At 57.2% G+C, this 57,421-nt stretch carries 55 protein-coding genes (2 of these 55 cut by a window edge); 25 read left to right on the forward strand and 30 right to left on the reverse strand.

Annotated features, from left to right (window positions below; genetic code table 11):
• Together ubiB and ubiE are read right to left on the reverse strand one after the other, a co-directional pair.
• Positions 1-1,445, reverse strand: partial view of a 2-polyprenylphenol 6-hydroxylase gene (ubiB, locus tag ACN0SW_RS03625; protein WP_417726538.1) — the 5' portion only. Its footprint begins 94 nt before the window's first position; the window shows 1,445 of its 1,539 coding nt (coding positions 1-1,445); it begins with the start codon at positions 1,443-1,445; its stop codon lies off the left edge, out of view.
• Positions 1,446-1,448: 3 nt separating this feature from the next.
• On the reverse strand, positions 1,449-2,192 hold the full coding sequence (gene ubiE, locus ACN0SW_RS03630) for a bifunctional demethylmenaquinone methyltransferase/2-methoxy-6-polyprenyl-1,4-benzoquinol methylase UbiE (RefSeq protein WP_417726539.1): 744 nt from the start codon (positions 2,190-2,192) through the stop codon (positions 1,449-1,451).
• A gap of 86 nt (positions 2,193-2,278) precedes the next feature.
• Here ubiE and mutM point away from each other — a divergent pair, with 86 nt between their 5' ends.
• Both mutM and ACN0SW_RS03640 read left to right on the forward strand, forming a co-directional pair.
• On the forward strand, positions 2,279-3,130 hold the full coding sequence (gene mutM, locus ACN0SW_RS03635; RefSeq protein WP_417726540.1) for a bifunctional DNA-formamidopyrimidine glycosylase/DNA-(apurinic or apyrimidinic site) lyase: 852 nt from the start codon (positions 2,279-2,281) through the stop codon (positions 3,128-3,130).
• A 64-nt stretch (positions 3,131-3,194) separates the two neighbouring features.
• Positions 3,195-3,971, forward strand: a complete 777-nt coding sequence (locus ACN0SW_RS03640; RefSeq protein WP_417726658.1) for an enoyl-CoA hydratase — start codon at positions 3,195-3,197, stop codon at positions 3,969-3,971.
• Positions 3,972-4,192: 221 nt separating this feature from the next.
• Here ACN0SW_RS03640 and ACN0SW_RS03645 read toward each other — a convergent pair whose 3' ends face one another.
• Positions 4,193-5,179, reverse strand: a complete 987-nt coding sequence (locus ACN0SW_RS03645; protein WP_417726541.1) for an adenosine kinase — start codon at positions 5,177-5,179, stop codon at positions 4,193-4,195.
• A complete protein-coding gene (gene nth / locus ACN0SW_RS03650; RefSeq protein WP_417726542.1) occupies positions 5,176-5,820 on the reverse strand; it encodes an endonuclease III in 645 nt (214 codons plus the stop codon). The genes ACN0SW_RS03645 and nth overlap by 4 nt, the downstream gene beginning before the upstream one ends.
• 98 nt (positions 5,821-5,918) lie before the next feature.
• Here nth and ACN0SW_RS03655 point away from each other — a divergent pair, with 98 nt between their 5' ends.
• Together ACN0SW_RS03655 and ACN0SW_RS03660 are read left to right on the forward strand one after the other, a co-directional pair.
• Positions 5,919-6,755 carry a methylated-DNA--[protein]-cysteine S-methyltransferase gene (locus ACN0SW_RS03655; protein WP_417726543.1) on the forward strand — a complete coding sequence of 279 codons (837 nt, stop codon included), beginning with the start codon at positions 5,919-5,921 and terminating at the stop codon, positions 6,753-6,755.
• 123 nt (positions 6,756-6,878) lie between these two features.
• Positions 6,879-7,538 (forward strand): OmpA family protein, encoded by a 660-nt coding sequence (locus tag ACN0SW_RS03660; protein WP_417726544.1) that lies wholly within the window; start codon positions 6,879-6,881, stop codon positions 7,536-7,538.
• A gap of 53 nt (positions 7,539-7,591) precedes the next feature.
• Here ACN0SW_RS03660 and ACN0SW_RS03665 read toward each other — a convergent pair whose 3' ends face one another.
• Complete coding sequence (locus ACN0SW_RS03665) at positions 7,592-7,990, reverse strand: c-type cytochrome (RefSeq protein WP_417726545.1); 399 nt, start codon at positions 7,988-7,990, stop codon at positions 7,592-7,594.
• 62 nt (positions 7,991-8,052) lie between these two features.
• Positions 8,053-9,627: a lysine--tRNA ligase gene (locus ACN0SW_RS03670; RefSeq protein WP_417726546.1), complete on the reverse strand. Its 1,575-nt coding sequence runs from the start codon at positions 9,625-9,627 to the stop codon at positions 8,053-8,055.
• A gap of 121 nt (positions 9,628-9,748) precedes the next feature.
• Here ACN0SW_RS03670 and ACN0SW_RS03675 point away from each other — a divergent pair, with 121 nt between their 5' ends.
• Positions 9,749-10,174 carry a tellurite resistance TerB family protein gene (locus ACN0SW_RS03675; RefSeq protein WP_417726547.1) on the forward strand — a complete coding sequence of 142 codons (426 nt, stop codon included), beginning with the start codon at positions 9,749-9,751 and terminating at the stop codon, positions 10,172-10,174.
• A gap of 6 nt (positions 10,175-10,180) precedes the next feature.
• Here ACN0SW_RS03675 and ACN0SW_RS03680 read toward each other — a convergent pair whose 3' ends face one another.
• Positions 10,181-11,530 (reverse strand): FliI/YscN family ATPase, encoded by a 1,350-nt coding sequence (locus ACN0SW_RS03680; protein ID WP_417726548.1) that lies wholly within the window; start codon positions 11,528-11,530, stop codon positions 10,181-10,183.
• 85 nt (positions 11,531-11,615) lie between these two features.
• Between ACN0SW_RS03680 and ACN0SW_RS03685 the strand changes: the two genes are divergently transcribed.
• The 9 genes from ACN0SW_RS03685 to ACN0SW_RS03725 are packed head-to-tail and all read left to right on the forward strand — an operon-like array spanning position 11,616 to position 16,173.
• Positions 11,616-12,005: a FlgB family protein gene (locus ACN0SW_RS03685; RefSeq protein ID WP_417726549.1), complete on the forward strand. Its 390-nt coding sequence runs from the start codon at positions 11,616-11,618 to the stop codon at positions 12,003-12,005.
• A gap of 8 nt (positions 12,006-12,013) precedes the next feature.
• Positions 12,014-12,406 (forward strand): flagellar basal body rod protein FlgC, encoded by a 393-nt coding sequence (flgC, locus tag ACN0SW_RS03690; protein ID WP_417726550.1) that lies wholly within the window; start codon positions 12,014-12,016, stop codon positions 12,404-12,406.
• Positions 12,407-12,418: 12 nt separating this feature from the next.
• A complete protein-coding gene (gene fliE / locus ACN0SW_RS03695; RefSeq protein ID WP_417726551.1) occupies positions 12,419-12,709 on the forward strand; it encodes a flagellar hook-basal body complex protein FliE in 291 nt (96 codons plus the stop codon).
• Positions 12,710-12,713: 4 nt separating this feature from the next.
• On the forward strand, positions 12,714-12,983 hold the full coding sequence (locus tag ACN0SW_RS03700; protein ID WP_417726552.1) for a flagellar biosynthetic protein FliQ: 270 nt from the start codon (positions 12,714-12,716) through the stop codon (positions 12,981-12,983).
• A gap of 1 nt (position 12,984) precedes the next feature.
• Positions 12,985-13,698 (forward strand): flagellar hook-basal body complex protein, encoded by a 714-nt coding sequence (locus ACN0SW_RS03705; protein ID WP_417726553.1) that lies wholly within the window; start codon positions 12,985-12,987, stop codon positions 13,696-13,698.
• Positions 13,699-13,712: 14 nt separating this feature from the next.
• Entirely contained in the window at positions 13,713-14,498 is a 786-nt protein-coding gene (gene flgG, locus ACN0SW_RS03710; RefSeq protein WP_417726554.1) for a flagellar basal-body rod protein FlgG, read from the forward strand.
• Entirely contained in the window at positions 14,498-14,914 is a 417-nt protein-coding gene (gene flgA / locus ACN0SW_RS03715) for a flagellar basal body P-ring formation chaperone FlgA (RefSeq protein ID WP_417726555.1), read from the forward strand. Before flgG ends, flgA begins: the two co-directional genes overlap by 1 nt.
• A gap of 8 nt (positions 14,915-14,922) precedes the next feature.
• Complete coding sequence (gene flgH / locus ACN0SW_RS03720; RefSeq protein ID WP_417726556.1) at positions 14,923-15,657, forward strand: flagellar basal body L-ring protein FlgH; 735 nt, start codon at positions 14,923-14,925, stop codon at positions 15,655-15,657.
• A gap of 24 nt (positions 15,658-15,681) precedes the next feature.
• Entirely contained in the window at positions 15,682-16,173 is a 492-nt protein-coding gene (locus ACN0SW_RS03725) for a flagellar basal body-associated protein FliL (protein WP_417726557.1), read from the forward strand.
• A 10-nt stretch (positions 16,174-16,183) separates the two neighbouring features.
• Here ACN0SW_RS03725 and ACN0SW_RS03730 read toward each other — a convergent pair whose 3' ends face one another.
• From ACN0SW_RS03730 to ACN0SW_RS03775, 10 genes are all read right to left on the reverse strand, one after another.
• Positions 16,184-16,588: a hypothetical protein gene (locus tag ACN0SW_RS03730; RefSeq protein ID WP_417726558.1), complete on the reverse strand. Its 405-nt coding sequence runs from the start codon at positions 16,586-16,588 to the stop codon at positions 16,184-16,186.
• A 20-nt stretch (positions 16,589-16,608) separates the two neighbouring features.
• The gene (locus ACN0SW_RS03735) at positions 16,609-17,697 is read right to left on the reverse strand and encodes an EscU/YscU/HrcU family type III secretion system export apparatus switch protein (protein ID WP_417726559.1); all 1,089 of its coding nucleotides are present in this window, start codon (positions 17,695-17,697) and stop codon (positions 16,609-16,611) included.
• A gap of 2 nt (positions 17,698-17,699) precedes the next feature.
• Complete coding sequence (locus ACN0SW_RS03740; protein ID WP_417726560.1) at positions 17,700-18,464, reverse strand: flagellar biosynthetic protein FliR; 765 nt, start codon at positions 18,462-18,464, stop codon at positions 17,700-17,702.
• A complete protein-coding gene (flhA, locus tag ACN0SW_RS03745) occupies positions 18,461-20,545 on the reverse strand; it encodes a flagellar biosynthesis protein FlhA (protein ID WP_417726561.1) in 2,085 nt (694 codons plus the stop codon). Before flhA ends, ACN0SW_RS03740 begins: the two co-directional genes overlap by 4 nt.
• A 3-nt stretch (positions 20,546-20,548) precedes the next feature.
• On the reverse strand, positions 20,549-21,337 hold the full coding sequence (locus ACN0SW_RS03750) for a transglycosylase SLT domain-containing protein (protein ID WP_417726562.1): 789 nt from the start codon (positions 21,335-21,337) through the stop codon (positions 20,549-20,551).
• 116 nt (positions 21,338-21,453) lie between these two features.
• Positions 21,454-23,736 (reverse strand): hypothetical protein, encoded by a 2,283-nt coding sequence (locus tag ACN0SW_RS03755; protein WP_417726563.1) that lies wholly within the window; start codon positions 23,734-23,736, stop codon positions 21,454-21,456.
• The gene (motA, locus tag ACN0SW_RS03760; RefSeq protein ID WP_417726564.1) at positions 23,733-24,602 is read right to left on the reverse strand and encodes a flagellar motor stator protein MotA; all 870 of its coding nucleotides are present in this window, start codon (positions 24,600-24,602) and stop codon (positions 23,733-23,735) included. Before motA ends, ACN0SW_RS03755 begins: the two co-directional genes overlap by 4 nt.
• Before the next feature lie 70 nt (positions 24,603-24,672).
• Positions 24,673-25,275 (reverse strand): MotE family protein, encoded by a 603-nt coding sequence (locus ACN0SW_RS03765; RefSeq protein ID WP_417726565.1) that lies wholly within the window; start codon positions 25,273-25,275, stop codon positions 24,673-24,675.
• Positions 25,272-25,667: a DUF6468 domain-containing protein gene (locus ACN0SW_RS03770; protein WP_417726566.1), complete on the reverse strand. Its 396-nt coding sequence runs from the start codon at positions 25,665-25,667 to the stop codon at positions 25,272-25,274. The genes ACN0SW_RS03765 and ACN0SW_RS03770 overlap by 4 nt, the downstream gene beginning before the upstream one ends.
• 11 nt (positions 25,668-25,678) lie before the next feature.
• Positions 25,679-26,185 carry a flagellar basal body-associated FliL family protein gene (locus ACN0SW_RS03775; protein WP_417726567.1) on the reverse strand — a complete coding sequence of 169 codons (507 nt, stop codon included), beginning with the start codon at positions 26,183-26,185 and terminating at the stop codon, positions 25,679-25,681.
• A 123-nt stretch (positions 26,186-26,308) separates the two neighbouring features.
• On the opposite strand from ACN0SW_RS03775, the gene fliF reads away from it, so the two are divergent.
• The 6 genes from fliF to ACN0SW_RS03805 all read left to right on the forward strand — a co-directional run bounded on the left by fliF (position 26,309) and on the right by ACN0SW_RS03805 (position 33,090).
• A complete protein-coding gene (gene fliF, locus ACN0SW_RS03780) occupies positions 26,309-27,928 on the forward strand; it encodes a flagellar basal-body MS-ring/collar protein FliF (protein WP_417726568.1) in 1,620 nt (539 codons plus the stop codon).
• A complete protein-coding gene (locus ACN0SW_RS03785; protein ID WP_417726569.1) occupies positions 27,928-28,515 on the forward strand; it encodes a flagellar biosynthesis protein in 588 nt (195 codons plus the stop codon). Before fliF ends, ACN0SW_RS03785 begins: the two co-directional genes overlap by 1 nt.
• Positions 28,512-28,814, forward strand: a complete 303-nt coding sequence (locus ACN0SW_RS03790; protein WP_417726570.1) for a FliM/FliN family flagellar motor switch protein — start codon at positions 28,512-28,514, stop codon at positions 28,812-28,814. Before ACN0SW_RS03785 ends, ACN0SW_RS03790 begins: the two co-directional genes overlap by 4 nt.
• Positions 28,811-29,548 (forward strand): flagellar type III secretion system pore protein FliP, encoded by a 738-nt coding sequence (gene fliP / locus ACN0SW_RS03795; protein ID WP_417726571.1) that lies wholly within the window; start codon positions 28,811-28,813, stop codon positions 29,546-29,548. The genes ACN0SW_RS03790 and fliP overlap by 4 nt, the downstream gene beginning before the upstream one ends.
• A 267-nt stretch (positions 29,549-29,815) precedes the next feature.
• On the forward strand, positions 29,816-30,853 hold the full coding sequence (locus ACN0SW_RS03800) for a glycosyltransferase family 2 protein (protein ID WP_417726659.1): 1,038 nt from the start codon (positions 29,816-29,818) through the stop codon (positions 30,851-30,853).
• Complete coding sequence (locus ACN0SW_RS03805; protein WP_417726572.1) at positions 30,850-33,090, forward strand: glycosyltransferase family 2 protein; 2,241 nt, start codon at positions 30,850-30,852, stop codon at positions 33,088-33,090. The genes ACN0SW_RS03800 and ACN0SW_RS03805 overlap by 4 nt, the downstream gene beginning before the upstream one ends.
• 7 nt (positions 33,091-33,097) lie before the next feature.
• On the opposite strand, the gene ACN0SW_RS03810 is transcribed toward ACN0SW_RS03805, so the two are convergent.
• The gene (locus ACN0SW_RS03810; RefSeq protein WP_417726573.1) at positions 33,098-33,514 is read right to left on the reverse strand and encodes a glycosyltransferase family 2 protein; all 417 of its coding nucleotides are present in this window, start codon (positions 33,512-33,514) and stop codon (positions 33,098-33,100) included.
• A 203-nt stretch (positions 33,515-33,717) separates the two neighbouring features.
• On the opposite strand from ACN0SW_RS03810, the gene ACN0SW_RS03815 reads away from it, so the two are divergent.
• Positions 33,718-35,934 (forward strand): hypothetical protein, encoded by a 2,217-nt coding sequence (locus ACN0SW_RS03815; protein WP_417726574.1) that lies wholly within the window; start codon positions 33,718-33,720, stop codon positions 35,932-35,934.
• Positions 35,935-35,972: 38 nt separating this feature from the next.
• On the opposite strand, the gene ACN0SW_RS03820 is transcribed toward ACN0SW_RS03815, so the two are convergent.
• From ACN0SW_RS03820 to ACN0SW_RS03865, 10 genes are all read right to left on the reverse strand, one after another.
• Positions 35,973-37,085: a flagellar basal body P-ring protein FlgI gene (locus ACN0SW_RS03820; protein WP_417726575.1), complete on the reverse strand. Its 1,113-nt coding sequence runs from the start codon at positions 37,083-37,085 to the stop codon at positions 35,973-35,975.
• Positions 37,082-38,092, reverse strand: a complete 1,011-nt coding sequence (locus tag ACN0SW_RS03825; RefSeq protein ID WP_417726576.1) for a flagellin — start codon at positions 38,090-38,092, stop codon at positions 37,082-37,084. Before ACN0SW_RS03825 ends, ACN0SW_RS03820 begins: the two co-directional genes overlap by 4 nt.
• 2 nt (positions 38,093-38,094) lie before the next feature.
• Complete coding sequence (gene flgK, locus ACN0SW_RS03830) at positions 38,095-39,543, reverse strand: flagellar hook-associated protein FlgK (RefSeq protein ID WP_417726577.1); 1,449 nt, start codon at positions 39,541-39,543, stop codon at positions 38,095-38,097.
• A 33-nt stretch (positions 39,544-39,576) separates the two neighbouring features.
• Entirely contained in the window at positions 39,577-40,878 is a 1,302-nt protein-coding gene (locus ACN0SW_RS03835; RefSeq protein WP_417726578.1) for a flagellar hook protein FlgE, read from the reverse strand.
• An 87-nt stretch (positions 40,879-40,965) separates the two neighbouring features.
• A complete protein-coding gene (locus ACN0SW_RS03840; protein ID WP_417726579.1) occupies positions 40,966-41,817 on the reverse strand; it encodes a flagellar motor protein MotB in 852 nt (283 codons plus the stop codon).
• Between the two features lie 91 nt (positions 41,818-41,908).
• Positions 41,909-43,309, reverse strand: a complete 1,401-nt coding sequence (locus ACN0SW_RS03845; RefSeq protein WP_417726580.1) for a TRAP transporter large permease — start codon at positions 43,307-43,309, stop codon at positions 41,909-41,911.
• 12 nt (positions 43,310-43,321) lie between these two features.
• The gene (locus ACN0SW_RS03850) at positions 43,322-43,954 is read right to left on the reverse strand and encodes a TRAP transporter small permease subunit (protein WP_417726581.1); all 633 of its coding nucleotides are present in this window, start codon (positions 43,952-43,954) and stop codon (positions 43,322-43,324) included.
• Positions 43,955-44,030: 76 nt separating this feature from the next.
• Positions 44,031-45,050, reverse strand: a complete 1,020-nt coding sequence (gene dctP, locus ACN0SW_RS03855) for a TRAP transporter substrate-binding protein DctP (protein WP_417726582.1) — start codon at positions 45,048-45,050, stop codon at positions 44,031-44,033.
• Between the two features lie 121 nt (positions 45,051-45,171).
• A complete protein-coding gene (locus ACN0SW_RS03860) occupies positions 45,172-46,512 on the reverse strand; it encodes a sigma-54-dependent transcriptional regulator (protein ID WP_417726583.1) in 1,341 nt (446 codons plus the stop codon).
• Positions 46,509-48,272 carry a sensor histidine kinase gene (locus ACN0SW_RS03865; RefSeq protein ID WP_417726584.1) on the reverse strand — a complete coding sequence of 588 codons (1,764 nt, stop codon included), beginning with the start codon at positions 48,270-48,272 and terminating at the stop codon, positions 46,509-46,511. Before ACN0SW_RS03865 ends, ACN0SW_RS03860 begins: the two co-directional genes overlap by 4 nt.
• Before the next feature lie 260 nt (positions 48,273-48,532).
• Here ACN0SW_RS03865 and ACN0SW_RS03870 point away from each other — a divergent pair, with 260 nt between their 5' ends.
• On the forward strand, positions 48,533-49,744 hold the full coding sequence (locus ACN0SW_RS03870; protein ID WP_417726585.1) for a multidrug effflux MFS transporter: 1,212 nt from the start codon (positions 48,533-48,535) through the stop codon (positions 49,742-49,744).
• A 135-nt stretch (positions 49,745-49,879) separates the two neighbouring features.
• Complete coding sequence (locus ACN0SW_RS03875; protein WP_417726586.1) at positions 49,880-52,084, forward strand: NADP-dependent isocitrate dehydrogenase; 2,205 nt, start codon at positions 49,880-49,882, stop codon at positions 52,082-52,084.
• A 37-nt stretch (positions 52,085-52,121) separates the two neighbouring features.
• On the opposite strand, the gene ACN0SW_RS03880 is transcribed toward ACN0SW_RS03875, so the two are convergent.
• Positions 52,122-54,074, reverse strand: a complete 1,953-nt coding sequence (locus ACN0SW_RS03880; protein WP_417726587.1) for a lytic transglycosylase domain-containing protein — start codon at positions 54,072-54,074, stop codon at positions 52,122-52,124.
• Positions 54,075-54,228: 154 nt separating this feature from the next.
• On the opposite strand from ACN0SW_RS03880, the gene dapA reads away from it, so the two are divergent.
• Positions 54,229-55,104 (forward strand): 4-hydroxy-tetrahydrodipicolinate synthase, encoded by an 876-nt coding sequence (dapA, locus tag ACN0SW_RS03885; RefSeq protein WP_417726588.1) that lies wholly within the window; start codon positions 54,229-54,231, stop codon positions 55,102-55,104.
• Positions 55,105-55,580: 476 nt separating this feature from the next.
• Positions 55,581-57,287 carry a bifunctional sulfate adenylyltransferase/adenylylsulfate kinase gene (locus ACN0SW_RS03890; RefSeq protein WP_417726589.1) on the forward strand — a complete coding sequence of 569 codons (1,707 nt, stop codon included), beginning with the start codon at positions 55,581-55,583 and terminating at the stop codon, positions 57,285-57,287.
• Positions 57,288-57,368: 81 nt separating this feature from the next.
• On the opposite strand, the gene ACN0SW_RS03895 is transcribed toward ACN0SW_RS03890, so the two are convergent.
• On the reverse strand, positions 57,369-57,421 hold the final stretch of the coding sequence (locus ACN0SW_RS03895; protein ID WP_417726590.1) for a DUF1150 family protein. It continues 175 nt past the right edge of the window; the window shows 53 of its 228 coding nt (coding positions 176-228); its start codon lies off the right edge, out of view; it ends in the stop codon at positions 57,369-57,371.

Below are 57,421 nucleotides of genomic sequence, written 5' to 3' on the forward strand. Positions count from 1 at the left end.
CGCTTTTGAGGCACATGTGGGGCCGTTTGGCGAATGAGCGCAGCCTCGACCAATCCGGGCAACCTTGGGCCATAGCGCGAGAGGACCATCGCGGTGCGCCCCAGATCCCGTAGTGCCGCCCGCGGACCGATCGTCTTTTTGATGTAATCCTCAACCACGGGCCTTGCGACCTGCCAGATGTTGATCTGCGGATTGAGACTGCGCGCCACCCCTTCGACCACGACCATGGTCCGCTGCAACAAGATCAACTCCGTACGCGTCTCCATCCCGAAACGCTCTGTTACCTCAAAGAGATAGCTCAGAAGACTGCCCATAGAAATTTTGCTGGCATCCATTCCAAAAATTGGCTCTCCGACTGCTCTCAAGGCCCGAGCGAAGGCGTCGACATCCCGGTCAGCGGGCACATAACCCGCCTCAAAGTGCACCTCGGCAACGCGCCGGTAATCCCGCTTGATAAAGCCATACAGTATCTCGGCGTAAACACGGCGAGTATACTCATCTATATGTCCCATAATCCCGAAATCATATGCGATGATATCCCCATTCGCGGCCACCTTGAGATTGCCCTGATGCATATCAGCATGGAAGTAACCATCGCGCAGCGCATGGCTGAGAAAGAGCTGCAATACCCGCTCCCCCAATTCCGCCCGGTCATGGCCAACAGCATCCAGAGCGGCATTATCCCCCAGCGGCAGACCATCGGCCCAAGTCATCGTCATGACCCGGCGCGAGGAAAGGTTCCATTGCACTGATGGCAACTGAAATCCGGTATCGCTCGCCGTGTTCGCCGCAAATTCGGAGGCAGAGGCCGCTTCGAGCCGCAAATCCAGTTCGCCCATCACAACGCCTTCGAAATGGGCAATTACTTCAGTGGGACGCAATCGACGCGCACCGGGGGCCAGCAATTCGATCATCCGCGCGGCAAAATAAAAGGCGTCAATGTCACGTCGAAACGCCCGTTCTATTCCGGGACGCAGCACCTTAACCGCGACCGCCTCACCGCTCTCGCGCAGCCGTGCTTTGTGGACTTGCGCAATCGAAGCTGCCGCCACGGGGGGGCTGAAATCGTCAAACATATCCTCAACCGGACGGCCCAATTCCTGCGCGATACTACGTTTTGCCAGATCGACAGAAAACGGCGGCAGCTTGTCCTGCAACACCCGCAGATGTGTTGCGAGCTCCGCGCCGACCAGATCAGGGCGCGTGCTCAGAATTTGTCCAAACTTGATATAGGCTGGCCCGAGCGCGGTCAGGGCTCGTGGAGCAGGCGGGGACTCCGGATCGCCCTTGTAGCCCAACCATTGAAATGGCCACGCCAAACAGCGCATCGTGCCACGCACCAGCGACGGAGCCTCGAATGCATCCATGATGAGCCCCATGGCACCGGTACGCTCTAGTGTTGCCCCGGTACGGATAAGCCGCAGGATGTTGTGCGGTCCACGCATCGCCTAAATCTTCCAGCCAGAATGCAAACAGGCAATGCCCATGCTCAGATTGCGGTATTTGGCATTTGCAAATCCAGCGGTGCGAACCATCTCTAAGAATGTTTCTTGGTCTGGAAACTGACGGATTGATTCCACCAGATACTGATAGCTGTCGCGATCATTGGCAATCATCTGCCCTAACCGCGGGATGATGTTAAAGCTATAGAGATCATAGACTTTTTGCATCAAGTCATTGGGAATCTCGCTGAACTCCAGCACCATCAGACGCCCGCCGGGTTTCAGCACGCGAAACGCCTCGTTAAGCGCCTGTTGTGGGCTGGTTACATTCCGGATGCCGAAACTGATCGTATAAACATCAAAGGTGTTGCTCTCAAACGGCAACGCCATCGCGTCGCCTACCACCCAATCAAGGCTAGCGGCCATCTGTTCGGCCTCGGCCCGTTTACGTCCCTCAACCAGCATCGGCTCGGTCAGATCCAATACTGTGGCATGTCCCTTGCCCGCCCGCTTGAGAAACCGGAACGAGATGTCACCTGTCCCTCCCGCCACATCAAGTAGGCGCTGCCCTGCGCGCGGGGCCAGCCAATCCATCATCGCATCCTTCCAGATCCGATGAATACCAAAGGACATGGCATCATTCATAACGTCATATTTGCTGGCAACGCTGCCAAAGACCCCGCGCACGCGCCCGGCCTTTTCCGACTCTGGGATGTCCTGAAACCCGAAATGGGTGGTTTTCTCGTTCATGGGTCTTGCCGCTGTTGTGTCTCGTCTTTCTTATAGGGCTATGATGGGGGGTTACAATGCGCCCCTCGCCCCCTTTGAGGTCTACCATGCCGGAATTACCAGAGGTTGAGACAGTCCGCCGCGGCCTTGCGCCGGTGATGGAGGGGCAGATGATCGCCCACGTCGCCGTGAACCGGCCTGACCTGCGCTGGCCGTTTCCGCCCGACATGGCAGCACGCTTGGTTGGACAACGGGTGCTGGCTCTGCGACGGCGCTCCAAGTACATCCTCGCGGATCTGACCTCAGGTGAAACGCTGCTTATCCACCTTGGCATGTCGGGCCGCATGCTGGTTTCGGGCGATCCTCTGGGACAGTTCACTCATACCCATCCCACGCCAGAAAAACACGACCATGTCGTACTTGATATGGAGGGCGGTGCACGCATCACCTTTAACGATCCGCGTCGCTTTGGTGCCATGGATCTTATGCTTACAGCCACCGCTGAGGCGCACCCGCTTTTGGCCAAGCTTGGGCCGGAGCCCTTAGGCAATGATTTCAACGAGCCCTATCTGATTGCAGCTCTCAGTGGTCGTAACACTCCTTTAAAGTCCGCGCTTCTCGATCAAAGAATCGTCGCGGGCCTCGGCAATATCTATGTCTGCGAGACACTCTTTCGGGCCCGGATTTCCCCGTTGCGGCGTGCCGGTGATCTCTCAACCAAACAGGCGGCCTCTCTCGTGCCGATCATCCGCGAGGTACTCGGAGATGCCATCATCGCTGGCGGTTCCTCCCTTCGGGACTTTCGGCAAGCGGATGGCGAATTGGGTTATTTTCAGCACAGTTTCGACGTCTACGGGCGGGAGGGTGAAATATGCCGCTCTACGGGGTGCAAAGGCCATATTGCACGCATTACACAGTCCGGCCGCTCCAGCTTCTATTGCCCGCGTTGTCAAAGATAGGTTGAACACGCGGCAAAGAATGGTAATGAATCATCTCTGATGGAAACAAATGAAAGCTGATTTCATGGCCTATGAGACGATCATCGTCGAAATAGAAGACCACGTCGCCCTCATAAAGCTCAACCGCCCCGATGCGCTCAACGCGCTCAATGCACAGCTCCTGTCAGAGCTTGCTGAGGCGCTTGGTGAGGCGCAACAGAATGAAAAGGTGCGCTGCATTGTTCTGACCGGTTCAGAAAAGGCGTTTGCCGCTGGTGCAGACATCAAGATGATGAGCGAAAAGAACTTTGTCGACGTGTTCACCGAGGATCTGTTCACGGCCGATAGCGCTGCGATCTGCCGGGTGCGCAAACCGATTATTGCTGCTGTGTCGGGCTATGCGTTAGGTGGCGGATGTGAATTGGCAATGATGTGCGATTTCATCATCTGCTCAGACACGGCCAAATTTGGCCAGCCCGAGATCAATCTTGGCGTCATAGCTGGACTTGGCGGAACGCAGCGCCTGACCCGGCTTGTGGGCAAATCTAAGGCGATGGACATGAATCTGACAGGCCGGTTCATGGATGCGGAAGAGGCCGAGCGCTCGGGACTGGTGAGCCGTGTGGTTCCCGCAAAGAAGCTGATGGAAGAGGCGATGTCTGCGGCCCAGAAAATCGCCGAAAAATCGCAGATTTCCGTAATGGCGGCCAAGGAGGCGGTTAACCGGTCTTATGAGACCACACTTCGCGAAGGTCTTTTGTTCGAGCGGCGCGTGTTCCACTCGCTCTTTGCTACTGAAGATCAGAAAGAAGGTATGCAAGCCTTTGCCGAAAAGCGCGAGGCGCAATTCCGGGACAAGTGATCTGCTTGCTGCACAAATCGAGAGGGCGTTGCCCCTCTCGATCTACTTTTGATTGACCTCAAGGTATTTCAGTGACGAAGAAGCGCAAGCTTCTTAACTTTGTCGTGCCAAGTGGTTCGCGTATTACAGGCTGAGGAGCTGATGACTGGCCGAGAAGAAGCCACGCCCAGTTCCGAGCTGCACCGGAAAAGGTCCGGTCTCAACCTCAGATGGCAATCCATTCAGATGAGCCCTTCAGCGGCAAAAAGCGCTTTCACATCCGATTCCGGCCGTGCGCCGTAATGACCAATCACTTCGGCCGCCGCGATACACCCCATACGGCCTGAAACGGCCAGTGGTTTTCCAGTGGCAAGCCCGTAGAGCAACCCGGCTGCGAACTGATCACCCGCCCCTGTGGTATCCACCGGGGTGACGCGGTGCACAGGCACCGTCACTGTGCTTTCGCCCTCAACCATCACCACATCATGCCCCGACCGCGTACAGACGATCAAACCACTTTCTGACGCCGCCTGTTCAAGCGCTGCTCCAAGATCCTCGGTTTGATAGAGAGAACACCATTCGTGCTCATTACCAATCACGAAATCCAGTTCACGCAAAAGACCCCGAAAATCATCACGGTGACGATCGACGCAGAACGGATCCGATAGAGTAATACCAGCCTTGCCACCCCCTGCACGCGCCGACCTTGACGCGGCCAGAAACGCCGCCTTTCCCTTTGGTTTATCAAACAGATACCCCTCAAGAAACAACAGCCCCGCCTGTCCAGCCACGATTTCGGGCACATCGCCTTCGTCAAGTTCGGTCGAAATCCCCAGATAGGTGTTCATCGACCGCTCCCCATCCGGTGAGACAAAAATCATCGAGCGTGAAGTGGGCAACGCGCCATCGCCGCGCGGGGCATTGACAAAATCGGTGCCGACCTCCGCCATCGCATTGGCATAGAACCGGCCCAATTCATCATCGCTGACTCGTCCGATAAACCCTGTCGACAAGCCAAGCGCGCCGAGACCTGCAATCGAGTTTGCCACTGATCCGCCCGGCATCTGCCGACGGTCTTGCATGTTCGCGTAAAGAAACTCTGCACGCTCGGTTTCGATCAATTGCATCACGCCCTTATCAATGCCCATACGGGTCAAAAAGGCGTCGTCACATTGGCTGATCACGTCCACTACGGCGTTGCCGATGCCAACGGCCTGATATTTGGTCATAGTGTTTTGTCCTCGAATAAACAGATATCACGAATGAGGCAGGCGCCGCATGCGGGTTTGCGGGCCTTGCAGGTATAACGCCCATGCAAGATCAGCCAGTGATGCGCATGGTTTTGGAAATCGACCGGCACATGATCTTCGATGGCGCGCTCAACTGCGACGACATCGCGCCCCGGACAGATACCACTTCGATTTCCGACCCGAAAGATATGCGTATCCACCGCTTGTGATGGATAGTGCCACCATATGTTGAGCACGACATTGGCAGTCTTGCGTCCGACGCCGGGCAAGGATTCCAGTGCGGCGCGGGAATTGGGCACCTCACCGCCGTAGTCATCGACCAGAATACGGCTGAGCTTGATGACATTCTTGGCCTTGTTGCGATAAAGGCCGATCGTCTTGATGTGCTGAATCAATCCCTCTTCGCCCAAAGCGAGCATCTTCCCCGGCGTATCGGCAATCTTGAACAAATCTCGCGTTGCGCGGTTTACACCCACATCGGTCGCCTGTGCCGACAGCGCCACCGCCACCACCAACGTATAGGCGTTCACATGCTCCAATTCGCCCTTTGGTTCAGGCTCTGCAGCCTGAAATCGGGCAAATATCTCGCGCATCGAATGGTAATCAAGTTGTCGTGCCATGGCTGCTCTATGCCGGGAAATAGACAGATGCGCAACATTCGGGTCGCGTGGCGTGGCCCATCGTTTTATCTTGGGGCAGCAACGTTAGGAACTCTATAATGACCCTCTCCCCGGAACCCGGTTACCACTACCAAATAATGCGCCGCGCAATCGAGTTGATTGATGCTGGCGACGTATCGATGACCTTAGAAGATATGGCCGGCAAGATGGGCATGAGTGCTGCGCATTTTCAACGGCTTTTCTCACAATGGGTTGGCGTCTCGCCCAAGCGCTATCAGCAATACCTGACGCTTGGCCATGCCAAGGATTTGTTAGCGCAGCGTTTTACAACGCTTGAGGTCGCCGATGCGGCGGGTCTGTCGGGATCGGGTCGGTTGCATGATCTCTTTGTCCGCTGGGAGGCAATGAGCCCCGGTGAATTCGCACGTCGAGGCGCAGGGTTAACTATCCACTATGGTTGGTTTGACAGCCCATTTGGCGAGGCGCTCGCCATGGGCACGGACCGCGGTCTCTGCGGTCTGGCATTTGTCGGGGAATTCGGGCGAGAGGTCTCGATGGCTGACATGCAGTCTCGCTGGCCGAACGCAATCTACAAAGAAACCCCTGATCGGATCGCGTCTTGGGTCCACGCAGCCTTTGGCGGCAATGGTGAAACCGCTCTGCACATGATCGGAGCACCGTTTCAGATCAAGGTATGGGAGGCTCTGCTGCAAATCCCATCGGGCCATGTGACCACCTATTCCGAGATCGCAAACGCCATCGGCAGTCCACGTGCTGTGCGCGCGGTGGGCACTGCGGTAGGGCGCAACCCAGTGAGCTATCTCATCCCCTGTCACCGGGCTCTACGCAAATCAGGCGCGCTCGGGGGCTATCACTGGGGTTTACCCGTGAAACGGGCCATACTCGCATGGGAAGGCGCACGCGCCGACGGATAGGCGGAAATCTGCGCGTAGCCCGGCCATTTTTCCGTGGATATGCCTTTGGGATGGGCTCTGTTATTGCATATCATTGGATTAAACCCGAAGTATCGGGTCAGTTCAAACAATGAGGCCAATTCCATGATACGAGCGAGAAAATCCTTAATGCTGCTCTCTGGCGCGTCCCTTTTGCTGGCGACTGCGTGCACCGATCCGGGCTATGTAAACGGGAATGACCCCAATCAGAAGACGAAGCAAGGTGCGCTCTTGGGGGGTATAATTGGGGCAGGCACCGGCGCGATCATCAGCGACAACAAAGGCAAGGGCGCACTGATCGGCGGCATTTTAGGAGCCGCAGGCGGAGCCGCCATCGGTAATGCACTTGATCGTCAAGAAGCGGAATTGCGTCAACAGCTCGACAGCGATGTGCAGATCGTCAACACTGGTGATCGTCTGATCCTGACCATGCCGCAAGACATTCTGTTCCCGGTTGACGGATTTACGGTAGCGCCCGGACTACGGGATGACCTCTTTAAGGTCGCGCAGAGCCTTCAGGCCTATCCTAATACAACCGTTCAAGTCGTGGGGCATACCGACAGTGACGGGGATGCAGGATATAACCAAGGTCTGTCCGAGCGCCGAGCCAATGCAGTTGCGGATGTACTGGCAAGCGGCGGGGTCTCGTACGGTCGCCTCCGCGCCTTTGGACGCGGCGAAGATCAGCCAGTCGCGTCCAACCTGACAGCTGAGGGAAAGGCCCAAAACCGACGGGTGGAGATCGTCATCCTGCCCAATGCCTGAGCATGAATGATTTGAGAAACGGTGACTGACCAGCCATGGTCAGTTGCCTTTTTTCAGTTCGCCTGAATAGACTCGAGATAGGTCATCAGAGCGGCCAACGGACGCGGCGTAGGGGTTAAGACACCATCGCCGACATCAACCGGCACAGTGTCACCCTCCAGCAACAGGCCGAATTCCGGCATATCCTGCCCCGGAAGGCCCGTGCGATCGTACCCATCAATTACCGATAAAACGTGCCCACGACGGAATTTACCGCCGTTGGAAAGCTGCGTTAAATCTGCGGGTCGCGGCGACAGACCGGCCGCCCAAGGGCCATCTCCCTTGCCCGAAACCCCGTGGCATTGCGCGCAATTAACGCCGTAAATTCCGGCACCCTCACTGGCATCAGGCATTGAGATCGTCTGTACGCAGGCCGCAACAGCCAATGCAGTCAGGATTGCTATTGTACGCATCGCACGCCCCTATGTTCTTCTCTGAGGGTAGCAAGCCCACCCGGCCCACGCAACGATCCTGATTATGACAACTCGCCTGCTAGTCCCTTGTCAATCAGCGCCACAGTTTCGGCCACGCCGTAGAGTGCGATGAAGCCGCCAAATCTTGGCCCCTGAGACGCTCCGAGCAACACTTCGTAGAGCGCCTTGAACCAGTCACGCAGCGGGTCGAACCGATCGCGTCCCACTGCGTAAACTATCGATTGGAGAGCTTCATCCTCTGTTGGCCCGTCATAGACCGCAAGTTGATTGCGCAAGTCAGTCAGCGCTTCGCGTTCCAAATCAGTGGGCGCGCGATACGTTTTGGCGGGGGCCACGAAATCCTCGTAATATTTCACGGCATAGCCAGCAGCCGCATCCAGATCCGGATGGGTTTCTGCGCTTGCCTCCGGCGCGTAACGGCGGATAAAGCCCCAGAGCGTTTCCTTGTCATGCGCCGCAGAAACCGACGCGAGGTTGAGCAGCATCGCGAAGGGCACGACCATCCGGCTCTCGGGCACCTTGCCGCCGTGGATATGCCAGACCGGGTTGGCCAATTGCTGATCGAGCGTTTGATCCGCATAGGCACGCAATTGCTGATGATATTCATCAACCGCCTTGGGGATCACATCGAAATGCATCCGCTTGGCAGTTTTAGGTTTCTGATACATGAAATATGACAGGCTCTCGGTGGCGGCATAGGTCAGCCACTCGTCTATCGACACGCCATTACCCGAAGATTTCGATATTTTTTGCCCACTTTCGTCAAGGAACAGCTCATAAGTGAAATGCTCTGGCGCAGGTGCACCAAGCGCGCGGCAGATGCCATCATAGATCGGCGTGTTGGTCGAGTGGTCTTTGCCGTACATTTCGAAATCCACGCCAAGCGCCGCCCATCGGGCGCCGAAATCGGGCTTCCACTGCAGTTTCACATTGCCGCCGGTCACCGGCAGGGTCCATTCGCGCCCCATCTCGTCGTCAAAGGTGATGGTGCCGTCCGTAGCATTCACTGCCTTCATCGGCACATAGAGCACACGGCCTGTCTCGGGATGAATGGGCAGAAAGATCGAATAGGTCTGCTGTCGCTCTTCGCGGAGCGACTTGAGCATGATTTTCATGATGTCGTCATAGCGTTCGGCGGCGCGCAGCAACACCTCATCAAACTCACCGGAGCGATAGAATTCGGTGGCCGAATAAAAGTCATACTCGAACCCGAAGGTATCGAGGAACCGTCGCAACATGGCGTTGTTGTGATGACCAAAGCTCTCATGCGTACCAAAAGGATCCGGCACACTCGTCAGCGGCTTTTGCAAATGCTCCTGTAACATCTCGCGGTGCGGCACGTTGCCGGGCACTTTGCGCATGCCGTCCAGATCGTCGGAAAAGCAGATCAGCCGTGTCGGAATATCGCTGAGCACCTCAAACGCACGGCGGATCATCGTGGTGCGCAGCACCTCGCCGAATGTACCGATATGCGGCAGACCGGAGGGACCATAACCTGTCTCAAACAGCACATAGCCCTTTTCCGGCGGTGCCTTTTCATAACGTTTGAGCACGCGCCGCGCCTCTTCAAAAGGCCAAGCTTTCGAATTCATAGCGGCATCGCGCAGGTCGGACATCGGTCGCACTCCAGGTTTCCCCTTGCCGAAACTCCGGCAAGACACCGCCGCTACCTATTGCCGGGGGGCCGAACAGTCAATATTCTGCGCCGCAACATAACCCCTCGCGAAAGGCCCGCAGATGTCTGACCCGATCCCACATCCCCTCACACCGCAGGATTGCCTGGTGGCGGTGATGATTGCCGTCTCAGCCTCTGACGAGGACATGCGCACCGCCGAGCTCATCAAAATCGAGAGCACGGTCAACAACCTGCCGATCTTTGCCGATTACGATCTGGACAGGTTGCGGGTGATGTCACAAACCGTGCTTGACCTCTTTACCGTCGAAGAGGGGCTAGATGCGCTCTTTGGTCTTGTGCGCGCCGACCTGCCCGAGAAGCTGTTCGAGACGGCCTATGCACTCGCCTGTGATGTCGCTGCGGCAGATGGAAAACTGAATGAGCGCGAATTGCGCCTGCTTGAGGAAATCCGCTACGAGCTCAACATCGACCGGCTGCATGCCGCAGCCATTGAGAGGGGTGCACGGGCGCGTCACATGACCGCCTGAGCTCACTTACCGCGCCGCGCCACGGGCCACCAACGTCCCTGCCCGTCGCAGAATGACACCCAACCGGGCAAAACTGTTCTTTGCAGACACAGCCTCTTTATCTGCAAGAAATCCATCAAGGTCCGACCAGACTCGAATCGCCTGATCCAAATCTGGATCACTCCCCTCGGCATAGAGCCCGGCCTTGATCATTGTCTCAGAACGCGCGTAGCTGCCCAAAAGCTCGCGCGCGCGCGAAATCAGCGCATTCTCCTCATCACTCGCGGCGCGCGGCAAGCTCCGGGAAACAGACCGCAAAAGATCGATCGCCGGATAGCGCCCCCGCTCCGCGATCTGACGATCCAGCACCACATGCCCATCCAACACCCCACGCAGGATATCGGCAATCGGCTCTTCCATGTCCGACCCTGCGACCAGAACGGTCAGAAGTGCGGTAATATCGCCCATACCCTCCTCTCCCGGCCCCGCGCGTTCGCAGAGCGACATGATCAGATGTGAAGTCGAGGCAGGAAACCCACGCAAGGCTGGCATTTCGCCTGCTGCTGTCGCCACCTCGCGGTGCGCCTCGGCGAACCGCGTGATGGAATCAGCAAGAAACAGCACCTGTTTTCCCTGATCCCGGAAAAACTCGGCCACCGCCATCGCGGTCCAGGCACAGCGCCGCCGGATGAGCGGCGAGCGGTCCGAGGTTGCCGCGACAATGACGGCACGGCGCATACCCTCAGGTCCAAGCACGTTTTCGACAAACTCGCGCAATTCTCGCCCACGCTCCCCGATCAGGGCAATGACAACGATATCAGCCTCCATATATCGCGCCAAATGGCCCAACAGCATGGACTTACCTACGCCAGAGCCGGCAAATAGACCCACGCGCTGACCCCGGACAATGGGCAGCACGGTATTGAACGCCGCCATACCGGTTTCAAGCCGTTCGCCAAGCGCGCGTCGCCGTGCAGGTGCGGGCGGGTCAGCCCGCAGCACGCGCGTCTCAGGCCCGCGGACCAAAGGTCTCCCATCCAGCGGCTCTCCGAACGGATCGATGATCCGCCCTAACCACCCATTCGAGGGCGCAATCGTTTCCGCATACCCCAAAATCACTCGATCCCCGAGCGCAACACCCTCTGGGCTTGAATCAGGCAAAACCATCAGAGAAGACGCCTCGAGCTGAATAACCTCGCCTGCCAGCATTCCACCGGCACGGCGCTGGATCACGATCCGGTCCCCCAGCCTTGCCACCGCAGACAAACCACTGATCCGCACGGCATTTCCCTGCACGGCACTTACCCGGCCCATCATCCGCATTGGGCGCAAGGCCGATATTTCCGCCTGCAAGCCTGTCATGTCCTGTCTGATCATCGCACGCTCCAATCATGTCCTGAAAACAATTTCTAAAGGAATCAGGGTTAAGCCTTGGTTGAAGCCAATCGAGGGAGAAGCCCCGATGTTTGAAAAACTTGAGATCTTTCGCATGGCGCATGCCATGGCCCAGCACGCCGGGGCACGACAGGCTGTCGTGTCACAGAACATGGCAAATGCCGATACGCCGGGATACGCCGCACGCGACATCGCCGCCTTTGCGGATGTTTACAGATCGGATGAAACAACCCGCACGCCCCGCGCCACCCGCGAGGGACATCTGCTTAGGCATGACAACGACCTTGGTTTCGATGTAACCAATGACCCGACCTCAATTGCAGATCCAAATGGCAATTCGGTCTCGCTCGAAACAGAAATGCTCCGAGCGGTCGATGTGAAACGCCAACATGACCGTGCGCTTGCCATCTATAAGTCCTCACTCACCGTGCTACGCACGGCGCTCGGCCGGCGATAGAGGGCGATATGAGCGATTTTTCCAACGCCCTTTCGGTTTCCACCAGCGGTCTCAAGGCACAGGCACAGCGGCTGCGTCATGTGTCTGAAAATATCGCAAACGTCGACACACCGGGATACCGCCGCAAGACCGTATCGTTCGCGGCGACCTTTGGGGGGTCGCAGCGCAATGGCGAGGTCGAGGTGAGCCGTGTCAACCTCGACCGACGTGAACCTCAGAAAATCTATGATCCCAGCCATCCGCTCGCCGATGAAACCGGGCATTACCAAGGCTCGACCGTCGATCTCATGATCGAGATCGCCGACGCACGCGAAGCTCAGCGGAGCTACGAGGCCAATCTCAAAATGTTTGATCAGGTCCGGCAAATGTCCGCCGGCCTCATGGACCTATTACGCCGATAAAGGAGAGCCAGAATGGATATCACAGCACTAAACGCCGCCCTGAAATACACCGCCACACGCGCCGCGACTGAGCCTGTCACGGGGCAAGCCGCAGGAGGCGCCGCGTTTCACGACATAGCCAAGGATTTTGCCGCCACCCTCAAAGAGGGCGAGGAGGTCGCAAAATCGGCCATGCTCGGCAAAGCCGACCCCCACGCCCTTGTGCAAGCTCTGGCGCAAACTGAACTAGCCGTCGAGGCCGCGATCACTGTGCGCGACCGGGTGGTGGAGGCCTATCAGGAAATCCTCCGCATGCCGGTCTGATCCCATGCTGAACGAGATTCTGTTCTTTGACACGCTGCGCGAGGCGCTCTGGGTTTCGGTCATCATTTCCCTGCCAATCCTGACCGTTGCGCTACTGGCTGGCCTAGTGGTCGGGCTTTTTCAGGCGCTGACCTCGATCCAGGAATTGACACTGACATTCGTACCCAAGCTGGGCGCAATCGTTGTCGTGTTCTGGGTCACTATGGGATTCATGACACAAACGCTGGTCACATTCTTTCAAGACCGGCTGATCCCGATCATCACAGGAGGATGAGATGGAAAACGCAGGTTACACGACCCTCACACGGCAATCCGGGCTTTTACACGAATTGCAGGTTCTGGCCAATAATATCGCCAATGCCACGACAACTGGCTACCGCCAAGAAGGGGTGATCTTTTCCGAATTCGTCAAGCGCATCGACGGAGGGCCGTCACTCTCGATGGCGCAGGGTAACGTGCGGATGACCTCAACACAGCAGGGGCCTTTGAACCCAACAGGCGGCACTCTCGATCTTGCCATTGAGGGGGATGGTTTTTTTCTGATCGAAACACCTTTGGGCGAGCGTCTGACCCGGGCAGGCAATTTCACCCTCTCCGCCCAAGGCGATCTGGTGACCCCGGACGGGTTCCGAGTCCTAGATGCGGGCGGTGCCCCGGTCTTTGTGCCCCCCGACGCCAAGGGCATCGGACTCTCACCCGATGGCACCCTGAGTGAGAATGGCCGTCCCCTCGCCCAGATCGGTCTGGTTCGCCCCGTGGACCGCTTGGACATAACCCGAGAGGACGGCGTCATGTTCCGCACTGACAGCGGGTTTGAGCAGGTCGAGGAAGGTCGCGTACTCCAAGGGTTTCTAGAAGGCGCAAACGTCGACCCAATCAGCCAGATTGCCCGCATGATCGAGGTGCAGCGCGCCTATGAGATGGGCCAGAGCTTTCTCGAGTCCGAAAACGAGCGGGTCATGACCGCGCTCGATTCCCTCATCCGTTAATCAAGGAGAGTGACATGCATATCCTCAAAATCGCCGCGACTGGCATGGCCGCACAACAGATGCGAGTCGAAACCATCTCGAATAATCTCGCCAATATGTCGACCACTGGCTACAATGCCCGCCGGGCCGAATTTGCCGATCTGCATTATCAGCAACTGGCGCGGGCAGGCACGATCAATGCCGCAGATGGCACGGTTCTGCCAACAGGGGTGCAGCTTGGGCTTGGCGTACGCCCGGCAGCGATTTCCGTACAACTTGCGCAAGGTTCGTTATCTCAGACCAATGGCGATCTGGATGTGGCAATCGACGGCAATGGCTACCTAGAGGTTACCTTGCCCTCGGGTCAGGCCGCCTATACCCGCGATGGAGCGTTGAAACGCTCTGCGGATGGGGTGATTGTCAACTCCGAGGGCTTTCCTGTCGCACCGGAGATCACCATTCCCGAGGATGCTCGCAGCATCACGATCAACGCTGAAGGCGAGGTTTTCGCTTTTTTTCAAGACAATGCCGAGGCACAGCAACTTGGCCAATTGGACTTGACGAGCTTCACCAATCCCAAAGGGCTCGAGGCCATCGGCAGCAACCTCTTCATCGAGACCGAAGCCTCTGGTCCGGCCAACGTGACCACCGCCGGACAAGACGGGCTCGGCACCCTGCGCCAAGGCTATCTCGAAGACAGCTCGGTCGATCCGGTACGGGAAATCACCGAACTGATAGAGGCGCAACGCGGATATGAACTAAATGCCAAGGTGATCACCGCCGCAGACCAGATGCTCAGCGCCACAACACAGGTGCGGTGATGCGATTTCTGGCATTCCTTTTGTACATGATCACAACCGCCCCGGCGTCGGCCGATGTAATCGTCGCCAGTCGCACGATCCGTGCCCAAGAAATCCTTGGCCCAACAGACCTGCTACTAAAACCGGGTGAAGGCAGTAGCGATCTCAGTCTGCACGATCTGATCGGACAGGAGGCCCGAGTTGCACTTTATCCCGGGCGCATCGTACGGGCTGTGGACGTGGGGCCACCCACCGCGATCGAACGCAATCAGATCGTACCGCTTATCTATGCGCGTGGCGGGGTGCAGATCATAACCGAAGGCCGGTCTCTCATGCGGGCGGGGATCGGTGATTATGTCCGCGCGATGAACCTGACATCGCGCGCGACAGTCTCGGGCCATGTCGCGCCAAATGGCAGTATTCTAGTCTCACAATAGGAGCTGTGATGCACTCCCTTCGTTTACCCTTTGGCCTTGGACTGATTTTGATCGCAACCGCCTGCGCTCGCATGGATCACATTGGCAAGCCACCCAGTTTTACACCGACAATGAACTCAACAGAGCAACTCGCAATGCTCAATCCCGGTCTCCCACTCACAACGCCGCACGACACCCCCATCCATCGCGCCTCGCTCTGGAGCGGGGGAAAACAATCCTTGTTAGGGGACCGGCGCGCCGCACAGCGCGGCGATATAATGACCGTCGTGATTGAAATAGACGAAGAAGCACAGATTTCGAACTCGACGTCGCGTTCTCGCAACGGCTCGGAAAACCTTGCAATACCGGACCTGTTTGGCATCCCGCAACGTATCACGCCGAAATTACCGGAAGGGGCCAGTCTGGACCGTGCGGTGGGTCTCAATTCGACAAGCCAATCAGGTGGTGACGGCTCTGTAAGCCGCAGCGAGGAACTCACGCTTCGTGTCGCAGCAACAGTGATGCAAGTTCTGCCAAATGGCATCCTTGAAATTCAGGGGTCCCAAGAGGTGAGAGTGAATTTCGAGCTGCGCGAATTGCTGGTCTCCGGCTTTGTCCGGCCCGAAGATATCTCGCGGCAGAATGAGATCACCTATGACAAAGTAGCAGCCGCTCGGATTTCCTATGGCGGGCGCGGTCAGTTGACCGACGTGCAGCAACCCCGGATCGGTCAGCAAATTCTAGACGCCATTTTGCCATTCTGAAGCCCTCCAGAAGGAGACGATGCGATGATTGCAAAATTACTGCCCATCCTGTTTCTTGTGATTGGCGTAGCCGCAGGAGCAGGTGCGGGCCTTTTATTCAAGCCCGAGCCAGAGATCTTGCAACGGAATACCCTGCGCGCGCATGAAGGCGCGCGCTCAAAAGATGCGGCCGACAATGCGCATGAGACACCTGACACTGAAATTGTCAAATTAAACAATCAATTCATAATTCCGGTCGTCAACAAGAGTATGATCAGCGCGCTGGTAGTACTGTCGCTGAGCGTCGAAATAGGTCCAGGACGAAGCGCAGAGGTATATGCACGTGAACCGAAACTACGGGATGTTTTCCTGCAGGCATTGTTTGATCACGCTAACATAGGTGGCTTCGATGGCGAATTTACAAAGGCGCGGAATATGGAGATGCTACGCTCTGCGTTGAACAAGGTTGCAGCCGGTGTGCTGGGCGATGCCGTTTTTGGGGTTTTGATCACGGAAATCGCACGACAAGATGTCTGACCGCGCATGATCACTTTGCATGGCTTTGTTGCAACTGGCCCAAATCCTCCAGCAGACTAAGCCGACGCGCTTCTCGTTGTCGGGCATAGCTCTCGGTTTCGTCTTTAAAAAGTTGGGTTGCAGCCAAATATTTTCCATATGTCCGGCGCAACCGGATGATCACTTGACCTTTGCGTCCGAGAATACGTGCGAGATCTGCATGCAGATGCGCTTTGCTACGCCCAATCCAGCTTTGCCACATCAGATCCGCCCCGATCTCGCGATATCCAAGCAAGCACTCATCAGTCACCACGATCGTGGCACGCCGCCGTGCTTCTAGTTGTTCTAATTCGGCGCGAAGACGCCTTTCTTCGGCCAATAGCGCCTGCATCTTAGCTGACTCTGCCCGATAGAGCGCCTCAGTCAAGCTGACCATGTCTGCGTATCTCGGGGTCTTCATCCAAAACTCCTAGCCTTGCGGCGCATGTCTTCGGCGAACCGGATGGCGGCGGCAACCGCTGCGTAATACCCGGGATCGATCTCCTGACCGATTTCCGTTGTGGCATGCAAGGCGCGGGCGGTCGGGGCATCGTGCTGTACCGGTACGCCACGCTCATAGGCAAGCTCGCGTATTGCAAGTGCAATGTAATCCATTCCTTTGGCCACGCAAATCGGGGCCGAGCCTGGCTTGCGGCTCCATTTCAGGGCGACGGCATAGTGGGTTGGGTTCACGATCACCACATCTGCGCCAGGCACATCCGCCATCATTTGCCGCGATGCGATTTCCATCGAGCGACGGCGGCGTTGCTGCTTGACCGAAGGATCCCCATCATTTTGTTTGAGTTCATCACGCAATTCCTTGTGCGACATCCGCTGACGTCGCAGATGCTCGAAATGCTGCCACACAAAATCAACCACCCCGATCATCAGTGTGATTACAACAACCACCATTAAAAACTCGATTATCAGCTTACCCATCAGAGCCCCGATTACTGCTGGCTCGGAATGCAGCGCGCCCACCATTTCGGATAGCCGGTAGGAAAGAAAAACACCCAGAAAAAGACAGTAAAGGACTAACTTTGCAAAGTTCTTTACAAACTCAAAAAAGCCCGCCGGGCCAAATTTATTCTTGGCGTTCTCAATCGGATTTATTCGCGAGATCTTGGGCTCCAGTTTAGAGGGAGCCATGACAAAGGCTCGCTGCGCGATCACAACCAGCACGACAAGGACCGCAGGTGAAAGAAAGAGGATAGATACACCCAGAGCAATCTGCCCCAATACCCCCCCCAGAGCAGAGCCCGCGCGCGCGCCGTGAAAGATAAGCGCCGCAAGACCTTGCGACTGTTCCAGCAAGACAACAAGATTACCGCTGACAGTCTGAAGCGTCAGTCCGCCCACCAATAAAAGCGCAAGTAATAGGCCGCCGTAAGCCCCCGCAGTGTTCAAATCAGCTGAACGCGCGAGATCGCCTTTTTTCCGCACCTCGTCGAGCTTGTGTTGTGTTGCCTCAAGCGTCTTTTCGGAATCGTCGTCTTGACCTTCCATCCCTATCCACCGAACGGATTGGCGATAAAGCCCTGAAAGGCACGTACCCAAACCACAAGTATCACCGGTGTCACCAGCATCATGAGAAACAGAGCAAGCGCCGTAATCGCCGGAGCGCCGACAAAGACCACCATCAATTGCGGCATCGCGCGATTGATGGTGCCAAGCGTCAGATTGTAGAGCACCGATAAAAGAACGAATGGCGCAGCCAATGTGAAACCGAAGGCAAAGGCATGCGCGGTCTGAGCGACGCCCCATTCAGATACAACCGCAAAATCAGGAAATTCGGCAACAGGAAAGACGCCGTAACTGAGTACGATGAGTTCGGCCACCCGCACGTGCAGCCCCATGACCATCATCAAGGCAATCCCACCCGTGGCCAGCACATGCCCAATGGCAGGCAGTGGCGTGAGGCTGGCATTCCCAAGGATCTGCGACAAGGAGGTTGCTTGTGCCGCAATGGATCCCGCAATCTGAAGCGCCATCAAAAAAAGGCGGAGCCCGATACCGATAACCAAACCCACCAGTGTCTCAGATAGAATAAGGCGGACCCTTGGCGCTTGAGTATGGCCAAGCAATTCTGGCGCAAGTGCTGGCGCCGCAATCAGAGTAAAGGCGAGGGCGAGGATCAACTTGACCCGCGTTGGTACGGATTGTTCGCCAAATCCCGGTAATAGCCCAATGATTGGGGCAACGCGCAGAAACACGCTAGCATGTAGCCATAGCACCTCTTGCGCAATCCCAAACAAGAAGGAAAAGGACGTCATGCCCGAACCACCCCAACCAATGCCGGTTTTGCCTCCAGTCCAATTTCTTCAAAGGACAGCACTGGAATACTAAGGTTCTTTGCCATCAGGATCGTGCGCAAGAACCTGCGCCGCAAAGTCGAGGTAACAAGCGCAGGCGAAAGACCCTTTTCACTTGCCTGCTGCACCTGTTCAGCAACGGCAACAGTCAGCGCGTTGAACACCTCGGGCGGCAAGGCCACATCTGCACGGCCCCGATCGCCGTCAACCTGATAAGTGGTAAATGTATCCTCCCACTCAGGCGAAAGCTGAATCAACGGCAGACTCCCATCCGATCTTCGCAAGCCAGCTACCATTTGAAAACCAAGCCGTTGGCGCACATGCTCACAAATCAATTCCGGCTGCGAAACAGTCTGACGCCCCTCGGCAATCGCTTCGAGAATGAGTGGCAGATTTCGGATAGAGACCTGTTCCATCAGCAAGAGCCGCAGCACGGCATGCAGCAAATCTGGCGCAACCCGGTCCGGGATCATGTCTTCCAACAATTTCCGGTTGGCCTCTGAACGGCTCCTGTCAGAGAGGTTCACCATCTCATCGAGCAACCGCCGCATAGCCTTCATTGTCAGCAATCGGCTAAGATTGCGCCTGATCACTTCGAGAAGATGGGTTGCCAGCACCTCTGGTGGCGCGACCAAAGTGACCCCTAAAAGCACCGCGCGCTCTTGGTCAGACGCGGGCAACCAAAGCGCGGGCGCTCCATAAACAGGTTCTTTAATGAGCTCGCCCGGTGTCAGGGATGGATGGTGCTCAGGGTCGAGTGCGAGCAAGTGATTGTCTCGTAGAAACGCCCTCGCCTGTTCAACCCCCTGAATGCGAATGACATAACCGCCAGGTGGCATGCTCGGATCATCGGTCAGGCGGATATCAGAGAGAACCACACCGTATGTTGTCGCAATGAAGCGACGCATATTCGCAATCCTCGCCTCAAGACCAACGCCGGGATCAAGCACCATGTTGACGAGATCTGGTGCGAACTCGACGTGAATATCATCAAGCTCAAGGACATCCCCCATTGATCTCTCTGGCACAGCAATTTGACTGCGTTCTTCACTTTGGGAGACGGGGTCCTGATCACGCCGACGGTTACTAATGATCGCCACAGCCCCCAAGCAGAGACTCCCAAGAATGAAGGGGCCGAAAGGCAGCCCTGGAACAAGCGCAAAGACCGCCATGAGCACGGCAACCGTCGCAAGCGCAGTCGGATGACGCCCAAGCTGCTCCGCAATTGCAAGGTCTGTGGCGCCCTTATTGCCACCGCGCGCCAACAACAAAGCCGTGGCGATAGAAATAATCACCGCCGGGATCTGCGTCACAAGACCATCGCCGACCGTAAGAATCGTATAGGTTTCAAACGCCTGACCAACGGGCATGCCATGCGTCACAATGCCGATAATCAGACCGACAAGAAGGTTCAGAAGCGTAATCAGGAGACCTGCAACAGCATCCCCCTTGACGAATTTTGAAGCCCCATCAAGGGATCCAAAGAATGTGGTTTCTTGTTGCTCTCGTTCGCGCCGCTCTTTTGCCTCGTGGTGATCGATGGCACCGGCGGACATGTCGCTGTCGATGGCGAGCTGTTTGCCCGGCATGGCATCCAGCGCAAATCGCGCACCCACCTCTGCCATGCGCGCAGCACCTTTTGTGATTACAACAAAATTGACAATCAAAAGAACAGCAAACACAACAAGACCAAGAAAAACATTCCCGCCAATGATGAAGTTGGCGAAGCCTTCGATCACCTCTCCGGCAGCAGCGGTCCCGGTATGACCCTCGCCAATAATCAGCTTTGTCGAGGAAACGTTAAGCGCCAAACGCAGCATCAACGAGGCTAAGAGGATAGTTGGGAAAGCCGAAAAATCTAACGGGCGATCAATAAACAGGGTTACCGTAAAGATCAGTATTGCAAGGGCGAAAGAGGCCGCTAATCCGACATCAAGCATCCAAGCCGGCACGGGGAGAATCATCATCACGATGACCGCCATGAGGGCCATTGCCAAAAGAACTGTTGGCTGAAAGGCTGCTTTTACTGAAAATGCTCCCATATCCTAAGGTCCTATGAAAACCATATGATTCAAACGGATCTGAGGCCCCTTGGTTGCGGGAACTGGCACCAAGGAGCCATTCCTCATTCCCAACCCGGACACCTGTAAAAATGGAAAGTTATTCTCAGATGTGGAGTGCTTGGAGATTAGCGCCCCGACAGGTCTACTCTGTAAAAGGATTGGGTCCGCATCTAGGTCCGCGTGAATTTGAACTAACCGAATGCGATATTCGTTGGCGAATTTAGGGAGCCGCGAATGGTAGGCACCCGCAGCTTTGTACCAATCTCCCAGCTCAGTGTGTAGTTCACGAAGGAACCGCGCCGCATAAAGCGCATTCTCGATCGGATCAAACATATTTTCGATAGAGACGAAGCCATCACCATGCCACCGGTAGTTTACCTGAAAGCATCCCACGTCAAAACTGCGGGCGCCGCGGAGGACCTCCGCTTGCGCATAAGCGGTTGCAGCTTTTTTACTTTCAAACCAATATCCTTTGCCTTCCGTGTTCACCGTCCACGGCCAAGGCACCAATCTGCCCGCAGCACTGCGCCCAGTCTCCGCACGAGTAATTGTGCGCAATACGGACAAGGGCACGCCTGTTTTCAAAGCTGCATATTGCGCTGCATTATCACATGCGAGATTAGCCAAAGCCTGAGCATATGACGCTCCGACAGTGACGTGAGTGGTCACCCAGAAAACAAGGGGGATCAATTGCTTAAGGTGAATTAAAAATGCACGCGTGCGACCGGGCATGCGTCGCATCAATAGAAATCGGACCATTTGCGCCACCATTCTTTTAAAAGCATCTTGCTCAACAGAATATCTTTCCCACCAGCTACGGTCTTCTTCCGTCGGTGCGTCCTAACTAGGCAATCTTTCTTTAGATTCGGTAACTGAAAGTCTGAATGTCATGGAAACTCGGAAACTTGCGTGTTTCCCAACAGGTCATTCAGAAGGCCTCGGATGTCGGCGCTTTGATCAACAAGGTGTCGATTGCGGGAAAGAATGCTTTGGTCATAACTTGGCTCTGCCTGCATCAACACATGCGCCAGCTTCTGCTTAACGGGATCATGCGACAGCAAGAGTTTTTGCCAATCTTCCGCAAGCCAAGCAGCCCGCTGCACCGCCGCCTCATTTTCAAGTGGCACCAAATAATTCAGCGCTCCGACATGATCCCCCAACATTGTGCGGGCCCGGGCCCGTAATTCATTGGTTTCAAAAGTGGCAAGGTCGAGAATTTCAGCCTCGGCAAGAAGTGGATGGCCCTGCACCAAAGCTATGTCCGCTGCCAAAAGCTGATATCTAGGATCCGGAGGGTCCGTCTTTGCCGAATTCAAAAGCGCCCTTGCCTCATCGGCAAAACCAAGGTTGAAAATCCGCTGCGCCACCTGCAAAGCAAGCTCCACAGGGAGCGTCTGCAACATATCTGCGGGGCCAGAAACAACATGTCGAAGAAAGTCGAAATCCTCTGCGTCTCTCAACAACAGGCGCAATATGTCGTGACCCGTTTCTCTTGCGATCTGTGGCGCCAAGACCGTCATGACGCGATCATACTCAGAAAATGTCTCAGAAAAGGATTTTGATGCGGCAAGAGCCAACAGATAACTTTGCCCAAGCCGTTCTCCCAGAGGTGAACCACGATGCTCTTGAAATAAAGCCCCAACCAATTGAGCGGTGTCATATGGCACGGCGCGACCTGCCGACAACAACTGGTCTACCAGTGTCATTAGGGCCTCAGCAGATGGCATCGCATTTTGATCAACCGACGCCCGAAGGGCCTCTTCTGCCGCGTCAAATTTCCCGTCTGCCACGGCCATTTCCGCTGCAACAAGATTTCTACCCGGTGTCTCTGACAAATCGAAACTGTGAAGGCTCCGCAAAATTATGTCAGATGCGTCCTGATGCTTTGCCAGCAATAACTTGCGAGCGAGTCCCGGCCCTAGATGCCGCTGCAGGTGGTCTGGCAACCCGGCAAAGCCACGTAGAATGGCGTCGTGATCAAGCACTTGATCTTCGGGGATGGTTTGATGAGCAAGCGCGCCCCATAGCGCGCTCGCACCATGGCATCCAATATTACGCCGGAGACGTGGCACCGCGGGTGCTGTTTCCGGATCGTCAACCACCGCCGCCAATTCCAGAAGAACTTGTATCTCTTCGTCCGCCAGCGCAGCTAACATCACAACTTGCCGGGCCTCCCGCCCAAACCCAAAATAGACATAGAGACGCGCAATTTGCAGAGCAACACCCGCATCAAACGCATCAAATTCTTTAGAGAGATTTGCCTGTAACGCGCCAATCTGGTCCTGAAATGAGGTTTTTCGTCCCCATTCAGCAACATCCAGAACATCATCGGGCAAACATTCGGCAGTTATTATTTTTTCAGGCGTTCGGAGCGCGCTACTCTCTAGCTCGCGATCTATACTGCTTTGCGCCTTGAAGTTGATGCCAAGTATCTTTTGCGACAGAATTATAGATTCACCCGCATCGACCCCAGCAGCGGAGTCCGTTTGATGGTTTGGGATAAGCATCACAGATGTGACTGACGGCGGTCCGGTGCGTTCAGTCCCTTCCACTGGTTGCAACAGGCCTTGATTTGCTGAACGCGCGACACGCTCTAGAAGAGTGGTTCGAACAGTAGGCAGATCAATGGCAGGCACAAGAGATGCGGGTTCGATATCAGCGACGGGCAAATCCGCCCCCGCAAACATCTGCGAAGCAGCCAGCGCAACCGATATAGGCGCAGACTGTGTCGCGAGTGGTCGCATCGTCTCGACAAATTTATGTGCCTCTCTATCCCCTCGCTCTTGGTCCGACCGCGACACTGCAGCACTTAGGGCGTCGACAATGTCGACGACCAACATGGATTGAGAGTGCCAAAAGATCTTCGCCTCACATTCGCAACCAAATGTCAGGTCTAGCGTTCCCTGACCGTCTGGTGCGCCGAGCCCACTGAGCCGACCTTGCGTCAAGCGGTCAAAGACCTGGGTAACATCGAATGCAAGTATGCGGCCCGGAAAAATGATCGACACACCACTTTCACGCGGTTGCCTCCTCCAGACAAGTCTCTCGGGTAAATCCAGAACTAGCCGCGAAAACCCATCGTGCTCGCCGGAGCGTACCAATACGGTTTGCGCAAAAGTGGCGGATGCGCAAACCGTTACGATCAAAGCTAATATCCAACGCCGGATCATGCCGCGTCCTGCTTGAGGGCCTTCAGCGCCTCTTCCAAATCGTTAAAGCTTGGTCGCTTGTGCTGAGGTGTATTTTGCCGGCCAACTTCAATACAAGTATTGGTCGCATGATTGTGCAGGTTGGCAACGAGCACTTCACGTATGAGCTGATAGAAGTGCCCATCTTCTTCGGTCACATCTTTTACCTTGGCCGCGAATGGCCCCACCAACCCATAGGACAAGAACACTCCAAGAAACGTTCCAACGAGAGCCCCACCAATCATCTTGCCAAGGATTTCAGGCGGCTGATCAATCGACGCCATAGTTTTGATCACCCCCAGCACTGCCGCAACAATTCCCAGGGCGGGTAGCCCATCCGCCATGGTCTGCAAGGCGTGACTGGAATGAAGCGCGTGATGAAGATTCGCCTCCATACGCTTTTCCAGCACCTCCTCGACTTGATGCGGATCATCGTAATTCATTGAAGCGGAGCGAAGCGTATCGCCAATGAGCGCCACTGCCTCTGTGTCACCCAGGATCTTGGGGTATTTTGAAAATATTGAAGAGTCTTGAGGAGCTTCGATGTGTTCTTCAATCGCAACAGGATTTTGACGACCAAGTCGAATGAGCTCGAATAGCAGGCACAACAGATCCCGATAGTCTTGGGGTTTCCACTTGGGTCCCTTGAATACTTTTCCGACATCCTTGATCGTATGCTTGATCGCGGGGCTATCATTGCTGATAAGAAAGGCTCCAATCGCCGCCCCGCCGATCATCATGAACTCAAATGGCAAAGCCTTGAGAATGATACCCAATTTACCACCAGCGGCCATGTACCCGCCAAAGACCATGACAAAAATCACAAGAATTCCGAAGATACCGACCATTTTGTCCCCGCTCGCAGTCATCGGTCCCAGACTGCCATCAACCGATTAACAATCACTGACTCTTCAACAGTCATTCCCGTGGAGCGTTGGCATTTCGACCTGCCAGAATGACACTGATGCTATGGGCTGCCGCAGGTGTCAGCCCCGCCATGACATCTGCCGCCGCTTCGGGGCGCATGCGGGCGAGGAACCCAGCAGCAAACACGGGATCCAGTTCCTCAAACAGAGCAGCCGCTTGTTTGGGCTTCATTGATTCATACACTTTTGTCAGCTGCGATACGTCTTTCTCAGCTGCACTCTCAGTCAGGGCAATCATCTGGCGCAAGTTATCTTCTGCGTCAGTCAAAGCCTTCATTTTACGGCCAATCTCCTGTTCGGCCACTTTGAGTGCGTGTCCATGATCCCGCAAGGCCACCTCTTGTTCCTCAAGTTTCCGTTCACGTTTTTGTAAGACTGTGAGCAACATCTTCATGTCGTCAGGGGTCTGACACACGGACTCAGAGAGAGGGGCTGTTAGCGGGGCCTCTTCAGATACAAACGCAAAGGCCTTTCCGACACCGTCACCAAAACGAATCAACGCTGACACCACAAGAAACGTGGACAGGATTAAGAGAATGCCTCGTGTCCGTCGCAGCCCCCGCCGTCCGTCGGCTCTTTTTGAGAACCAGCTCATGTGAATGCCCCCCGGACCATCTCCTGATGGCGCTTGAAGACCGGGCCTTGGTTAACAGCCTGATCCGGGACGCGCGCCGGTTTCGGTGGCTCAGGTGTCAGCTCTTGGTTGGGCAAATCGTGCATTGCAGCAACCAGCAGTTCCAGACGCCGCGCCACCTCCTCGGCCCGCCCTGTCACACCACCCAGAGACCGCGTTGCTTCGTCCGTCGTTTGGCGTGCTGCTCTCAAGGTTCTTGTCAGATCATCAACTTGAGCTGACAAAACCGCGACGGCCCCTCCCATCCCGCTCTCTAGATCGTTGAAACGACTCAGCCTACGGGCCAAGATGAAGCAATAGGTACCCGCCCCAATGGCCCCAGCCGCCAGTAAAATATCAGAAATGATCTCCATGAGTGCAATCCTCAATTCAGCACAAACTCTATGACCAAGAGGTCGTTGATCCGCCCTCCGCCCGTGACGACCTGCATCCGACGTAATAGTTGCGCCCTCAGACGCACCAAAGCCAGGCCATCCTCAAAATCCGCGAGCTTCAGCGCACGCAGATATGTGTTTGTTACATCGACAATCCTGGGCATGAGCTCTTCAACTTCTGTTTTATAAGAAGTTTTCACTTCAAGCTCGGCGGTAAAGCGAAGATGTGATCGCTCCGCCCCTTGCCCAACAGAGACAATCACCGGAGCGACAGGAACAAATGCCACATCGGGCATCAGCGTAACCGGCTTTGCATGATCAGATAGCGGTGCAGCCTCTGAAACAGAGGCGTGATTAGTACCTAACGGAATGCTGCCGGACCAAGTTGCATAAAACCCGGAGGCCGCACCCAAGATGGCCAAGACCAACCCAATCCACAACGGTTTGCTAAAAGGTCTTGATCCGGGTGTTTCCCCTAACTCTTCCGGTGCCGGCATGCTCAACCCTCATGTTGTCGATAAACTCTTTATAGACCGACAGAAACTAACCGATTGTTAAGCCTGACAAGCGAATGATGGATATGGACAAAACTAGAACGACATGTATCCGGAGGCATCATATTGCAGCAAATCACGAAACTCTGGCACTCCTTGACGCTCCGCAATCGCGTAGTCGTACTCGGTTCAGCCGCGTTGATGTTTTGGGCGGTGCTCGCCCTCGCTCGCATGGCCTCTGCTCCAAACCTGACATTGCTTTATGCTGGGCTTGAGAGCGGCGCTGCCGGCGAAGTCGTCGGCACCTTGGAACAACTCGGCGTGATCTATGAAGTCAGAAGCAATTCGATCTTTGTAGAGTCGACGCGCCGAGATGAACTGCGCATGACCCTAGCGGGCGAAGGATTGCCAAGGTCTGGCACGCGAGGTTACGAGCTTTTGGATGGGCTGTCCGGCTTTGGCACTACATCGCAGATGTTCGACGCCACCTATTGGCGCGCAAAGGAGGGCGAGCTTGCCAGAACAATAGTGTCTCACCCGGCTATCGCAGCAGCACGTGTGCACATTGCGTCAACTGGCTCTAATCCGTTTCAGCGCGACATACAGAAATCCGCGTCGATTTCGATCACAACAAGTGGTGCTGAAATTTCCCCGAAACACGCACGTGCTCTACAGTTTCTCGTAGCTTCGGCCGTGTCTGGTCTATCGCCAAATGAAGTTTCAATCATCGACTCTGAGGGTCGATTGATCAACGGCACTGAAGAATCCAAGGCCAACTCCGCAGATGATCGGGCAGAGATCCTGCGTCTACGCGCGGAGCGCCTCTTGGAAGCGCGCGTAGGCCATGGCAACGCGGTAGTGGAAGTTGCTCTTGAGACGATCACACAAACGGAATCAACCCGCGAAAGGCGGTTTGATCCAGAAGGGCGCGTTGCAATCAGCACCGACACGGAAGAGCGCGCAAACACCTCAAGCGATCCAAGGAGCGATGTGACGGTCGCCTCCAACCTCCCGGATGGGAATGCGGCAACCAGCGGCACCTCGGAGAGCGAAAATACAGAGACACGTGAGCGAGTGAACTATGAAGTCTCAAGCACGGAACGTGAAATTATCCAGCAACCTGGCGCGATCAAACGCATGACTGTTGCGATCCTCATCAACAGCCTTATAACTCTCGATGCAAACGGCGCCCCCAAATTTGCACCCCGCCCCGAAGAAGAGTTAGCGGCACTTCGCGATCTGGTCGCCTCGGCCGTGGGACTAGATGAGACACGCGGCGATGCAGTGACAATTCGCACCCTCCAATTCGAACCAGCAGCGCCAGACGGGACTTTGGTTCAAGCAAGCCTGCTTGATCGACTTGCAATTGATATCATGACGTTGGTGCAATCGCTTGCTCTGGCCATTGTTGCACTCATTCTTGGCTTATTCGTTCTGCGCCCTATTCTCTCGCGACCTGTATCAACGATCTCGCCACCGTTGGTCGCATCCGACAGATTGAGCCCCGCGTCAGTGTCAGCACTCACGCCTCTGTCGGGTGAGATTGACGATGGCGAGATTGACGAAAACGGCCTCTCAGACGCATCAGAGTCGGCATTTTTCGATCGTAACAGACCGCCATTCGCTCGAATCGAGACCTCAAACGAGGATCCCGTTGCCCGGTTGCGCACTCTCATTGGTCAACGCCAAGAAGAAACGGTGGAAATCCTGCGCAGCTGGCTTGAGGGCGAAGAGGAGAAGGTTTGATGTCGATTACCCATCTCTTGGACGATTTCGGATCAATCACGCAAGGTAAGCCGGTCACAATGACTGATATCTCACTGGAGGAAGAGCGTCTGGGCGCCTTTGAAAAGGGATATCAGGCAGGTTGGGACGATTGTGTGAAATCTCAGGTCGAAGATGGCCGTAGGATAACAGCCGATCTTGTACAGAACCTTCAGGATCTCAGCTTCACCTATGAAGAGGTGCATGCGGCAATCATGGGGATGATGCATCCACTTTTGCAACAGATGACGACGGCGGTTTTGCCTGCGCTGAGCCATGCAATGTTGGCTCCACATATTACTGAGATCCTGCACGACCTGCTTGCAACCCATGGACGACAACAGGTTCAGATCATGGCAGGCCCCGAGGACATCCCGATCCTTCTCAGGCTCTGCACTGATCAGCCGGATCTTTCTTGTGAGATAAAAGAGAATCCAACACTGGCCCGCGGTCAGGTCTATTTTCGCCTTGGCGAAGGCGAGCACGCTCTGGATATGCAGGACGTTCTGCATCGGATCGAACAGGCCATATCCGGATTCTTTACAGAAAATCAAAGGGCAGTGGCATGATGAACGAAAAGCCGGACGACAAAGAGAGCGTCATATCTGACCTCCCAAATCCATTTTCATCAATCCCGATCGAAATTACGGTATCTGTCGGCAAAGCCAGGCCTTTAATACGGGATCTGCTGAAACTTGGTAAGAATGCGGTTCTGGCATTGGATCGCCGCGTCGATGACGCCGTCGAACTATACATCGGTGAACGTCTGATTGCGCGTGGCCAACTCGAGGAACTGAGCGGTGACCAACAAGGCCAGATTGCCGTGCGCATTACCGAAGTCGCAAATTTGCAGGACGATCTGGGATGAAGTCCAGATTTATCCTCCTCGTGTTTGTGGCGATTTTCGTGGCATGGCAAGCCCCCACCGCAATGGCGCAGGATTTGTCCATTGCTATAAGCGATGACGCATCCCTGTCGGCACGAACCTTTCAGATCATTGCCCTGATCACAGTGCTCAGCCTCGCTCCGGGGCTAGCAATCATGGTGACGTGCTTTCCATTTGTAGTGACTGTCCTGTCAATTTTGAGACAAGGTATCGGTTTACAACAATCGCCGCCCAATATGCTGATTGTAAGCCTTGCTCTATTCTTGACCTACTTTGTCATGGAGCCCGTCTTCACCGAGGCCTGGACAACTGGGATCGAACCACTTTTAGAGGAACGTCTGTCGCCGGAACTGGCTATTGAACACGCGCTCGTTCCATTCAGGCGTTTCATGCTTGGCCGCGTGGATCCCGAAACCTTCACGACTATGGCCGCTCTTCGGCCAGGGCCGACCACAAATGCCACCGGGATGGATGCTCCGCTCTCGGTGCTGGTGCCCAGTTTCATGCTTTCGGAAATTTCCCGCGCATTTCAGATTGGCTTTCTCGTCTTCCTGCCTTTTCTGGTCATCGATCTTGTGGTTGCCGCAATCCTGATGTCCATGGGCATGATGATGGTGCCGCCGGCGATTGTGTCGCTACCATTCAAACTGGCATTCTTTGTCATCGCGGATGGCTGGACACTCATCGCACAGAGCCTCGTGCGGGGATATATGTAGAAATCTTGCGCCAAACCCTGAACAGTTCAGAAATAATAGAACCGCGAGCAAACACCCGCATAAAGTCTCACTTGGCTGCCCCCTCCAACCAGTCGGATTTCGAAGTGCCCATCGGCAAATGTGATCGAATCCGATGCTATTCACCTGCAAGAATTTTCGATAGACCCACTGTGCATCCGAGTGACTTTGTTGAACAATCTTGCCTATAATTGGCAATAAATCGCGAAGATATCACGAGACAGAAAGCAGAGGCTGGTATTGGATTTTTTGGGGATTACATGCCTGCGCGATGATGGACCTTATATTGTTGAATGGCTCGCGCACCATCTGGCCGTTGGTTTTGACCGGATGCTCGTTTTTAGCCATGATTGTACCGATGGAAGCGACGAATTGCTGTCCACACTGGCACAGGATCATCGCATCGAGCATGTAAGGTTTGTACCAAAAGGTGGCAAATCTGTACAATGGCAGGCCTTGCGACATCTGCGTGACATCGAATGGTACAAGAACGCGTCTTGGGCACTCTTTTTTGATTGCGATGAATTCCTTTGCAGTCCGACCGAGAACCTACCCCAAATACTGGCCACGTTCGAGAGAGACATCGGGCCGTTCGACGCTCTGGCACTTCCTTGGCGCCTCTATGGGTCTGGCAGTCATAAGCGGCGCATGGCGGGCGCGACCCCGGAACGCTTTACGCGCGCGGCGCCGTTTGATTTGCATTTCCCCCTCGCACATCTGTTCAAGACGCTGCATAAACCGGGTGCATTTCGTCAGCCCGGGGTTCACCGCCCTCGCGGGCGCCCACGACATCCCGCGCGCTGGATTGGCCCAAACGGCGCGCGCCTTTCAGAGAGCTTTGCTGGCAATGACGCTGCGATCACGCTCTATGGCGCGCTCAGTAGCCCGCCTATAATATGGCTGAACCACTATTCCTTACGCTCGGTTGAAGAATTCATGCTCAAACGTGCCCGCGGACTGCCCAACCATATGGACCGAGAAGTCGGTGTCACCTATTGGGCCGAGCGCAACTGGAACACGGTCGAGGCACCAGAGATCCTGCCCATGATGACATCTACACACCGAGAAATTGATCGGCTGATGGCGTTGCCCGGTGTTGCCCAAGCACACGAAGCCTGCGTGTCCGAGCACGCCAAGCGATATGAGCTGGTGTCACAGGACATTGAGGCATTGCGTCTTGAATTCAGGCTTGGGTTTTTGACCGGTAGCACACCGCCAACCCCGGCTGAGGGGCGTGCGTTTTTAGCCGCACAATTGCGCTTGATGCGGAGTGCAGCAGAAATATGAGCGGGCGCGTGATAGAACGCCGCATGGCGGGTCAAGATCTGGGTGGGTTGGTTCTTCTGGATGCGGTGGAGACGCGCACAAAAGAGGCGCGGCTCATCACTCTGTTCTTCGGACAGCACGTCGATCCAACGTCTATTTTGCCCCCCAAAGGCGGGGAATTGGTCTCGCAGTTGAGTTTGGGCGGGGGCCAAATCCTGGTATTTTCAGTTCCCGAAGGCCGACTGCAATTTGAAACACCCAACGGCCAGATGGAGGTGCGCCCGGCCGAGGCCGAACTGACGCTTCTGGAAGGCAAGGACGTGATTGCCTCGGTACGCAACGGCGAGGATGCAGCGACGGTGCTGACATGGCTTGCCTATCATGCTGATCAGCAACATATGACTGGCGCTGTCATTCTGGACCGAGCTCGCCCGGATGCGGACCCAGAATTTGCGAGGGCGCTTCGCGAGGGTATGAAAGCTCAGGGCCTCTCTTGTCTGGTCATTTTGCTCAGCAGCGATCACCCTTTGGGACAACCTGACAGCCCCCCCGAGGCCCACCCCTATTGCGTACCGGAAGCTCCGGGTAAAGACCGGATGGAAATCCCGCCTGCGTCGCCATGGGATTCACCTCTGGGCGCGCTTGGTTACTACGAGATTGTCCGGGCGCGGTTTTTGGCACAGGCCCGCGCCGTAGCGAATATCGACGTGCATGATCTGCTGGTGACAGATACCGAAACGGTTTTTGACAGCGCGGTTGCCTCAGCCGGCGGCCTTATCTCTCTTATCGGGCGGCATTGCTATCCGTGGCGTGTTCGCAACGGGCAGCAGACCCAATTCGCAGACCATATCTGCGTGCAATTCGATTCCGGATCTGGGCGCCAAAGATGGTGTCTGGCCCCGGCGAAATTACCCCAAGATGCAATCTGGCGTCTTTTAAGGGTCGGCAATGCGCAGCCCGATCCTGCACGAATGCAAGGGTTCTACCGTCACATGGCGCTCCGTCACCCAACGGATTCGATCTCAAAAATCGTGCCTAAATCTTCATTGATCGAGCACCCTTCCTTGCTCGAACAGGCGCAAACGTATTTTGGCCATTCTCCAGTACGCATGCCCGAAATCACCCCGGACGAAACGCATAGCGGACGTGCGGCAATCGTCACAACCATGAAGAACGAGGGCCCATTCATCCTAGAATGGCTGGCTTATCACCGCGCAATCGGATTTGACGATATCCTTGTTTATACCAACGACTGCACGGATGGCACGGATACCATGCTTCAGTTGCTGGAGCGTAAAGGGATTGTGCAACACCGCGAAAACCGTTTTCGCGAGATGGACATGCCTCCGCAGCATGCGGCCCTGCAATCCGCAGAACGCGAGCCAGTGATCAAGTCCGCAAAATGGGTCACCTGCATTGATGTGGATGAGTACATCAACATCAAGACTGGCGACGGGACGCTGGATGCGCTGTTTGATGCCGTGCCCGACGCCAACATGATCGCAATGACTTGGCGGCTATTTGGCAATGGCGATGTGCGGGATTATGTCGACCGCCCCATCACAGAACAATTTTTGCGATGCGCGCCGGAATTCGCGCGCAAGCCCCACCAAGCCTGGGGTTTCAAGACCCTGTTTCAGAACATTGGCCTATTCAAAAAACTTGGTGTGCATCGGCCAAAAGGGCTTAATCCGCAGCTATGGGAAGAGATAAATTGGGTTAACGGTTCGGGGAAACCGCTACCGCGCGAAATGTATCGCAATGGATGGCGTTCAACGATCGAAACCTATGGCTATGATCTGATACAGCTCAATCATTACGCTGTGCGCTCGGCTGAAAGCTTTCTTGTCAAACGCGACCGAGGTCGGGTGAACCACGTCGACCGGGATCAGGGACTTGCCTATTGGTTTCGCATGAACAACAACTTTGAAGAAGAGCGCTCAATCCAGACACGCCTAGCGATGATGCGGACAGAGCTGGCCAAACTGATGCAAGATCCCGAGATTGCCGCCGCGCATCGACATTCCGTCGCCTGCCATCGCGCTAAAATAGACGAATTGCGCGCGACTGAGAACTACAGCAGCTTTTACGCAGAGCTGACGAGTCCACGCATGGAAAACCTGTCACGCCTGCACGGTCACTTTGGATCCAATGTCTTTTTGTCCGGGCCCGGGGTCATACCCGACGACATCGTAGCACAGGATCCCGATGCGGAATGGTTTTTCACCGTAGAGCTGCAAGGCGACACAGCGCATTAATTGCCGCTCACCCGCTGTTTGGCCCCTGCTTGACCACTATCAGACAGGATCGGACGTGATCGATGTTACTAGCCCATCCATTTCCGGATCCATCGCCTATATGAACATTGAAAACCTCATCCACGTTGCAGACAAAGGCCCATTTGGCGTTCAGCACAATGTCATATCGGCGGCTTGACTGCCGCAGGGCGCTGCGATGGATGTCGGCCTTGCGCACCACGGTATCATGTTGCGTGACCGGCCCCATCTCTTGCATCCGGCGCAGAATGTCCACCGTGGTATCGGTGCAGTCGTTGGTACAGACCAGAATGTGATCAAAGCCAGAGGTTTCATAATGCGCAACCCATTCGAGGATATAGATGCTTCGGTCTTCATCGCCGACGCGACGGCATGGGTTTCTTCGCTCATATCCGCCTGATCTCATCAGCCGTTCATCTGTGTCGTTTTGCCTGTGACCACAACGTCAGCGCGCCCCCCTGCTAAACAAGCAACATGGCGTCGCTGTCACGGATCCGCCAATTTCGCCATGGCTCCGCATTCTGGCGATACACAAACGCCCCCCAAGTGTTTAACCTTGCACACATCCGCGCCAGGCAGCGACAGCGCGCGACGAAAGGGGAGTTTCAGGTGGTACGTGAACGTGAGGTTGGCACACTGTGGATTGGTGGCCCGCTCAGTTGGATGGAACAACTCTGCCTCAAGTCATTTGTAGATAAGGGCCAGAAAATCACCCTGTTCGGCTATGAAACCATCCCAAACCTGCCGAATGGGGTTGTTTTTCGAGACGGGCGAGAAATCATAGATACCGATGATTTCATCAAATATGAGCAAAAGAACAGCTATGCTCTGTTTGCCGATTGGTTTCGTCTGCACATGATCCACAAATGTCCCGGCATGATCTGGGTGGACACGGATGTGTATTGCCATCGCCCGATGGACTACGACAGCGACTATGTGTTTGGCTATGAGTTGCCGGGCGAACATCGCGTCAACAATGCGGTGCTTGGTCTACCCGCCGATAGCGAAATACTGTTGCAGATGCTGGAGTTCACCTCGGATCGCTATGCAATCGCACCGTTTCTGCCCCGCAAGCGGCAAGAGACGATGCGCAAACAGGCGGAAAAGGGCAAGCCCGTGCATGTCTCGCAACAGCCATGGGGTGTTTGGGGTCCGATGATGGTCACGCATTATGTCCATGCGCTCGGGTTAGAAGGGCATGTGCAACCGCTCAACGCATTTTATCCGATCACCTTTCCGGAACGGTTCAAGTTTATGCGGCGCTCAGATCTGGCCGCCGGGTTGATCACAAAAGAGACCACCGCTCTTCATCTATGGGCCTCGAACAAGCGGCAGTTGGGTAATATTCACGATGGTCTTCCCCCCAAGGGCTCATATCTCGAAATGCTGGTTCAGGAGCATGGGATCAATCCAGCGCTTGCGCCAATCAAGGGGCGCGGCAACGCCACATTCGACGGTGCATTGATCGACGACTTGGATCTCGAAACCGTCTCGGTCGCGGCGGATCTGACTGGCCATGCCCGCAGCTTCATGCTGGCGCTGCATCACAAGTTCGATTGCGACATACAATTGATCAATTGCAATCGCAGAGGCAAATTCAAGGAACACGACGAAAGCTGGTTGGAGGGCTATATCACGTTCCTTGTAGAAAACGATGTCAGCCCTGACCGCATTCAAGTCGTTCGAGATGAAAAAGCCCTGCGCCCAGTGGATGTACTTTGCAACCTTTCTGGCTTTGGCGATCGTTTCAATGTGCCCTTTCTGAAAAAATTTCTAGATCGGTGCATGCATTCAGACAGCCGTGTTTTCATGGACGTCCGAAAAGGGTCGGGCGCCTTTCCGTTTCTCAAGGAATTTGGAACCAACACGACGCTCTCAACTCGCGAAGACGATGGCCACGAAATTACCCGCATCCGGGTCCAAGCCAAGCCGCCCGAGGTCAACCATGCCGAGGACAGTTGGGATCAGATCGCCCGTCAGCTTGCAGGGCAGGATGGCTGGTATCGGGCGGGCACCAATGGGCACAGTTTTCTCTATATGCCCCGAGATCCGGATACGCTTGTTGTGACCTTTGACAATCTCGATATCGCCATGACAAAGCGTGAAGACCGTCGGCCTTGGGGATACAAATTCATCAAGGATCAGGGCTGGTCCATGCTCGGAGTTTTGGCAGGAGGCTGGACCTGGTATCGCGAGCCTTGGGTCTGTGAACAATTTGACGCCCTTCGGGATGATGGGTTCTTCAAACAGTTCCGGCGCGTGGTGTTTTACGGGGCATCGATGGGGGGGTATGCCGCAGGCGCCTTTGCGCCTGCGGCACCCGGCTGTGATGTGGTTGCAATATCGCCGCAGAGCACATTGGATAGATCCATAGTGCCTTGGGAAACACGTTATAAAACTGCTTGGGATCGGGATTTTTCCGGCAAATACGGCGATGCTGCGGAGGCCAGTGCCGCCGCAAATCGCGTTTTGATTTTGTACGACCCCTATGAGCCGTTGGACGCGCAGCATGCGGCGCGATTCAACAATCCTAATGTCCAGCACTTGCGTGCGCCACTGCTCGGGCACCGTCTGGGAAGTTCGTTAAATCAAATGGGTATCCTGAGCCCGATTATTCTGGGCGCACTGAATGGCACCCTGACGGCACATGAGTATTACCACTTGCTCCGCGCCCGCCGCACATTACCCCGGTATCAACGCGAACTATTCAGTCTTGCGGTGGCGAAAGGACACGTCAAACTCGCCAAAGCACTTGGGACGCACATATTGGCGCAAAACCCGAACCGCGCCATTCGCATTGGCCTTGAGGCGCTCACCGAAGGCTGACCGGATTGGGACAGGTGATGCGGGCGCAGATCGCACCCTCAGCGCACGACGAATTCTGCATGCAACGCGCCTGCAGCCTTAATGCTCTTGAGAATGTCGATCATATCGCGTGGGTCCACACCAAGCGCATTCAGCCCAGCAATGACCTCGGACAGGGAGGTGCCCGGCTGAACCTCGGCCAAGCCGATACCCGGCTCTTCTTGTATCTCGGCCTGCGTGCGCGGGACCACCACGGTCTCTCCTTGGGCAAAGGGGTTTGGCTGCACGACAAGCGGTGTTTCCTGAATGCGCAGGGTCAGATTGCCCTGCGAAACCGCCACCCGCGATATCCTTACATCCTGTCCCATCACGATCGTACCAGAACGCTGATCGACCACCACACGCGCCTTGCGCTCTGGCTCGACCAGAATGTTCTCGATCTGCCCAAGTGCGTGCGCAGGCGAAGCCGCGCGCATGCGTGACAGTGTCAGTCGTACAGTGCCCGCATCGAGCATGACCGCTGCGTCCCGGCCAACGGTGCCGTTGATCGCACTCTCTATCCTCGCTGCCGTGGTAAAATCCGGCTCTCGTAGCGCAAGGCGGATTGTATCCAACGCAGTGAAATCAAACTCGATCTCGCGCTCAACCCTTGCGCCAGAGGGGATCACACCCGCAGTCGGAACCCCTTGTATGACGCCCCCTGCATCCCCTTGGGCGGCGACTCCCCCTGCGATGATTGTGCCCTGCGCCACAGCGTAGATCTGACCATCGGCCGCGTTGAGCGGTGTCATCACCAAAGTGCCGCCCAAAAGGCTCTTGGCGTCGCCGATTGCAGAAATGGTTACGTCAATCTGGCCGCCCGCCCGCGCGAATGGGGGCAATTCGGCGGTGACAAACACCGCAGCAACATTCTTGGGACGAAACTGCTCTCCCGATACGTTGATGCCGAGGCGTTCAAGAATGTTGGACATAATCTCTTCTGTGAAGGGCGCATTTCTTAGCCCGTCACCCGTACCATTGAGCCCGACGACCAAGCCATAACCGACCAAGTCATTGCCACGCACACCGTCAAACTCGACCAGATCCTTGATCCGGATCGGACTTGCCATGGCCATGCTGCACCCAAGTGCAAGACCCAGACCCAAACACCAGGCCAGACGCCGCAAGCTCATGACAAGAAATTCAAAAGGGTGAGCCGCGAAGCTCTCGCCGTGATCGTATACAGCGTTTCGAGTTGCAACTGCACCTGCTCAAGCTCAACCGCAGTTTCAAACGCGTCCGCAGAGACCAGTTCAGACCGAACAATCTCAAAGCTAGAGATTTCAGCGGCAATCCGTGAGGCAGACTGCTCGATGCGACTCTCAGCCGCCCCAAGATTGGCCCGGATCTCTGTCAAGCCATCCTGATGGGCCAAAAGCGTTACCCCGGCATCCGCCGCCAAAGCAACCCGCTGTGCCGCGGCAAGTGGTAAATCCGGATCATTGCTCACCGCGATCAGAACCATTTGTTTGAGCGCCTGTCGTAGGGTCGGATCATCGGCGCGGATATCCAAAGCCACGGACTCTCCAGACCCAAGCTGATAGGGCGAGACCTCGGTCGTTGCGCCCCGATAGATCAAGGTTTGAAAGCCGCCGGAGGCACTTTCGAAGAACATATCCAACCGGGCCTTCATCTCCGCCTCGTTTGCGGATCCGGACAGGGTGTTTCGCACGTCCGAAAGCAGTGTCTCAGCGGAGACAAGCGGGCTCGTATCCGTCTGCGCACCACTAAAGAGCGCGCGTCCCGACGCCTCGCTGTTGAGCGCCCCAATCACAGAGCCAAGGGTCTCGGTCGCATTGACCACAAGGCTGGACAACTGGCGCGTCGTACCCACCGGACCCAAGGTAATCGCCTGCGTCGCCAAATCCGTGGTCGCTCTTTGCACACGATCCAGCGATGCCTGCATAATACCGGTATCGGTCGCAGCCTCACGTGCTGCAGTGCGGTGTCCGGACAGCAGCACCAGCTCGTGCTCGATATCCGCAAGCGGCAGGAGGTTGCCCGAAAGATGGCGACCCAAGTCCGCAACCCGCCCACTGCTGAGTTCCAGCCCGAGACGATCCATCTGTTGTCGCAATTCCAGCCCCTGACGTCGCAGTGCGAACGACTGGGCAAGGTCACCGATGGTTTGAAAATTCATCGTCAGATCCTCAAAAGGGTGTCAAGCATGTCATCAATCGTCTGGATCATGCGGGCGTTGGCACCGAACGCCTGTTCGACCAAGAGCAAGCGCTGCAATTCTGCGTCGCTGTCCACACCATTCGCCAGTTCAAGCGCCCGAAACTGGCTGGCCTGTCCGGTGGCAAAACTCTGGGTCTGCTCCGCTGCAACGCGGGCCTGCGAGAGGTTCGAGATCAAGGTTGCTGCGTGTCCGGCAGCAGAGCGTGCCCCACCCCCCAAGTTGGTCGAAAACAGGCTGCTCGGTCCCGTCAGCGCACGGCGCAGGGCGGCAAGCAGCTCTCCATTGCCCGGCGGTCCGGCACTGGGTGCGGACAATCCATCGCGAATTCTGACGATATCCCCTCCGCGCATTGGGTCGATGGCCTGATTTACAGAAATGCGGGCGGCAATGCCCAACTCATTCTGTGCCTCCAAGCTGGCGCCGGCATCGGTAAACAGACCAGCGTCGCCCGACGCACGTGTTGGATCAAGGCCAGGTTGCTGAAATCGCTCGACCAGATCGCGTGCAACAGCATCAAGTTTCGCGTTGGCGTCTATGGCGGCGCGATCACGAATATCAAACAATGCCCCCAAGCGGCCACCCTGCAAAGGGCCCCGATCACCGCCAACAGGCACCTCCGTCCCATCAATTCTGATGCCAGACAAAAGACCGTTTTCAAGCGTCATTTGCGGAGTGACCACAGGTGCTGGATCAAAGGACAGCGTGACAGCCCGGCCATCAAGCAGCAATCCACCAGAAGTCGTGACCAGCGCCACAGACCCATTGTCACGAGGCACTTGCCGCAGCGGAAGGACCTCGGCAAGGGTATCGATCACGCGTTGACGCTGATCTTCGAGTGTTGCCGTATCATTGCCGCGCGACAGGCCTGCGGTTATTTGAGTATTGAGGGCAACCACCTGTTCAAGACTAGAGTTCAGTGCATCGACAGTGGTGGCGATGTCGCGATCCGCGGCACTGCGCAAGCGCGCAATTTCGGATGCTGCATCATTGAACAACGCGCCAAGACCCTGAGCCTCACGCAGAATCTCCTGCAATCGGTTTGGGTCCTCCGGGCGGGTGCTCGCCGTAACAAACGCCGCCTCTAGCGTGGCCAATCTGCCGGTCAGGGATTGCGCTGACTCTGGTGTGCCAATGGTCTTTTCCACAGCCAGCGCAAAACTTGCACCAACCTCAGAGGCTGCGCGCGCGCTATCTGCGATCCGCCGGTCAGACAGCAACCCAAGATCGACCTGCCGCGAGACACTTTCCACACGCACGCCTCGACTATCCCGGGTCGACGCGAGCGTGATCTCTCTTGGGGCGAACCCTTCAGTAAGAGCATTGGCAAGATTGCCCGACACAACCTCCGCCGTCCGCGTGCTGGCAACAAGCCCGCTGAGTGCGCTGGAAAGAGCAGAGCTGAGGGTCATGTCGTTTCCTTTTTTCCGGGATCAAAGGCGTGTTTAGCGGATGATGTTGGTGGTTTCCTGCAACATCTCATCAACGGTCTGGATCACCTTGGCATTTGAAGAATAGGCACGCTGCGTCTGGATCATGTCAGTCAGCTCACCCGCGACATCGGTGGCGGATTCCTGACGGGCAAAGGCCACGATGTCACCGGTCGGCCCATCCCCCGCATCCCAAAGGAAGAAAGAACCGCTATTGGGAGAAGGAAGATAGGTCTGTTGATCCATTGACACCATGCCGTTGGGATTGGGCAGATCCACCAACGGCACCTGATAGATGATCCGGGTCACGCCCGTATCAAATGAGGCACGCACGAACCCGTTTGCATCCACCTCTGCCGCGATCATGTTCCCAACCGGAGAGCCATCCTTGGCAATAGAGAGCGGCGCAAAGCTGTCTGACAACTGGCTCAAGCCATCAGAGGTGCCGAGGCGACCGATATTAATCTCAATCGGACCGCCCGCCACATCGACAATGATCGCTCCGGTTGTTGGATCAAACGCACCGCCGGTAATCGTCTGCACGCCCAGCAGAGTGCCGCCCGTCTCGCGCGCGTCGTCAAAGGTCAGGATGTATTCTCCGATAAGCGCGTTACCCTGCGCCGAGTCCGTCAAGGTCACCGTCCATTCATTCGACAGCCCAACAGCCGGAATTGTTGGCGAAAACTGCAATGAGATGTTCTCAGAGGTGCCGAGGTTATCAAAATACTCGATCGACAGCTGTTGGGGATCACCTGCGCCATCGAATCTGGTGTCGGTTGCAGGCAGGTTGACGCCAAGATCGATGGACGTCGTCGGCTCTCCCGTCAATTGGTTGACGTTGATCTGAACCGGCTCCAGCCCGGCACTAGTGTCGCGCGAAAACTCGGGGATCGTCCCGTCTGGATTTGCCGGCCAGCCAAGCAGAACCAGGCCAGACTCGGTCACCAGCCGCCCTTGGGAATCCGTCCGGAAAGAGCCCGTGGTGGTCAGCAGCATTTGCGAGCCGCCGTTCGCCACGGCAAGATCGGTGACACGGGCCACCGGCAGGAACCCGCGATCGCGCACGGCTAAATCGGTGGGGTTCGAAGAGCTGACAATGGACCCTCCCTGATCCACCAGCCGCTGCGTGCTGGCACGAACCCCGCCCGCCGAATAGCTGCCGCCCCGGCCGGATATGACCAAAGATTCAAAATCAGCCTCGACACGGCGATATCCAAAGGTCGAAGAGTTGGCGATATTGTCTGAAATGGTCGCAAGCCGCGTGGCATTCGCGTTCAAACCCGCGACACTGGCATTCAAAGAAGAGGAAATTGTCATGGATACGCCTTTCTGCTGCATCGACCAACCTTGGGACACAGGCATACGCGCGTAACTTTAACAGTCCGCTAATGCATAAAATTCTCTCTAGTTTCGGATAAGATCGGATCGTAGCAAGATCATCTCCAGCCGGTTGTTGCGCAGGGCCATGGGATCGGGCACGGCGGGCGTGCGGTCCGCATGCCCGGTAATTCGACGCATCCTCTTTGCCGCGAGACCGGCAGCCTCCAGCATCCGGCGAAATTGGTTGGCGCGTGCAGAAGACAAATCCCAAACCGGGTTCTTGACCAGAGTGATGGGCACCGCACGGGTATGACCCGCAAGCGCCACATGGTTGGTCACAAGATTGGCCGCACCACTCAAAAGCGCCGAAATATCTTCGAGCAAGGGAGTGGGCACATCCTGATCCCCCTCGAAAAGCGGCGCGCCCGGCAGATCAAAAATCTCAATCACCAGCCCCTCATCCGTGACCCGGGTCAAGATGTGGCGCAGCCTCTCATCCGCCACCAAGCTTTCCCCACTACGCCCGGAAAGCATATCGTCAATTTCAGAAAACGCCTCTGCATCGGCTGACAGCGTACCTTGTGCGATGACCCCCATCGCACCCTTGACCTGTCGGCTGATCGGTGCGGAGCGCAGAGAAGCCCCCGTGCCGTTTTGCGGCAGAACATCGTCGGAGAATACACTGTCACCGCCGAATGCTCCATCTCCCCCGCCTGAAATCCTACTGATCGGCACGGTCGGGCTGAAGTAGTCCGAAATACCTTTGCGTTGTTGTTCCGTCGTTGCGTTCAGCAGCCACATCAGCAGGAAAAAAGCCATCATCGCCGTGACAAAGTCAGCATACGCCACCTTCCAGGCACCGCCATGATGCCCGCCGCCACCCACTACCTTTTTCCGTTTGATGATGACTGGCGCCGCATTGCTATGCGCGCTCATTCTCATCACCTTTGTACTCACCCGCATTAAGGAGTAGCACAACGGAAGCTACCGAGATGTTAACACTTCAAGTTTTATGAATTTCAGAACCTCATACCTGCCCCGGAAGCCACAGGACAATGGCAGGAAACGCCACGAGCAGGGCAATCGTCACGGCATCCGCGACAAAGAATGGCGTAACGCCCTTGAACACGTCCTGCACGCTGAGATCATCGCGCACCCCTGCCACCACAAAACAGTTGAGGCCAATCGGCGGCGTGATCAAACAAAACTCGGCCATCTTCACCACGAGAATTCCGAACCAAATCGCGCACATTGGACCAGACATGCCAAAGGTGCTGTCGGCAGCACTGACCGCTACACCACCATTAAGCGCCATAACAGCCGGGTAGACCACAGGCAGCGTCAAGAGCAGCATGCCGATGGCGTCCATGAACATGCCCAGCACCGCATAGGCCAACAGGATGCAGATCAGGATCAGCATCGGCGACATGGTCAACGAGGTGATCCAGTTGGCAAAGGCATGCGGCAGATCTGCAAATCCAAGGAACCGCACATAGATCAGAACACCCCAGATGATCGTGAATATCATCGCGCTCAGCTTTGCGGTTTCAAGCAACGCTTGCTTTAGTTCCGGCCAGCGCATGCCGCGATAGAGGGCCACCAGAAACACCAGAAAGGCCCCGATTGCCCCGCCTTCGGTGGGCGTGCCCCAAGCATCGCCGCCAAACGGATTGTAGACGAAAAACACAATGGTCACGACCACAAACACGATAGGCAGCGCCGGCGGTAGTGAAACGAACCTCTCGCGCCAGGTGAACCCAGTGACCGGCGGTCCAAATCCTTTGACTGTCACCGCGAGACCAATAATCAGGACGACATAGACAATTGCCGAGAAGACGCCTGGAACAAAGCCTGCAAGCAACAGCTTGCCGACATCTTGCTCGACGATGATTGCATAGATCACCAAGAGCGCAGACGGCGGTATAAGGCTGGCCAAGGTCCCGCTGGCTGCGACGACACCAGCGGCAAAGCGTTTATCATACCCGATCTTGAGCATTTCGGGGATAGCGATGCGCGCAAAAACTGCGGCGGTCGCCACACTCGCGCCCGACACGGCGGCAAATCCTGCGGTGGCGAACACTGTCGAAACCGCAAGCCCCCCCGGAACCCACGCGACCCAACGTTTCGCCGCTTCGAAAAGCGCCTGTGTGAGGCCTGCATAATAGGCGAGATAGCCAATGAGGATGAAGGTGGGAATGAGGCTGAGCGCCTGAGAGCTGACCTTGGAATGCGGCACCTGCCCTGCGGTCTTGACGGCGACAGTCAGTGCCCAGAGGAATTGATCGCCATCGTAGCCCTTCTTGGACCAAAAGATCCAGATCAGCCCAATAACGCCAGCCAATGCCGCGGCAAAGGCCACTCGCATTCCCAGCACAACGACAACCAGCATGATGCCGGTGACGACAATTCCAATCTCAATGGGCTCCATCAGGTGCGTCCCTTACGTATCATGGCCGCTGAGTTGCGCGGCTTCGCGTGCGGCTTGGGTTGCCACATCTTCGATCAACGGTACGGCGACAGGCTGCTCGTCCCCAGAGAGACAAGCCCGGCCATATCCCCAAAGCTGCAAGCTCAGGCGCAGTGACAGCACGGCAAAGGCAATCGGGGCCAAGATCTTGGCAGGCCAGATGGGCAGACCGATATCGATCGTACTGTCGCGGCTCCACATCGGGGCAGTAAAGTCAAAACTGCGCTGGAAATGCGCCCAGCTCCCCCAAACGAGCAAGAGCATCAGCGCGAGAACCGCCAGAGTGGTGATCAATTCAACCAACCACAAGGCCCGCCCCTTGAGCAGCCCGACAACGATATCCATGCGAATATGCCCACCATCGCGTTGTGTATAAGCCACGCCCATAAAGGCGATCAGTGGCATGATCTGTTCGATCCAATCGACATATCCGGGCAAAGGTTGATTGAATAAATTGCGTCCGCCCACAGAGATCACAGCAAGGATCATGATGGAAAAGACGGCAATCCCGCTCAGCAGTGCGAGCAGCCGCTCCAGCCTGTAGAGACCTCGGTCAAGATAGCTAAGAAGGCTGTGATCGGACAGCACAGATGCCGCACCCGCCATGGGACTTCCCCCCCTGTATTTTCAGGATGCAAAGCGATCCGCCACGCGCCTTGCGCAGCGGATCGGCGTCATCGGCTCAAGAGCCGCCTTTGATCTCTGCCAGCTTGGCTGTTACGAAATCATAAAGCTCCTGCGCAGGCAGACCGCGTGCACCATTCTCTTCGATCCAACTGGCCGCGGCGGGACCTGCCGCAACGTTCTTGAACGCATCAAGCGATGCCTGATCGAAGGTGATGGAGGTGACCCCGCGCTCTTCCAGAGCGGGGCCCCAAGCCTTCATAGTCTGGTTTTCGTAGTAGTCGATGTAATGGGCGAGCGCCTCGTCGATGGACCCCAGCAGTGCTTCGCGCTCTGAATCTGTCAGGGCGTTGAGCGCATCAGTGTTGGCCACAACCGGGCAATTTACGGTTCCGGGGTTGAGGTTGGCCGTCCACCATGTTGCACTTTCGATGGTGCCAAAGGACATATGCGCATGTGGCGCAAAGCTGACGGCCTTGACCACGCCGCTGTCCATCGACTGCCGGACCTCTGTGGCGGACATTGAGGTTGGCACGGCGCCGATGGCCTGCATCGCGGCCCCGATACCGCCGAGGGCTCGTACACTCATGCCTTGGAAATCATCGGGACTGTTGGGCACATCGCCTGCCCCGACGAAATTGTACTGCGGCATCGGCGTGGGCATCAGAAGCGTCGCATTCCAGCGTCCAAGATCCGCCTTGACCGACGGTTGATCATAGAGAGCCTGCGAGAGGGCCGTTTCCTGTTCCAGCGTTTCCACGCCAAGGAAGGGAAGCTCCAGCACCGTCAGCGAAGGGTTCTTGTCGGCGTGATACCCGGCACAGAACTGAGCCATTTCAAACGCACCGATGGAAATGCCGTCGAGGTTCTCTTTCTCGTTCGACAGACCACCATAGCTGATGTTCATAGTGAATTCGCCGTTGGTCTTGGCACTTACCAGCTCTGCCAGCTTCTCCACATGCTCGGTAAAGGCACGCCGTTTGCCCCAGACGGACACGTTCCATTCGGTCGCCATGGCCTCTCCAGCGAAAGCAAGACTGAGTGCGGCAACGGCGGTATAGCTCAGATATTTCTGCATGGTTTCTCCTCCCAGATTTCATGTCAGATTATTGGGGGCACCTTGAGGGAAACCAGACGCGCTTACTATGAAGAAAACCGCCTACTCCCCATCGGCAACCCTGCGGAATTCCGCAATGACACTATAGCAAAGCCTCTTTGTCCAGACCCAGTTTTACGATCTTTTCATTCAGCGTCCGCCGCCCGATGCCAAGTGCCTCGGCGACGGCCTCCATGCGGCCCCGATGTGCGGTGATTGCCTTGGCAATCAGCTCGCGCTCGAATGCGGCCACGGCCTCGCGCAGCGTATCGGGAACATCGTCGCCCGGTGCGTCGCGGCACAAGGCCTGCGCCATTGACCCAGACCCACGCCGGGCCGCCAACACGCGCCGTTCACAAACACTGCGCAGTTCGCGCACATTGCCCGGCCAGTCATGCGCCAGCAAAGCGGCACTGTCCTCAGCGCTCAGGTCCGGAGCGCGGGTTTCGTAGACCCGGGCAAATTCCTCCAGAAATCTGGCTGCCAGAAGCATGACATCATTGCGGCGTTGCCGCAGCGTCGGCAGCGCAATTAACGTTGTGTTCAGCCGGTAGAGCAAATCCGCCCGCAACCGTCCGTCGCGCACTGCCTCTTGGGTGTCTTCGTTGGTTGCTGACATGACGCGGAACCGCAACGGTACGGCAATCGGCGCCCCAAGAGGCGTGACTTGCTTGTCCTCAATCAGCCGGAGCAGCTTGGCCTGAACAGGCAAAGGACAGGAACAGATTTCATCGAGAAAAAGCGTCCCGCCATCCGCCCCTCGCAGACGCCCCTTTGCCCCACCTTCAACGCCAAACATTTCAGTTTCAAAGCCTTCCACCGAAAATGCGGCACAGTTGAGGGCCAGAAACGGCCCCTCAGCCTGAGGTCCAAGATCATGAAGCGCGCGCGCCACCAGTTCTTTTCCGGTCCCGGTCTCGCCCTGCAGCATCACCGCCGCGCCGCTTTGCGCCAGATCCAGAACCTCATCGCGCAACGCGATGGTTTCCGGTGTTTCGCCCAAGAGAACACGGTTCAGCCCCGAAAGCTGCGCCAGCCGGTTCTTGAGCCGCGCGGTCGTTTGGCGCATCATGTGCTGATCTGCGGCATGGTGCAGGATGTTCAACAGGCGGCGCGGCTCGTAGGGTTTCTCGACAAAGCTGTAGGCCCCCCTGCGCATCGCATCCACCGCCATGGCGATATCGCCATGCGCCGAAATCAGTACCAGAGGCGGCGCCAGATCCGGGTCGAGTGTGTCGAGCAATTCGAGGCCCGACATCCCAGGCATACGGACATCAGACAGGATCACATCGGGCTGCACCTCGGCCATTCTTTCGGCCAGCCGCTCCGCTCGTGGCAGTGCCTCAACCTGCCAGCCAGCCGCCTCCAGAAGATCGACCAGCGATACCCGCATTGCCTTATCATCCTCGACAATCAGAATTCGGGGGTGGGTCAGGCTGGTCATGCGGCGCTCAAGTCCTCGTCCCTATCTGCGAGCGGCAACTCTACGCGAAACACCGCACCGCTGTTCGTGCCATTGCGGGCGCTGATCCGTCCATGATGTTCCTTGACGATGTTGGCTGAAATCGCAAGGCCAAGCCCCATACCGCGGCCACTCTCTCGCGTGGTAACAAAGGGCTCTTGCAGATCATCCAGGCTAGCCTGACCCAGACCATGCCCGCTGTCGCAGATCTCTACCCAACCCGTGCCGTCACACCCCCCCAAGCTGAGGGCAATCTGCCGTATGTGGCAATCTTCGACAGAATCTACAGCATTGCGTAGTATGTTGGTCAACACCTGCTCCAGCCGCAACTGATTGCCACGTACCAAAATAGGATGCTTGGGCTGGATAAATGTGACCTCAACGCCAATTTTCTCAATATTTGGCTCCACCAATGCCAAGGCCGACTGCACCACCGCGCGCAGGTCAACCTGCGAGAAATCCTCACGGTCGGTGCGGGCAAAGAACTTGAGCTGACGCGTGATCGCCTCCATCCGGTCCACAATTCCAGAAATGCGTGGCAAGATGCGCTCGGCCCGCTGCCCGCCTATTTCAGCTGCGGCCAGATGGTTACGCATGGCGGCGATAGGCTGTCCCAGCTCATGCGTGACAGAGGCCGCCAGCTGCCCGAGCGCCGCCAGACGGCTGGCACGCTCCAGCTCATTCTGGGTGCGCTTTAAGCGACGTTCTGCTGCGCGACGTTCCTCGATTTCGACTGCAAGTCGTTCATTTGCCTCACGCAATTGCGCCTCTTCGGCCTCAGAGCGCCGCAAAGCCTCTCCGATGCGCTGCGTCCGGCGCACCTGAGACACGAGAAAGCCAGTCCCCGCAAGGATCATCACCATCCCCGTCAGGAGCCAACTTCGGGTCATGGCCGCGCTGTCGTCCGCAAAATAATGCAACACCCAGTCATGCGGCGGAACGCTGGCCGAGAGGTGAATGCGCTCTGCGCCGCCGATCATGGCCCGTGCATCCTTATTATCCGCCCAGTCGAGTGGTTCCAGACGCTGGCCGGGGAATTGTCGGTCCTGCGCGATGCGCGCACGCTGCGCCGAATCCAAGTCTTGCAGCGTGCGGTAACGCCAGTCGGGATCGGAGGACAGCATGATCACCCCATCACGATTGGCCAGTAAAACCTGTTCGCCCGCGGCGCGCCACGCCTCTTCCAAATCGGTGAGATCAAGCTTGATCGCGATGACCCCAATCAGGGTTTCATCCGGCAGCCGGACAGCATCGGCAATGAAATAACCGGGCAGGCCGGTGGTGGCCCCAATGCCATAAAACCGGCCCTGCGTGCCGTTTCGGGCCTGTTGGAAATATGGGCGAAACGAATAGTCTTGCCCCACAAAACTATCCGATTTTCCTGCATTCGATGCAGAAACTGTCATTCCGTCCGGGCGCATCAGATAAATGGCATCCAATCCGGATTGCGCGGCGAAGGCTGCCAATCTACGGTCAAGCCGTCCAGTGGCAGCCCCGGTGGCGGTGTCGATAACGTGGCTGTCGCGCGCCAGAACGTAGGTCAGATGCGAGAACCGTTCCAGCTCTGATACAACCGTGCTGCGATACAGAGAGAGCCGCCCCCGCGCCTTGGTTTCTTCTTCGTATTGAAAGAAACTGAGCGAGAGCCAGAACACACCGATAGCCACGCAACATGCGGTAAAGGCAGCGAGGGCGGAATAGGTCAGGCGCATGGAGCCTAGATATCCGTGTCTTTGAGCCATCGCGCAAGCGCTTTTGCAGAGGGGATGGATATGCTGAAAGGCGGCAGTGACACCTTGAGGTTTGTACAAAATAACGGCGAAACCTTACACGCAATCCGCCCCAAAAGGACCCTGTCAGACACAGATGAAGCGCCATGCGACGCTGCCTTTTGTCGGCTCCCGCAAACCAGATAGATTAACTCAACTATCCCGAGGGCGTCATCTGGTCTCCCCCGCAAGGCCGTGCTAAGCCCGGTCATCCCCGCGACAAAGGATACCCCATGCCCGCCAAGCCCCCCCTCTCTCGGCCTGAGTTCATCGCCATGATGGCAATGATGGCCGCGACGGTCGCGTTCTCTATCGACGCGATGCTTCCGGGATTGCCGCATATTGCCGAGGCCTTGACCCCCGAGGCGCCAAACCGTGCGCAGTTAATCATCACCGCATTTCTGTTAGGTCTGGGGCTGGGTACCTTTGTGTCAGGGCCACTGTCGGACTCGTTCGGGCGCAAACGGGTGATCCTGATTGGTGCCGCGATCTATGCCGCCGGTTCCGGTCTTGCGATGTTCGCCCCGAGCCTTGAAGCCCTGCTGGTCGCGCGGGCGATCCAAGGTGTTGGGGCGGCGGCGTTTCGGATCGTGTCAATCGCCATCATCCGTGATCTCTATGCCGGGCGCGACATGGCGCGGCTGATGTCCTTTGTGATGATGGTCTTTGCCTTGACGCCCGCCATGGCCCCGCTGCTGGGAACAGGAGTCATTGCGTTGGCAGGCTGGCGTGGGGTGTTCGCGGCCTTTGTGGTGTTTGCGCTAGTGCTCTCGCTCTGGATGGCGCTGCGCCTGCCGGAACCCTTGCCAAAGGATGCGCGCCGCCCGTTTCGCGCCGCTCCTCTCTGGGCGGCGCTGCGCGAGGTTTTGGCGCATCCGGTCACACGTCTGGCAATCGTGGTACAGATGTTATGCATGACCACGCTCTTTACCTCGCTCAGCATGGTGCAGCCGGTATTCGATGAGACATTCCACCGCGCCAGCAGCTTTCCCTACTGGTTTTTCCTGATGGCGCTGATCGCAGGGAGCGGCAGTTTCCTCAACTCCCGCCTCGTGATGCGCTTGGGGATGGAGCGGATGGTCAGCGCGGCGCTCGGGACGCAGATCGTGCTGTCGGTTCTGGCGATTACGTTTTGGCAGATGGGACTGCCCCCCGGCGCGCAGTTCGCCATCTTTCTGATCTGGCAAACCAGCGTTTTCTTTCAGGCCGGGCTGACGCTTGGCAATCTCAATGCACTGGCGATGGCCCCGATGGGCGCGATTGCAGGCATGGCGGCGAGCGTGACCGGGGCCGTGGCCACGGTGGGCAGTGTCGCCATTGCCGTGCCCATTGGACAGCAGTTTGCCGGCACGCCGATGCCGGCGCATCTGGGGGTTCTGGGCGCGGTGCTGTTGGGCTATGGCCTGATGCAGCGGTTACGGGTACGGGCCGCGCAGACGGTTTAGACAATTTATTTTGTATACCGTCGCATACTATCTTTATTGCCCGAGAGTTTTAGGCTAAGACAGCCTCAATCCAACGAGTCGCGCACCTGCGCCGCAGGGCAGCGCCGATCATCCCCAAATCGGAAAGGATCCCCGATGGCCACGTCCAATACCCCCGACATCATCTATACCAAGGTCGATGAGGCCCCCGAACTGGCAAGCGCCTCGCTCTTGCCGATCATCCAGCGCTTTGCCGCCGCCGCAGATGTGAGCGTGGGCACCAAAGACATTTCGCTGGCGGGCCGCATCCTTGCCGCCTTTCCCGAGCATCTGACCGAAGAGCAGCGGATTGCCGATGATCTGGCGGAACTGGGCGAATTGGTTAAAACCCCGAATGCGAATGTGATCAAGCTGCCGAATATCTCGGCCTCGGTGCCGCAACTTCTGGCGGCAATCCGCGAGTTGCAAAGCCAGGGCTATAACATCCCCAACTATCCCGAAGAGCCCGCGAGCGACGCCGAAAAGGCAGTGCGCGCGAGCTATGACGCGCTCAAGGGGTCTGCTGTGAACCCGGTTTTGCGCGAGGGCAATTCCGACCGCCGCGCCGCCGCCGCCGTCAAATCCTATGCCCAAGCCAACCCGCATCGCATGGGTGAGTGGTCGTCTGAGAGCAAGACGCGCGTGGCTGCAATGTCAGGCGGGGATTTCTTCTCGAACGAGAAATCCGCAACCCTGCCGCAGGCCAGCAAGGCCAAGATCGTGTTGGAAACCGCCAGCGGCGAAACCGTGCTCAAGGACGGGCTGAGCTATCCGGCGGGGACGGTGGTGGATGCCACCTATATGAGCGCCGCCGCATTGGACAGCTTTCTTGCCGAGGAAATCGAGCGGACCAAGGCAGAGGGCGTGCTGTTTTCGATCCACCTCAAGGCCACGATGATGAAGGTCTCGGACCCGATCATCTTTGGGCACGCGGTCAAGGCGTTCCTTGCCCCGGTGTTCGAGCAATTCGGCGATGAAATGGCGGCCTTGGGCGTAAACCCGAATTCGGGGTTGGGTGATCTCTTGGCCCGCGTCAAGGACAACACCGGGATCATGGCGGCGATTGACGCCTGCATGGCCACGCGCCCGCCGCTCTACATGGTGGACAGCAGCAAGGGGATCACCAACCTGCATGTGCCCTCGGATGTGATCATTGACGCCTCAATGCCTGCGCTCATTCGTGCGGGTGGCAAGGGCTGGGGCCCGGACAATCAGGAACATGACGCAGTCTGCGTCATCCCCGACAATGCCTATGCACCGGTCTATGACGAGGCGATCAAGTTCTTTAAGGAGAACGGCAAGCTGAACCCCGCCACCGCAGGCACGGTGCAGAACATCGGCCTGATGGCGCAGAAGGCCGAAGAATACGGCAGCCACCCGACCACGTTTGAGATTGCGCAGTCGGGCACCGTCAAGATGATCCTTGAGGATGGCACCGTGCTGCACCAGCAGAACGTTGAGGCTGGCGATATCTGGCGCTCGGCCTCGGCGCGCAAGGCACCGATCGAGGATTGGGTCAATCTGGCCATCGAGCGGCAGAAGGCCACCGGCTATCGGTCGATTTTCTGGCTGGATGCGGCACGCGCCCATGACGCGGAACTGATCGCGATGGTCAAACCGATCCTTGCGGCAAAGGGTGTGGAAGACAAATTCGAGATCATGGCCCCGCGTGAGGCGACCCGCGCCTCGCTGGAAACCATCACCAAGGGCGAGAACAGCATTGCCATCACCGGCAACGTGCTGCGGGATTACCTGACCGACCTGTTCCCGATCCTCGAACTGGCCACCAGCGCCAAGATGCTGTCGATCGTCAAACTGATGAGCGGTGGCGGCATGTTCGAGACCGGCGCTGGTGGCTCAGCCCCCAAACATGTGCAGCAATTGCAGTCGGAAAACCATCTGCGGTGGGACAGCCTGGGCGAGTTCTGCGCCTTGGGCGAGAGCCTCAAGTTTCTGGCGGAGACCAGTGGCAATGCGCGGGCGCGGGTGCTGGGCGAGGCGGTTGACACCGCGACCCAAGGCATTCTGGACCATGACCGCTCGCCCAGCCGCAAGGTGGGAGAGCCGGACAACCGCGACAGCCATTACTGGTTTGCCCGCTACTGGGCCGAGGCGCTGGCGGTACAGACCGAGGATGCCGCACTGGCCGCCGAATTTGCCCCGGTGGCACAGGCGTTGGTCGAGAACGAGACCAAGATCGTCAGTGAACTGGCCGCAGCCCAAGGCAAGCCTGCCGATATTGGCGGCTATTACCACGCCGATCCGGCCAAGCTGGCGGCGGTGATGCGCCCAAGTGCGACGCTAAACGCGATTATCGGCTGATAAACCCTATGCCGCGCGGCCCCTTTGGTCGCGCGGTTCACTCTCCGACCGGGGCCACGCTGTTGCCGGCCAGTTCCTCTGAGAAGGCACGCGGCAGAGGGGCTTTGCCCAGACGGGCGCGGTAGGCGGGCAGGCTCTCGGCCACGCGCATCACGTAATTCTGTGTCTCTCGAAACGGGATATGTTCGATCCAGTCGATGATGGCATGGGCATCGCGCCCACGCGGGTCGCCATAGTCCTCGATCCATTGCGCGGCGCGCGCCGGACCGGCGTTATAGCCCACCGCGACCAGAACGATATTGCCGCCAAACCGCCCGCCCAGCCCCGCCAGATAGGCAGACCCGAGCCGTGCGTTATAGGACCAGTCATTGAGCACGTCCGAGGGCACATAGAGCAGGCCCAGATCGCGGGCCATGTCACGGGCTGTGCCGGGCATGAGCTGCATCAGCCCCTGCGCGCCCGCGCCACTGACCACCACGGGGTTGAATTCGCTTTCGCGCCGGGCAATGGCCAAGGCCAGTTCCGTCGGGGTGGGCAGATCCATGTCTGCCATAGGATGCAGGGCGTAATAGGGCCGCTCTACGATCAATCCGCGGTCTGCCGCCGTTTTGCCCAACATGACCTGAAGATGAGGCTGTTCCAGATCTTCAAGCATATGGCCCATCTGCATCAGACCGGTTCGATCCTGCGAGTCCGCCAAGTGCAGAAAGAACCGCCGCGCGAGGCCCAGATCGCCCATGCGCAATGCGAGCGTGCCGATCTCGTGCAGGTCGGTACGGGCAAACGCGGCGCTGCGCCAGTCCGGTGAGGTCTCAGCCCCGGCAAGGCGCAGATCGAAGGCGAGGCCACCTGCCTCTGCGGCGAGCAACCCGTAAAAGCTGGTCTGATAGGCGGCCCCTTCGGCATAGGCCAGATGTGCCGCCTCGGGGTCGCCCAGCGCGTCTTGGGTGCGGCCGATCCAATAGCCTGCGCGCCCCAGCGAAATTGGCGTGGCAACGGCGGCGCGGAAGCGTTGAAAATGGTCAAGCGCCAGCTCTGGCGCATTGAGATAGGTCAGCGCCAGATAGCCCGAGAGCCATTCGAGATCGGCGTAATCCGACCCCTCGACCAATTGATGTACCGAGGCGATATCATAGGCCAGTTGCGCGTCACCGGCGCGCATGCTCTGGCGGGCCAGTGCACGCCGCCAGCTTGCCCAGCGTTCAGGCGCTCCCAGACCGGCCTTGATCCTGCTTTGCCGCAAGAGCACGGCGATGGCATCCTCGGGCGCGTTGCTGAGGTGACGGGTGAAGAGTTCGAACGCGATGCCGGGATGGCGGGAGTCGGCCTCTGTCAGCCCTGCGCCGCCGTCGCGCTTGACGGTGCCGCGCAGTTTGGCCAAGCGGCGGGCCTCGTCTGAGACCAAGGGCAGCATGTCGGTCACATCCTCAAGACCGCGCCAGAGCGCCATGTCCAATCGTGCCTCGTGATGCGGGCCCAGAAGCGGGCCGAACGCACGCAGGATGTCCTGATGTTCAGCCGTGGTCAGATCGAGCGTGCGCCATGCCAGAACGATCCCGATCTCAGCCTCGCTCTGCCGTCCGCGCGCCAAAAGCGCATGCGCGAGGTTCAGAGCGCCGGTGCCTGTCTGCGGAAGATACCCGTCATAGAAGGCCAGAACGTCATCAAAATCGGCATGGGTCATCGGCTCTTCGCTCTGCTGGCGCAGATAGTCGAGTCCGGGCCAATGCGCGTTTCGGTCAAGAAAATCGAGAATCGCCGCAGGGTCGCCCAGACCTGCACGCAAGCGATGCCATTCGATCAGATCGGCGGCGGCGGCACCATCGCGCCGCGCCAGACGCGCCGCCACCTCCCATCGTCCGGCCTGAATGGCGTCAAGCGCGCTGGCCAAAGGGCGCGGCGCCTGTCGTTGCAGATCCGCCGCATGCGTCACCGAAACCGGCAAAAACAGCCCGAAAACCATGATCAGCGCGCGCAACATCTCTTGCATTTCCCGCTATTGCGAAGGATAGACAACGCCAGCCTAAGCGGCCCGCGCGCCCGCGTCCATTGATGATGCCGGTGAATATGCGCGGCCAACCGCCTATGGCGCGAGAGAGCAATGCGGGCCCAAGCCCACAGCAGTCAGACAAGAGGAGCGTGTCATGTTCAAAGGATCTTTTCCTGCCTTGGTCACGCCGTTCAAGAACGGCGCGGTGGATGTGGAGACGCTCAAGAAACTGGTGGAATGGCATATCGGTGAGGGCAGCAACGGTCTTGTGCCGGTGGGCACCACCGGCGAGAGCCCGACCCTGACGCATCAAGAACATGAGATGGTCGTTGAAGAGGTGGTGCGCGCCGCCGCAGGCCGGATTCCGGTAATTGCGGGGGCTGGAAGCAACAACACCCTTGAGGGGATCAGATTGATGCAGCACGCCCATAAGGTGGGGGCCGATGCGGCGCTGGTCGTAACACCCTATTACAACAAGCCGACTCAGGCTGGGCTGATTGCGCATTTCACCGCGCTGCACGATTGCTGCGATCTGCCGATCATCATCTACAACATTCCCGGACGCTCCGTAGTGGACATGAGCCCCGAGACCATGGGTGTGCTGGCGCAGTTGCCGCGGATTGTCGGCGTCAAGGACGCGACCGGCGATCTGGCGCGGGTCTGTGCCCAGCGGATCACCTGCGGCAAGGATTTCATCCAGATTTCCGGCGAGGACGCCACCGCGCACGGGTTCAATGCCCAAGGCGGGGTTGGCGTGATCTCGGTCACCGCCAATGTTGCGCCCAAACTGGTGGCGCAGGTGCAAGAGGCGACGCTGGCGGGGGATTATGCCAAGGCGCTGGATTTGCAGGATCGGCTGATGCCGCTGCACAGGGCTATCTTTGTCGAGCCGGGGTTGGTTGGCGTCAAATACGCCATGTCGCGGTTGGGCCTGTGCAGTGAAGAGGTCCGCTCGCCTCTGGTTGGTCTGAGCGATCCGACCAAGGCGCTGGTCGAAGCTGGCATGCGCCATGCCGGGCTGATCAACTGAGTCATTAGAAACGAAGCGAAGGCGCAAAGCGGGAGGCCGAACCGGCCCCCCGTCGCCTGGTCTTATTTCACCTCGCCGGTGGGGCGCAGGGGCGCCGCGCGCATTCACGCAGGTCAGAGACGGCGGCCCCCTGCGCCAAAGCCACCGCAGAAAGTGCCCCAGACAAGAGGCTGAGAGACAGGGAAGCGAAATTGCTCCTTGAGGTTCAAAAGATTCATCAGCTTAGAATAGCTCTAATCAGAAAGCCCGGCGCGGATTGATTTGCCTCGAGAACCGGGCGAGATGACAGTCTCGTTCGGCAAAATACCATGGTCTGGGCCGGGCGTTCCTAACCGGCAGACTTTCGCGTCATTTTTGTCTCAAATGCAGGCGCAATGCGGCTATGCCTTGATTTCAGGCATGATCCGGGGCTAAGCCGCGCCGCAACAGGTTGCCATTGGCAGCCCCCTGAAATTTGCAACCGCCTGAGGCCCATGATGCAACAGCCAAACCTAGCCCCCGTTCCCGAGCTCTATGTTTCCTATGAGAGCGCCCAGAAGCTAAAAGTGGAGGCGGCAGATCTGACGAGCTGGGATCTGACGCCGCGGCAGATCTGTGATCTGGAACTGTTGATGAATGGCGGGTTCAATCCGCTCAAAGGGTTCATGGCTGAGGCCGATTACGACAGTGTGGTCGAAACCATGCGGCTGGCCGATGGTTCGCTCTGGCCGATGCCGATCACGCTTGATGTGAACGAAAAATTCGCCGACGGCTTGGAAATCGGACAGGACATCGCGCTGCGCGACCAAGAGGGGGTGATCCTCGCCACCATGACCGTCACCGACCGCTGGACGCCCAACAAGGCGCGTGAGGCGGAAAAGGTGTTCGGCGCCGATGATCTGGCGCATCCGGCCGTGAACTATCTGCATCACACAGCAGGCAAGATTTATCTGGGTGGCCCGGTTACCGGCATTCAGCAGCCGGTGCATTACGATTTCCGGGGGCGTCGTGACACGCCCAACGAATTGCGCGCGCTCTTTCGCAAACTGGGCTGGCGGCGCGTCGTGGCATTCCAGACCCGCAACCCGCTGCACCGCGCGCATCAGGAATTGACGTTCCGCGCCGCCAAGGAGGCGCAGGCCAACCTGCTCATTCATCCTGTCGTGGGCATGACCAAGCCGGGAGATGTGGATCATTTCACGCGCGTGCGCTGCTACGAGGCCGTGCTGGACAAATATCCGTCTTCTACCACCACGATGAGCCTGCTCAATCTGGCGATGCGCATGGCCGGCCCGCGCGAAGCCGTCTGGCACGGTCTGATCCGCAAGAACCACGGCTGCACGCATTTTATCGTCGGGCGCGATCATGCCGGTCCGGGCAAGAACTCTGCCGGGCAGGATTTTTACGGCCCCTACGATGCACAGGAACTGTTCAAGCAGTATCAGGATGAGATCGGCATCGAGATGGTCGATTTCAAACATATGGTCTATGTGCAGGAAAAGGCGCAGTACTACCCGATTTCCGAAGTACCGGAAGGCTCTACCGTTCTCGACATTTCCGGCACCGAACTGCGTCGCCGTCTGGCGGAAGGTCTGGAAATCCCCGAGTGGTTCTCTTTCCCCGAAGTGGTGCGCGAATTGCGCCGCACCCGTCCGCCCCGGTCCAAGCAGGGCTTTACCGTGTTCTTCACCGGCTTTTCAGGCTCGGGCAAATCCACCATTGCCAACGCTCTGATGGTCAAGCTGATGGAAATGGGCGGGCGTCCTGTGACCCTGCTCGATGGCGATATCGTGCGTAAGAACCTGTCGTCTGAACTCGGGTTCTCCAAAGAGCATCGCGACCTGAATATTCGCCGCATCGGGTATGTCGCCTCTGAGATCACCAAGAACGGCGGCATCGCCATCTGCGCCCCGATCGCGCCCTATGCCACCACCCGCCGCGCGGTGCGCGAGGATGTTGAACAGTTTGGCGCCTTCATCGAAGTGCATGTGTCCACGAGCATCGAGGAATGCGAGCGGCGGGACCGCAAGGGTCTCTACAAACTGGCGCGTGAGGGCAAAATCAAGGAATTCACCGGGATTTCCGATCCCTATGACGTCCCCGAGAATCCCGAGTTGCGCGTTGAGACCGAGAATGTCGACGTGGACAACTGCGCCCATCAGGTCATTCTCAAGCTGGAGAGCCTTGGCTTGATCGCTGGCTGATCTGTGATCTGTCCGAATGAAAGAGGGCCGTCCCGTGATCGGGGCGGCCCTTTTTCGTTAGACGCGCGTTAGAGGGGCGGTTCAGTGAACCGTCACCGGCTCCATATTGTTCTGACGCGCCAGAAGAAACGCCA

Origin of the sequence: Roseovarius sp. (genome assembly GCF_048262375.1) — a bacterium.
In the GTDB taxonomy this organism is placed as follows: domain Bacteria; phylum Pseudomonadota; class Alphaproteobacteria; order Rhodobacterales; family Rhodobacteraceae; genus Roseovarius.

Coding starts and splice junctions, on each gene's coding strand:
- ubiE (WP_417726539.1), bottom strand. CDS start 2,192: ATGAACGAGAAAACCACCCATTTCGGGTTTCAGGACATCCCAGAGTCG.
- mutM (WP_417726540.1), top strand. CDS start 2,279: ATGCCGGAATTACCAGAGGTTGAGACAGTCCGCCGCGGCCTTGCGCCG.
- ACN0SW_RS03640 (WP_417726658.1), top strand. CDS start 3,195: ATGGCCTATGAGACGATCATCGTCGAAATAGAAGACCACGTCGCCCTC.
- ACN0SW_RS03645 (WP_417726541.1), bottom strand. CDS start 5,179: ATGACCAAATATCAGGCCGTTGGCATCGGCAACGCCGTAGTGGACGTG.
- nth (WP_417726542.1), bottom strand. CDS start 5,820: ATGGCACGACAACTTGATTACCATTCGATGCGCGAGATATTTGCCCGA.
- ACN0SW_RS03655 (WP_417726543.1), top strand. CDS start 5,919: ATGACCCTCTCCCCGGAACCCGGTTACCACTACCAAATAATGCGCCGC.
- ACN0SW_RS03660 (WP_417726544.1), top strand. CDS start 6,879: ATGATACGAGCGAGAAAATCCTTAATGCTGCTCTCTGGCGCGTCCCTT.
- ACN0SW_RS03665 (WP_417726545.1), bottom strand. CDS start 7,990: ATGCGTACAATAGCAATCCTGACTGCATTGGCTGTTGCGGCCTGCGTA.
- ACN0SW_RS03670 (WP_417726546.1), bottom strand. CDS start 9,627: ATGTCCGACCTGCGCGATGCCGCTATGAATTCGAAAGCTTGGCCTTTT.
- ACN0SW_RS03675 (WP_417726547.1), top strand. CDS start 9,749: ATGTCTGACCCGATCCCACATCCCCTCACACCGCAGGATTGCCTGGTG.
- ACN0SW_RS03680 (WP_417726548.1), bottom strand. CDS start 11,530: ATGATCAGACAGGACATGACAGGCTTGCAGGCGGAAATATCGGCCTTG.
- ACN0SW_RS03685 (WP_417726549.1), top strand. CDS start 11,616: ATGTTTGAAAAACTTGAGATCTTTCGCATGGCGCATGCCATGGCCCAG.
- flgC (WP_417726550.1), top strand. CDS start 12,014: ATGAGCGATTTTTCCAACGCCCTTTCGGTTTCCACCAGCGGTCTCAAG.
- fliE (WP_417726551.1), top strand. CDS start 12,419: ATGGATATCACAGCACTAAACGCCGCCCTGAAATACACCGCCACACGC.
- ACN0SW_RS03700 (WP_417726552.1), top strand. CDS start 12,714: ATGCTGAACGAGATTCTGTTCTTTGACACGCTGCGCGAGGCGCTCTGG.
- ACN0SW_RS03705 (WP_417726553.1), top strand. CDS start 12,985: ATGGAAAACGCAGGTTACACGACCCTCACACGGCAATCCGGGCTTTTA.
- flgG (WP_417726554.1), top strand. CDS start 13,713: ATGCATATCCTCAAAATCGCCGCGACTGGCATGGCCGCACAACAGATG.
- flgA (WP_417726555.1), top strand. CDS start 14,498: ATGCGATTTCTGGCATTCCTTTTGTACATGATCACAACCGCCCCGGCG.
- flgH (WP_417726556.1), top strand. CDS start 14,923: ATGCACTCCCTTCGTTTACCCTTTGGCCTTGGACTGATTTTGATCGCA.
- ACN0SW_RS03725 (WP_417726557.1), top strand. CDS start 15,682: ATGATTGCAAAATTACTGCCCATCCTGTTTCTTGTGATTGGCGTAGCC.
- ACN0SW_RS03730 (WP_417726558.1), bottom strand. CDS start 16,588: ATGGTCAGCTTGACTGAGGCGCTCTATCGGGCAGAGTCAGCTAAGATG.
- ACN0SW_RS03735 (WP_417726559.1), bottom strand. CDS start 17,697: ATGGAAGGTCAAGACGACGATTCCGAAAAGACGCTTGAGGCAACACAA.
- ACN0SW_RS03740 (WP_417726560.1), bottom strand. CDS start 18,464: ATGACGTCCTTTTCCTTCTTGTTTGGGATTGCGCAAGAGGTGCTATGG.
- flhA (WP_417726561.1), bottom strand. CDS start 20,545: ATGGGAGCATTTTCAGTAAAAGCAGCCTTTCAGCCAACAGTTCTTTTG.
- ACN0SW_RS03750 (WP_417726562.1), bottom strand. CDS start 21,337: ATGGTGGCGCAAATGGTCCGATTTCTATTGATGCGACGCATGCCCGGT.
- ACN0SW_RS03755 (WP_417726563.1), bottom strand. CDS start 23,736: ATGATCCGGCGTTGGATATTAGCTTTGATCGTAACGGTTTGCGCATCC.
- motA (WP_417726564.1), bottom strand. CDS start 24,602: ATGGTCGGTATCTTCGGAATTCTTGTGATTTTTGTCATGGTCTTTGGC.
- ACN0SW_RS03765 (WP_417726565.1), bottom strand. CDS start 25,275: ATGAGCTGGTTCTCAAAAAGAGCCGACGGACGGCGGGGGCTGCGACGG.
- ACN0SW_RS03770 (WP_417726566.1), bottom strand. CDS start 25,667: ATGGAGATCATTTCTGATATTTTACTGGCGGCTGGGGCCATTGGGGCG.
- ACN0SW_RS03775 (WP_417726567.1), bottom strand. CDS start 26,185: ATGCCGGCACCGGAAGAGTTAGGGGAAACACCCGGATCAAGACCTTTT.
- ACN0SW_RS03785 (WP_417726569.1), top strand. CDS start 27,928: ATGTCGATTACCCATCTCTTGGACGATTTCGGATCAATCACGCAAGGT.
- ACN0SW_RS03790 (WP_417726570.1), top strand. CDS start 28,512: ATGATGAACGAAAAGCCGGACGACAAAGAGAGCGTCATATCTGACCTC.
- fliP (WP_417726571.1), top strand. CDS start 28,811: ATGAAGTCCAGATTTATCCTCCTCGTGTTTGTGGCGATTTTCGTGGCA.
- ACN0SW_RS03805 (WP_417726572.1), top strand. CDS start 30,850: ATGAGCGGGCGCGTGATAGAACGCCGCATGGCGGGTCAAGATCTGGGT.
- ACN0SW_RS03810 (WP_417726573.1), bottom strand. CDS start 33,514: ATGAGATCAGGCGGATATGAGCGAAGAAACCCATGCCGTCGCGTCGGC.
- ACN0SW_RS03820 (WP_417726575.1), bottom strand. CDS start 37,085: ATGAGCTTGCGGCGTCTGGCCTGGTGTTTGGGTCTGGGTCTTGCACTT.
- ACN0SW_RS03825 (WP_417726576.1), bottom strand. CDS start 38,092: ATGAATTTTCAAACCATCGGTGACCTTGCCCAGTCGTTCGCACTGCGA.
- flgK (WP_417726577.1), bottom strand. CDS start 39,543: ATGACCCTCAGCTCTGCTCTTTCCAGCGCACTCAGCGGGCTTGTTGCC.
- ACN0SW_RS03835 (WP_417726578.1), bottom strand. CDS start 40,878: ATGACAATTTCCTCTTCTTTGAATGCCAGTGTCGCGGGTTTGAACGCG.
- ACN0SW_RS03840 (WP_417726579.1), bottom strand. CDS start 41,817: ATGAGCGCGCATAGCAATGCGGCGCCAGTCATCATCAAACGGAAAAAG.
- ACN0SW_RS03845 (WP_417726580.1), bottom strand. CDS start 43,309: ATGGAGCCCATTGAGATTGGAATTGTCGTCACCGGCATCATGCTGGTT.
- ACN0SW_RS03850 (WP_417726581.1), bottom strand. CDS start 43,954: ATGGCGGGTGCGGCATCTGTGCTGTCCGATCACAGCCTTCTTAGCTAT.
- dctP (WP_417726582.1), bottom strand. CDS start 45,050: ATGCAGAAATATCTGAGCTATACCGCCGTTGCCGCACTCAGTCTTGCT.
- ACN0SW_RS03860 (WP_417726583.1), bottom strand. CDS start 46,512: ATGACCAGCCTGACCCACCCCCGAATTCTGATTGTCGAGGATGATAAG.
- ACN0SW_RS03865 (WP_417726584.1), bottom strand. CDS start 48,272: ATGGCTCAAAGACACGGATATCTAGGCTCCATGCGCCTGACCTATTCC.
- ACN0SW_RS03870 (WP_417726585.1), top strand. CDS start 48,533: ATGCCCGCCAAGCCCCCCCTCTCTCGGCCTGAGTTCATCGCCATGATG.
- ACN0SW_RS03875 (WP_417726586.1), top strand. CDS start 49,880: ATGGCCACGTCCAATACCCCCGACATCATCTATACCAAGGTCGATGAG.
- ACN0SW_RS03880 (WP_417726587.1), bottom strand. CDS start 54,074: ATGCAAGAGATGTTGCGCGCGCTGATCATGGTTTTCGGGCTGTTTTTG.
- dapA (WP_417726588.1), top strand. CDS start 54,229: ATGTTCAAAGGATCTTTTCCTGCCTTGGTCACGCCGTTCAAGAACGGC.
- ACN0SW_RS03890 (WP_417726589.1), top strand. CDS start 55,581: ATGCAACAGCCAAACCTAGCCCCCGTTCCCGAGCTCTATGTTTCCTAT.